At 72.6% G+C, this 57,671-nt stretch carries 45 protein-coding genes (1 of these 45 only partly in view); 12 read left to right on the top strand and 33 right to left on the bottom strand.

Features of this window, described 5'->3' with window-relative positions; genetic code table 11:
* The first annotated feature begins 145 nt into the window (after positions 1-145).
* Positions 146-1,168: a septation protein SepH gene (sepH, locus tag AB0O07_RS00445; RefSeq protein ID WP_365624540.1), complete on the top strand. Its 1,023-nt coding sequence runs from the start codon at positions 146-148 to the stop codon at positions 1,166-1,168.
* Between the two features lie 207 nt (positions 1,169-1,375).
* Here the strand turns inward: sepH and AB0O07_RS00440 are convergent, their stop codons facing one another.
* Positions 1,376-2,200 carry a sulfurtransferase gene (locus AB0O07_RS00440; RefSeq protein ID WP_365624537.1) on the bottom strand — a complete coding sequence of 275 codons (825 nt, stop codon included), beginning with the start codon at positions 2,198-2,200 and terminating at the stop codon, positions 1,376-1,378.
* A 299-nt stretch (positions 2,201-2,499) separates the two neighbouring features.
* Here AB0O07_RS00440 and AB0O07_RS00435 point away from each other — a divergent pair, with 299 nt between their 5' ends.
* Entirely contained in the window at positions 2,500-3,312 is an 813-nt protein-coding gene (locus AB0O07_RS00435; protein WP_365624534.1) for a VOC family protein, read from the top strand.
* On the opposite strand, the gene AB0O07_RS00430 is transcribed toward AB0O07_RS00435, so the two are convergent.
* From AB0O07_RS00430 to AB0O07_RS00415, 4 genes are all read right to left on the bottom strand, one after another.
* A complete protein-coding gene (locus AB0O07_RS00430) occupies positions 3,305-3,946 on the bottom strand; it encodes a thymidine kinase (protein WP_365624531.1) in 642 nt (213 codons plus the stop codon). The genes AB0O07_RS00435 and AB0O07_RS00430 overlap by 8 nt on opposite strands.
* Positions 3,947-4,057: 111 nt before the next feature.
* Positions 4,058-5,254, bottom strand: coding sequence for a nucleotide pyrophosphatase/phosphodiesterase family protein (locus AB0O07_RS00425; RefSeq protein ID WP_365624528.1), 1,197 nt, complete (start codon positions 5,252-5,254; stop codon positions 4,058-4,060).
* The gene (locus AB0O07_RS00420; protein WP_365624525.1) at positions 5,254-5,859 is read right to left on the bottom strand and encodes a DUF5998 family protein; all 606 of its coding nucleotides are present in this window, start codon (positions 5,857-5,859) and stop codon (positions 5,254-5,256) included. The genes AB0O07_RS00425 and AB0O07_RS00420 overlap by 1 nt, the downstream gene beginning before the upstream one ends.
* Before the next feature lie 89 nt (positions 5,860-5,948).
* Positions 5,949-8,801, bottom strand: coding sequence for a GNAT family N-acetyltransferase (locus AB0O07_RS00415; RefSeq protein ID WP_365624522.1), 2,853 nt, complete (start codon positions 8,799-8,801; stop codon positions 5,949-5,951).
* Positions 8,802-8,985: 184 nt separating this feature from the next.
* On the opposite strand from AB0O07_RS00415, the gene AB0O07_RS00410 reads away from it, so the two are divergent.
* Both AB0O07_RS00410 and AB0O07_RS00405 read left to right on the top strand, forming a co-directional pair.
* The gene (locus tag AB0O07_RS00410; RefSeq protein WP_365624519.1) at positions 8,986-9,267 is read left to right on the top strand and encodes an HPr family phosphocarrier protein; all 282 of its coding nucleotides are present in this window, start codon (positions 8,986-8,988) and stop codon (positions 9,265-9,267) included.
* 385 nt (positions 9,268-9,652) lie between these two features.
* The gene (locus tag AB0O07_RS00405) at positions 9,653-10,867 is read left to right on the top strand and encodes a S8 family peptidase (RefSeq protein WP_365627822.1); all 1,215 of its coding nucleotides are present in this window, start codon (positions 9,653-9,655) and stop codon (positions 10,865-10,867) included.
* Positions 10,868-11,014: 147 nt separating this feature from the next.
* Here the strand turns inward: AB0O07_RS00405 and AB0O07_RS00400 are convergent, their stop codons facing one another.
* The 4 genes from AB0O07_RS00400 to AB0O07_RS00385 form a co-directional block, all read right to left on the bottom strand.
* Positions 11,015-11,713 carry a GntR family transcriptional regulator gene (locus tag AB0O07_RS00400; RefSeq protein WP_365624516.1) on the bottom strand — a complete coding sequence of 233 codons (699 nt, stop codon included), beginning with the start codon at positions 11,711-11,713 and terminating at the stop codon, positions 11,015-11,017.
* 165 nt (positions 11,714-11,878) lie between these two features.
* Positions 11,879-12,649: a M23 family metallopeptidase gene (locus AB0O07_RS00395; protein WP_365624513.1), complete on the bottom strand. Its 771-nt coding sequence runs from the start codon at positions 12,647-12,649 to the stop codon at positions 11,879-11,881.
* 196 nt (positions 12,650-12,845) lie between these two features.
* A complete protein-coding gene (locus tag AB0O07_RS00390; protein ID WP_365627819.1) occupies positions 12,846-14,228 on the bottom strand; it encodes a pitrilysin family protein in 1,383 nt (460 codons plus the stop codon).
* A 17-nt stretch (positions 14,229-14,245) separates the two neighbouring features.
* Positions 14,246-15,616 (bottom strand): pitrilysin family protein, encoded by a 1,371-nt coding sequence (locus AB0O07_RS00385; RefSeq protein ID WP_365624510.1) that lies wholly within the window; start codon positions 15,614-15,616, stop codon positions 14,246-14,248.
* Positions 15,617-15,843: 227 nt separating this feature from the next.
* On the opposite strand from AB0O07_RS00385, the gene AB0O07_RS00380 reads away from it, so the two are divergent.
* Positions 15,844-18,294: a DNA topoisomerase IV subunit A gene (locus AB0O07_RS00380; RefSeq protein WP_365624507.1), complete on the top strand. Its 2,451-nt coding sequence runs from the start codon at positions 15,844-15,846 to the stop codon at positions 18,292-18,294.
* Between the two features lie 169 nt (positions 18,295-18,463).
* Here AB0O07_RS00380 and AB0O07_RS00375 read toward each other — a convergent pair whose 3' ends face one another.
* A complete protein-coding gene (locus tag AB0O07_RS00375) occupies positions 18,464-19,660 on the bottom strand; it encodes a CobW family GTP-binding protein (protein ID WP_365624504.1) in 1,197 nt (398 codons plus the stop codon).
* A gap of 213 nt (positions 19,661-19,873) precedes the next feature.
* On the opposite strand from AB0O07_RS00375, the gene AB0O07_RS00370 reads away from it, so the two are divergent.
* Together AB0O07_RS00370 and AB0O07_RS00365 are read left to right on the top strand one after the other, a co-directional pair.
* On the top strand, positions 19,874-21,628 hold the full coding sequence (locus AB0O07_RS00370) for a sensor histidine kinase (protein WP_365624501.1): 1,755 nt from the start codon (positions 19,874-19,876) through the stop codon (positions 21,626-21,628).
* Positions 21,625-22,302 carry a response regulator gene (locus AB0O07_RS00365; RefSeq protein WP_365624498.1) on the top strand — a complete coding sequence of 226 codons (678 nt, stop codon included), beginning with the start codon at positions 21,625-21,627 and terminating at the stop codon, positions 22,300-22,302. Before AB0O07_RS00370 ends, AB0O07_RS00365 begins: the two co-directional genes overlap by 4 nt.
* An 82-nt stretch (positions 22,303-22,384) precedes the next feature.
* Here AB0O07_RS00365 and AB0O07_RS00360 read toward each other — a convergent pair whose 3' ends face one another.
* From AB0O07_RS00360 to AB0O07_RS00335, 6 genes are all read right to left on the bottom strand, one after another.
* Positions 22,385-23,983: a cation acetate symporter gene (locus tag AB0O07_RS00360; RefSeq protein WP_365624495.1), complete on the bottom strand. Its 1,599-nt coding sequence runs from the start codon at positions 23,981-23,983 to the stop codon at positions 22,385-22,387.
* A complete protein-coding gene (locus AB0O07_RS00355) occupies positions 23,980-24,435 on the bottom strand; it encodes a DUF485 domain-containing protein (RefSeq protein ID WP_365624492.1) in 456 nt (151 codons plus the stop codon). The genes AB0O07_RS00360 and AB0O07_RS00355 overlap by 4 nt, the downstream gene beginning before the upstream one ends.
* A gap of 97 nt (positions 24,436-24,532) precedes the next feature.
* A complete protein-coding gene (locus AB0O07_RS00350; protein WP_365624489.1) occupies positions 24,533-25,210 on the bottom strand; it encodes a response regulator transcription factor in 678 nt (225 codons plus the stop codon).
* Positions 25,207-26,463: a histidine kinase gene (locus AB0O07_RS00345; protein WP_365624486.1), complete on the bottom strand. Its 1,257-nt coding sequence runs from the start codon at positions 26,461-26,463 to the stop codon at positions 25,207-25,209. The genes AB0O07_RS00350 and AB0O07_RS00345 overlap by 4 nt, the downstream gene beginning before the upstream one ends.
* Positions 26,460-26,993 carry a DUF1453 domain-containing protein gene (locus AB0O07_RS00340; protein WP_365624483.1) on the bottom strand — a complete coding sequence of 178 codons (534 nt, stop codon included), beginning with the start codon at positions 26,991-26,993 and terminating at the stop codon, positions 26,460-26,462. Before AB0O07_RS00340 ends, AB0O07_RS00345 begins: the two co-directional genes overlap by 4 nt.
* Before the next feature lie 160 nt (positions 26,994-27,153).
* Positions 27,154-29,277 (bottom strand): DNA topoisomerase IV subunit B, encoded by a 2,124-nt coding sequence (locus AB0O07_RS00335; RefSeq protein WP_365624480.1) that lies wholly within the window; start codon positions 29,275-29,277, stop codon positions 27,154-27,156.
* 457 nt (positions 29,278-29,734) lie between these two features.
* Here AB0O07_RS00335 and AB0O07_RS00330 point away from each other — a divergent pair, with 457 nt between their 5' ends.
* On the top strand, positions 29,735-29,965 hold the full coding sequence (locus AB0O07_RS00330) for a hypothetical protein (protein ID WP_114662714.1): 231 nt from the start codon (positions 29,735-29,737) through the stop codon (positions 29,963-29,965).
* A gap of 175 nt (positions 29,966-30,140) precedes the next feature.
* On the opposite strand, the gene AB0O07_RS00325 is transcribed toward AB0O07_RS00330, so the two are convergent.
* The 6 genes from AB0O07_RS00325 to AB0O07_RS00300 all read right to left on the bottom strand — a co-directional run bounded on the left by AB0O07_RS00325 (position 30,141) and on the right by AB0O07_RS00300 (position 38,492).
* Complete coding sequence (locus AB0O07_RS00325) at positions 30,141-30,992, bottom strand: serine protease (protein WP_365624477.1); 852 nt, start codon at positions 30,990-30,992, stop codon at positions 30,141-30,143.
* A 225-nt stretch (positions 30,993-31,217) separates the two neighbouring features.
* Complete coding sequence (locus AB0O07_RS00320; protein WP_365624474.1) at positions 31,218-32,762, bottom strand: RNA polymerase sigma factor; 1,545 nt, start codon at positions 32,760-32,762, stop codon at positions 31,218-31,220.
* Positions 32,763-33,102: 340 nt separating this feature from the next.
* Positions 33,103-33,987, bottom strand: coding sequence for a FadR/GntR family transcriptional regulator (locus AB0O07_RS00315; RefSeq protein WP_365624471.1), 885 nt, complete (start codon positions 33,985-33,987; stop codon positions 33,103-33,105).
* A gap of 159 nt (positions 33,988-34,146) precedes the next feature.
* Positions 34,147-36,141 carry an ABC transporter ATP-binding protein gene (locus AB0O07_RS00310; RefSeq protein WP_365624468.1) on the bottom strand — a complete coding sequence of 665 codons (1,995 nt, stop codon included), beginning with the start codon at positions 36,139-36,141 and terminating at the stop codon, positions 34,147-34,149.
* 184 nt (positions 36,142-36,325) lie between these two features.
* The gene (locus AB0O07_RS00305; RefSeq protein ID WP_365624465.1) at positions 36,326-37,090 is read right to left on the bottom strand and encodes an NUDIX domain-containing protein; all 765 of its coding nucleotides are present in this window, start codon (positions 37,088-37,090) and stop codon (positions 36,326-36,328) included.
* Between the two features lie 70 nt (positions 37,091-37,160).
* Positions 37,161-38,492, bottom strand: coding sequence for a DUF4192 domain-containing protein (locus AB0O07_RS00300; RefSeq protein WP_365624462.1), 1,332 nt, complete (start codon positions 38,490-38,492; stop codon positions 37,161-37,163).
* 109 nt (positions 38,493-38,601) lie between these two features.
* Here AB0O07_RS00300 and AB0O07_RS00295 point away from each other — a divergent pair, with 109 nt between their 5' ends.
* Positions 38,602-40,773 (top strand): RecQ family ATP-dependent DNA helicase, encoded by a 2,172-nt coding sequence (locus AB0O07_RS00295; protein WP_365624459.1) that lies wholly within the window; start codon positions 38,602-38,604, stop codon positions 40,771-40,773.
* Between the two features lie 237 nt (positions 40,774-41,010).
* Positions 41,011-41,640, top strand: a complete 630-nt coding sequence (locus AB0O07_RS00290; protein ID WP_365624456.1) for a hypothetical protein — start codon at positions 41,011-41,013, stop codon at positions 41,638-41,640.
* A gap of 161 nt (positions 41,641-41,801) precedes the next feature.
* Here AB0O07_RS00290 and AB0O07_RS00285 read toward each other — a convergent pair whose 3' ends face one another.
* The 5 genes from AB0O07_RS00285 to AB0O07_RS00265 all read right to left on the bottom strand — a co-directional run bounded on the left by AB0O07_RS00285 (position 41,802) and on the right by AB0O07_RS00265 (position 46,276).
* On the bottom strand, positions 41,802-42,494 hold the full coding sequence (locus tag AB0O07_RS00285; protein ID WP_365624453.1) for a hypothetical protein: 693 nt from the start codon (positions 42,492-42,494) through the stop codon (positions 41,802-41,804).
* A gap of 209 nt (positions 42,495-42,703) precedes the next feature.
* Positions 42,704-43,414 (bottom strand): ribonuclease HII, encoded by a 711-nt coding sequence (locus AB0O07_RS00280; protein WP_365624450.1) that lies wholly within the window; start codon positions 43,412-43,414, stop codon positions 42,704-42,706.
* A 361-nt stretch (positions 43,415-43,775) separates the two neighbouring features.
* On the bottom strand, positions 43,776-44,699 hold the full coding sequence (locus AB0O07_RS00275) for an ADP-ribosylglycohydrolase family protein (RefSeq protein ID WP_365624447.1): 924 nt from the start codon (positions 44,697-44,699) through the stop codon (positions 43,776-43,778).
* Positions 44,700-44,861: 162 nt separating this feature from the next.
* Positions 44,862-45,521, bottom strand: a complete 660-nt coding sequence (locus tag AB0O07_RS00270; RefSeq protein WP_365624444.1) for a histidine phosphatase family protein — start codon at positions 45,519-45,521, stop codon at positions 44,862-44,864.
* Positions 45,522-45,670: 149 nt separating this feature from the next.
* Positions 45,671-46,276, bottom strand: a complete 606-nt coding sequence (locus AB0O07_RS00265; protein WP_365624441.1) for a YdbC family protein — start codon at positions 46,274-46,276, stop codon at positions 45,671-45,673.
* A gap of 217 nt (positions 46,277-46,493) precedes the next feature.
* Between AB0O07_RS00265 and AB0O07_RS00260 the strand changes: the two genes are divergently transcribed.
* Complete coding sequence (locus tag AB0O07_RS00260) at positions 46,494-47,015, top strand: TerD family protein (RefSeq protein WP_365624438.1); 522 nt, start codon at positions 46,494-46,496, stop codon at positions 47,013-47,015.
* Between the two features lie 174 nt (positions 47,016-47,189).
* Here the strand turns inward: AB0O07_RS00260 and AB0O07_RS00255 are convergent, their stop codons facing one another.
* The gene (locus tag AB0O07_RS00255) at positions 47,190-50,078 is read right to left on the bottom strand and encodes a vitamin B12-dependent ribonucleotide reductase (RefSeq protein WP_365624435.1); all 2,889 of its coding nucleotides are present in this window, start codon (positions 50,076-50,078) and stop codon (positions 47,190-47,192) included.
* Between the two features lie 147 nt (positions 50,079-50,225).
* Complete coding sequence (nrdR, locus tag AB0O07_RS00250; RefSeq protein ID WP_365624433.1) at positions 50,226-50,735, bottom strand: transcriptional regulator NrdR; 510 nt, start codon at positions 50,733-50,735, stop codon at positions 50,226-50,228.
* Between the two features lie 379 nt (positions 50,736-51,114).
* On the opposite strand from nrdR, the gene lexA reads away from it, so the two are divergent.
* Positions 51,115-51,906 (top strand): transcriptional repressor LexA, encoded by a 792-nt coding sequence (gene lexA / locus AB0O07_RS00245; RefSeq protein WP_365624430.1) that lies wholly within the window; start codon positions 51,115-51,117, stop codon positions 51,904-51,906.
* A 261-nt stretch (positions 51,907-52,167) separates the two neighbouring features.
* Here lexA and AB0O07_RS00240 read toward each other — a convergent pair whose 3' ends face one another.
* From AB0O07_RS00240 to AB0O07_RS00225, 4 genes are all read right to left on the bottom strand, one after another.
* A complete protein-coding gene (locus AB0O07_RS00240; RefSeq protein ID WP_365624427.1) occupies positions 52,168-54,138 on the bottom strand; it encodes an ATP-dependent DNA helicase in 1,971 nt (656 codons plus the stop codon).
* Between the two features lie 39 nt (positions 54,139-54,177).
* The gene (locus AB0O07_RS00235) at positions 54,178-56,031 is read right to left on the bottom strand and encodes an IucA/IucC family siderophore biosynthesis protein (protein ID WP_365627816.1); all 1,854 of its coding nucleotides are present in this window, start codon (positions 56,029-56,031) and stop codon (positions 54,178-54,180) included.
* A 348-nt stretch (positions 56,032-56,379) separates the two neighbouring features.
* A complete protein-coding gene (locus AB0O07_RS00230; protein ID WP_365624424.1) occupies positions 56,380-57,153 on the bottom strand; it encodes a GNAT family N-acetyltransferase in 774 nt (257 codons plus the stop codon).
* 45 nt (positions 57,154-57,198) lie between these two features.
* Positions 57,199-57,671, bottom strand: the 3' end of a protein-coding gene (locus AB0O07_RS00225) for an IucA/IucC family protein (protein WP_365624421.1). Its footprint extends 1,438 nt past the window's final position; only the last 473 of its 1,911 coding nucleotides appear in the window; its start codon lies beyond the right edge, outside the window; it ends in the stop codon at positions 57,199-57,201.

Here is a 57,671-nt window from a genome sequence, read left to right as displayed (position 1 = left end):
ACCGTGTCATCGGCGATCCAGGGCCCATGCCCGACACGCCGGGCAGCACGGAAAGGTTGTGGCAGGCTGCACCCGGGCAGGCCACACTCGACTAGCGGAAGCAGCGACGCACGTGACGTCGGCAGGCACCACCCGGGAGGTTCCCATGCCCGAACTGCGTGTCGTGGCCGTCTCCAACGACGGCACACGACTGGTGCTCAAGGCTGCCGACAGCACGGAGTACACGCTCCCCATCGACGAGCGGCTGCGCGCCGCCGTGCGCAACGACCGCGCGCGTCTCGGCCAGATCGAGATCGAGGTGGAGAGCCATCTCAGGCCGCGCGACATCCAGGCGCGGATACGAGCCGGTGCCTCCGCCGAGGAGGTCGCGCAGCACGCCGGGATCCCGGTGGACCGGGTCCGCCGCTTCGAGGGTCCGGTGCTCGCCGAGCGCGCCTTCATGGCCGAGCGGGCCAGGAAGACGCCCGTACGCCGCCCCGGTGAGAACACCGGGCCGCAGCTCGGCGAGGCCGTACGGGAGCGGCTGACGCTGCGCGGCGCGGACAAGGAGACCGTCCAGTGGGACTCGTGGCGCCGCGACGACGGCACCTGGGAGGTCCTGCTGGTCTATCTGGTCGCGGGTGAGCCGCACTCGGCGAGCTGGACGTACGACCCGCCGCGGCGGCTCGTCCAGGCCGTCGACGACGAGGCGCGCGCGCTGATCGGGGACACCGACGACACCGTCGCCAGGGAGCCGAGCTTCCCGTTCGTGCCCAGGATCGCGCGGCTGCCGCGCGACCGGCCGCTGGACCGTTCCGCCGACCGCCAGGGCGGCCTGGAGCCGGACGGGGCGGACGAACGGGACTCGCTCACCAGCCTGCTGGAGGCGGTGCCGAGCTTCCGGGGCGACATGGTGGTGCCCGAGCGGCCCGCGCCGCCGGAGCCCGGCGCCGTGGACCCGGAGGACGAGCCGGAGGCCGAGGAGCCGGTGGCGCCCGCCGCTTCGGCCGGTGCCGGGGCGGCCTACGCCGATGTGCTGATGCCGCGTTCGGTCGCCGGTCACCGCGACCGGCTCACCGGGACCACGGACCGGCAGGCGGAGGCGGACGGCGTCCGGCCGGGACGGCGGGCCGCGGTGCCGAGCTGGGACGAGATCGTCTTCGGCACCCGGCGCAAGAAGCAGGACTGACGACGGGGTTCGCACACCCTCCTATACGCACGGCGAGCGGAGCGTACTCACCCGATGAGGTGAGTACGCTCCTCTCATCTGCCGAAACCCCGGTCCGGGCGGTGGCGCGGCCCGCGCACGGTCACCGACGCGACCCGCGTACGGTCACCGAATGTCAGCCCACCGGGGGATGTCAGCCCACCGGCGGCCGGGTCGTCCCGGGCCGGGTCACCGCGGGTCGGGTCCGGTGGCGACCGGGCGGGCCGGGTCCGCCGTCCACGCCGACCACGACCCCGGGTAGAGCGCGGCGGTGACGCCCGCCAGTTCCAGGGCGAGCACCTGCTGGGCGGCGGAGACGCCCGAGCCGCAGTAGACCCCGACATCGGCGCCGGTGGCACCCAGGGCCATGAAACGCTCCTTGAGTTCGGCGGCCGGACGGAAGGTACCGTTTTCGGCCATGTTCTCGGCGGTGGGCGCCGAGAGCGCGCCGGGGATATGACCGCCCACCGGGTCGATCGGCTCGACCTCGCCCCGGTACCGCTCGCCCGCGCGGGCGTCGAGCAGCACCCCGTCCCGGGCCAGCGCCGCCGCCCCGTCCGCGTCGAGCACCGGGAGCCCGCCGGGCACCGGGCGGAAGTCGCCCTCGGCGGGGACCGGGAGCTCGGTGGAGAGCGGCCCCTCCCACCCCGCGAGGCCGCCGTCCAGGACCCGTACGTCCGGATGGCCCGCCCAGCGCAGCAGCCACCAGGCGCGCGCCGCCGCCCACCCCAGGCCGCCGTCGTACGTGACCACGGGCGTGTCGGCGCGTACCCCCGCCCGGCGCATCGCCGCCCCGAAGACCGCCACGTCGGGCAGCGGATGGCGGCCTTCCGCCCCGGGCGGCCCCGCCAGCTCCGCGTCGAGGTCCACGTATACGGCGCCGGGCAGGTGCCCCGCCTCGTACGCGGGACGGCCGTTCGGACCGCCGAGCGTGTAGCGGATGTCGAGCAGGACGGGCGGACGGGGGCCCGCCGACTCGCCGGTCAGTTCTGCCGCTGTGATGATGGCTGTCATGACGGTCATCCTCGCGCACCGCCGCCCCGGGGCGGGAACGGCGGTGACCCGTGCGGTGTAACGGACCGTGAAACAGCCGGTAAACGCCGGTAAACACCTCATCGAGATCGCGCCAAGTGCGGCGCGGCCGGGCGGCACTCAGTGCCGTCCGGTGCGAGCATCGGGGCGGGCGTCCCGCCGCTTTCCGTCCCGTTCCTCCCCCCGGTGCCTTCCGCCGTACTTCCGCGGCGCCACCGGCAGTTGACCGCGGCGCGCCCGGCCCCGTACGGCCACCACGAAGGTCCGAGGAGAGAGTGACGATGACCGAGGCAGCGACCCGGCGCGCGCCTGGAACGCCCTGCTGGGTGAGTCTGATGGTGCATGGACTTGCCGCGACCGAGGAGTTCTACGGAGCGCTGTTCGGCTGGGAGTTCGAGCCAGGGCCGCAGCAGCTCGGCCCGTATGTGCGGGGGCTGCTGGACGGCAAGGAGGTCGCGGGGATCGGCCAGTTGCCGCCCGACCGCCGGCTGCCCATCGCCTGGATGCCGTATCTGGCGACGGACGACGCCGACCGGACGGCGGAGACGATCCGGAGCTGCGGCGGTACGGTCGGGGTCGGCCCGCTGGACGCGGCGTCGGCCGGCCGGATGGCCATCGCCTCGGACCCGGCGGGCGCGGTCTTCGGGATCTGGCAGGCCGCCGGGCACCTCGGGACGGCGGTGGCGGGGCCGCCCGGCACACCCGTCTGGAACGAGCTGATCACCCGGGAGACCTCCTATGTCGGCAAGTTCTACGAGGCGGTGTTCGGCTACGACGTGGAGTCGGTGGTCTCGGCCGACCTCGACTTACTGACGCTGCGGCTGGCGGGCCGCCCGGTCGCCGCCCTGCACGGGGTGGGCCGGCCGCGGGCGAGGGAGCGGGGCGCGCACTGGATGACGTACTTCGAGGTGGCGGACGCGGACGCGGCGGCGCGGCTGGTCCAGGAGCTGGGCGGGCAGGTGCTCCAGCAGCCGCGCGAGGGCGCGTACGGACGGCAGGCGACGGTCGCGGACCCGGAGGGCGCGGTGTTCACGATCGTACGGTCGGCGGAGGACCGGGGCGCGGGGGAACCCGGACGCGGCGCCGTCAGGTGACCGGCAGCACATCCGGGGAGAGCACGCCGGCGCGGGCGGAGGCGCTGGTCATCCGGCGCCGGTGGTGGCGGCGGCAGAGCACCTCGTACCCGGTCTCGGTGGCGGAGCTGACATCGCCGACGACGACCTGGGCGCCGTCCACGACCATCTCGCCGCCGACCGTACGGGCGTTGTGGGTGGCCCGGGCGCCGCACCAGCAGAGCGCCTCGACCTGGAGCTGTTCGATCCGGTCGGCCAGTTCGACCAGCCGCTGCGAGCCGGGGAAGAGCTTGGTGCGGAAGTCGGTGGTGATGCCGAAGGCGAAGACGTCGAGCCCGAGGTCGTCCACGATCCGGGCGAGCTGGTCGATCTGGTCGGGGGCGAGGAACTGGGCCTCGTCGGCGATGACATAGTCCGCCTTGCCGCCCTGGGAGAGCCGGTCCACGACATAGGCGTAGAGGTCCATCGTCTCGGTGGCCTCGACCGCCTCGGTGACCAGCCCGAGCCGTGAGGAGAGCTTGCCGGCGCCGGCCCGGTCGTTCCGGGTGAAGATCACGCCCTGGAGCCCCCGGGCCGCCCGGTTGTGTCCGATCTGGAGCGCCAGAGTACTTTTCCCGCAATCCATCGTGCCGGAGAAAAACACCAGTTCGGACATGAGGGAGAGCAAGCCTTTCGGGTTCCGCGGGGGTTGGCCGGCCGGGGCCAGGGGCGGGGCGGGCGGCCGTGGGAGACACGGCGCGCGCGGGGCGATCGCGATGCTGCGAAGCTACGAGCGTACTTCGAGCAGCGGGACGAGTTGTTCGACGGGGGTCATCGAGCCGTGCATCCCGACCATCGCCGACTCGTGCGGCTCCTGGACGGAGGCCGTGATCACCACGTCGTCGTGGGCCGCGGCGACGACATCGCCGATCCTGTCGTACACCCGCTCGTCCATCGCGCCCGGCGGTCCGAACCACCCCGCGGCGACCGCCTCGTCGCGGCTCGCCACCCAGAAGCGCTCGCCCAGCACCTCACGCCAGACGGTGAGGACATCGGCCGCCGCGCCGTCGACGGCGTAGACATGGCGGGCCCGGCCCTCGCCGCCCAGCAGGGCGACCCCGGCGCGCAGTTCCCAGTCCTCGTCGAAGTCGATGCGCGACTCCTCGTCGAAGGGGATGTCGATCATGCCGTGGTCGGCGGTGACGTAGAGCGCGCTGCGGGGCGGCAGTTGCTCGGCGAGCCGCTGGACGAGCCGGTCGACGTACCTGAGTTGGCCGCGCCAGGCGTCGGAGTCGACGCCGAAGCGGTGGCCCTTGCCGTCCACCTCGCTGTAGTACGTGTAGACCAGCGACCGGTCGCCCGCGGCGAGTTGCGCGGCGGCGAGGTCCATCCGGTCCTCGCCGGAGAGCCGGCCGAAGAAGGTGCCGCCGCTCAGCGCGATCTGGGTGAGCGGGGTGTGCTCGAAGGCGGGGGCGGAGACCTGCGCGGTGTGCACGCCCGCCGCGTCGGCGAGCGAGAAGACGGTGGGGTACGGCTGCCAGGCGTGCGGGTCGCTCCACGGCTTCCAGCGGAGCTGGTTCATCAGCGCGCCGGTGGCGGGGTCGCGGACGGTGTAGCCGGGCAGGCCGTGCGCGGCGGGCGGGAGCCCCGTGCCGACGGAGGCAAGCGAGGTCGCCGTGGTGGCGGGGAAGCCCGCGGTGAGGGGGCGTCCGGTAGAGCCGCGCGAGGTGGCCAGCAGCGAGGTGAGGAACGGGGCCTCGTCGGGGTGGGCCGTGAGCTGCTCCCAGCCGAGACCGTCGATCAGGAAGACGCAGTTGCGGTCGGCGGGGGTCAGTTCACCGATGGTCGCGGTCAGGTCCGGTACGCCCTGGCCCGCGGCGAGGGTGGGCAGCAGGTCGGCGAGGGAGCCGCTGCCGTACTGCGGGAGCGGGGCGGTGTCGAGGGCGAGCGGGACGGGGTCCGGCCAGAGGGACTCGGCTGCCATCAGCGGCCGGTCGCCGCGGTGGCCGCGACCGCCGCGGTGGCCTCGGAGAGCGCCTGGGCGAAGGCGAGTGTCTGCCGTACGGCGTCCGGGCCGTCGCCCGCGTCGCTGACCCGCAGGCTCAGGTCGTCGGCGGTGGAGCTGCCCGTATAGCCGTGGTCGGCCTCGCAGTTGGGGTCGCCGCAGGCGGCGGGCTCCAGGTCGATCCGGGAGACGGCGCCCCAGCCGATGGTGAGCACGACCTCGCGGGGCAGGGTGCCGGGCTTGTAGGACTCCGGGTTGGCGACGACGCGGCTGACCACGACGGAGGAGATCCGGTCGATCCGGACCGACTCGGTGGAGGTGGTGGCGTACGGCGTCGGGGAGCTGGAGTCGGCGGCCTGCTCGTCGGTGTGGCTGACGATGAAGCGGTGGGCGGTGAGCACGAGGACGGTGACATGGCGCCGCACCTCGTTCGCGTCGAACGTGGTCTCCTGGTGCACGAGATACGACGAGATCGGCTCGCCGCCGACGGCGGCCTCCACCGCCTCGGCCACGAGAGCCGGGTAGTAGCCGCTGCGCTCGATCGCCGTGCGCAGCCCCTGGGTCGTCGTACCGGTCTTCGCCATGGCCTCATCCTACGGTGCCGGATGCCTCCCGAAGACGCCGCTGGTCGCGGCCGGTATCGGCGCACCGCCGTCCGGCACCGGCCGGGGGCTCAGTAATGGCTGGGGAGCGTGCGGGGCCCGAGGTCGTCGCGGGCGGGCGGCGGGGAGAGCCGGACGCTCGCGTCGAGGACCGAGAGCCCGTGGGTGGCGACGACGACGGGCTCCAGGGTGACGGAGACGACCTCGGGGTGGTCGTCGACCAGCCGCGAGACCCGCAGCAGCAGCTCCTCCAGGGCGGCGGAGTCGACCGGCGCGGAGCCGCGCCAGCCGAAGAGGAGCGGGGCGGTGCGGACCGACCGGATCAGCTCGGCGGCGTCCCGGTCGGTGACGGGGACGAGCCGGTGGGCGATGTCGCCGAGGAGCTCGGAGGGGGCGCCGGCGAGCCCGAAGGAGAGCACGGCCCCGGCGGCGGCGTCGATGGCGGCCCGTACGACGGTGTCCACCCCGCGCGGTGCCATGGCCTGGACGACCGGCCGCAGCTCGGCGGCGGTGCCCAGGGCCTCGGTCAGCTCGCGGTGGGCGAGGCGCAGTTGCCCCTCGTCGGCGAGATCGAGCCGGACCCCGCCGAGGTCGGCGCGGTGCCGCAGATGCGGGGCGGTGGTCTTGAGCGCGACGGGATACCCGAGCCGCGCGGCGGCCTCGGCGGCCTCGTCGGGGGTGGGCGCCGGCAGGGTGGGCCGTACGGAGATCCCGTACAGCCCGAGCAGCCGCCGCGCCTCCTCGGCCGCGAGGGTGACCCGGGCGGCCCCCTCGGCTCCGCCGCCCCCGGCTCCCCCGAGCAGATCGCGGATGAGCCCGGCGGCACCGCCCTCGTCGATGGTCTCGTCGAGAAACTCGGGCACCCGCCCCGGCTCGGCGGCCTGCCGCCGCCACCGCGCGTACCGCACCACCTCGGCCAACGCCCGGACGGCCCGCTCGGCGGCGGGGTAGGCGGGGATACGGAGGGGGGCGGGGGCGTCCGTGGCGGGGGCGTCCGTGGCCGGGACGCCCGTGGCCGGGACGCCCGTGGCGGGGACGCCGGGGGCGGGGGCGTCCGCCTCCGGCGAGGCGGGCGGGGCCGACAGGGCCTCGGGCAGGCCGGCGAGCTCTACGTGGACCACCGCGACGGGCTTGGGCGGGGACGCGGCGGCCGCCGTGCGGAGGGCCGTGGCCAGGGCGGGGCCGTCGGTCCGGGGGGTCGGGTCGGTGTCGGCGACGCGGGGGATCGCCGTGACGACGACCGCGTCGCAGGCGGGGTCGGCCAGCGCCGCCGCGAGGGCGGTACGGAAGTCGTCGGGTGTCGCGGCGGTGGTGAGGTCCCGGGGCGGCAGGGGGCGCAGGCCCTCGGTGAGGCAGGCGTCGTAGGTCAGCAGGCCGAGCGACTCCGAGTTGCCGAGGATCGCCACGCGTGCGCCGGCCGGGAGGGGCTGGGAGGCGAGCAGCAGCCCGGTGTCGACCAGTTCGGTGACGGTGTCGACCCGGATCACCCCGGCCTGGCGGAGCAGGTCGGAGACGGTGGCGTCCGGGATCCGGGTGACCGGGACGGTGTGGCCCGGCGGGGTGGCGCCGCCGTGCCGGGCGCCCTTCACCACCACGACCGGCTTCACCGCCGCGGTGCGCCGGGCGAGCCGGGTGAACTTGCGCGGGTTGCCGATGGTTTCCAGGTAGAGCAGGGCGACATCGGTGTCCGGGTCCTCGAACCAGTACTGGAGGATGTCGTTGCCCGAGACATCCGCGCGGTTGCCCGCGGAGATGAAGGACGACAGGCCGGCGCCCCGCCGGTGGAGCCCGGCGAGGACGGCGATGCCGATCGCGCCGGACTGGGTGAAGAGGCCGATCCGGCCGCGCGCGGGCGGCCTCGGGGCGAGCGAGGCGTTGAGCCGGACGGCGTCGGAGGTGTTGATGATCCCGAAGGCGTTCGGGCCGATGATCCTCATACCGTACGAGCGCGCCTGGCGGACCAGCGCGCGCTGCCGCCCCCGCCCCTCCGCCCCGCTCTCCGCGTACCCGGCGGAGAGCACCACCAGGCCGCGCACCCCGGAGCGCCCGCAGTCGTCGACCGCCTCGGGCACCCGCTCGGCGGGGACGGTGAGGACAGCGAGGTCGACGGGTTCGCCGAGCCGGGCGAGGGCGCGGACGGCGGGGACCCCGTCGAGCGGCTCGCAGGGCTCGGGGAACGCGCTGTTCACCGCGTACAGCCGGCCCCGGAACCCGGCGTCGCGCAGATGGCGCAGGACGGTGCGGCCGACCCCGCCCGGCGCCCGGCCGGTGCCGACGACGGCGACCGAGCCGGGGGCCAGCAGCCGCTGGACGGAGCGGGCCTCGGCGCGCTGCTCCCGGCCGCGCTGGACGGCGAGGGACTCCGCGGTCGGCTCCAGGTCGAGGGTGAGCCGTACGGCGCCGTCCTCGAAGCTGCGCCGCTGGGTGTAACCGGCGTCCCGGAACACCTTGATCATCTTGCTGTTGGCGGGCAGCACCTCGGCCGAGAAGCGGCGGATGCCGCGCTCGCGGGCGACCGCCGCGATGTGCTCCAGCAGGGCGGAGGCGACGCCCCGGCCCTGGTGCGCGTCCTGGACGAGGAAGGCGACCTCGGCCTCGTCGGCGGGCGCGGAGGCGGCGCGCCCGTGTCCGTCAGTACGGTCGTACCGTACGGTCGCGATGAACTCGCCGCCCACGGTCGCCGCGAGCCCCACCCGGTCCACGTAGTCGTGGTGCGTGAAGCGGTGGACGTCGCGGTCGGAGAGGCGCGGGTAGGGGGCGAAGAACCGGTAGTACTTCGACTCGTCGGAGACCTGTTCGTAGAAGCTGACCAGCCGCCCCGCGTCCGCGGGGGTGATCGGCCTGATCCGGGCGGTGGAGCCGTCGCGCAGCACCACGTCCGCCTCCCAGTGCGCCGGATACGCGTGGTCCCGCGGGTGCTCCATGTCCGGCAGCCTACGTCGGGGACGGCCGGGGCGGTGGGGGGTGCGGGGCGTTCGGGGACTTCGGGGACTTCGGGGCCTGCGGGGCCCTCGGGGCCTTGGGGGCGACGGCAAGGTGTCCCTCTGGCCATGAGAGTCTTGGTCCAGACATCTGTTTTAGGACTTTTGCGACTTGAAGGGCAACACCATGGCTGAGCGCCGCGTCAATGTCGGCTGGGCCGAGGGCCTGCACGCCCGTCCCGCCTCCATCTTCGTCCGCGCCGCCACGGCCGCCGGCGTCCCGGTGACGATCGCCAAGGCCGGCGGGAACCCCGTCAACGCGGCGTCGATGCTCGCGGTGCTCGGGCTGGGCGCGCAGGGCGGCGAGGAGATCGTGCTGGCGTCGGAGGCGGAGGGCGCGGAGATCGCCCTGGACCGGCTGGCGAAGCTGGTCGCCGAGGGGCTCGACGAACTCCCCGAGACCGTCTGACACCTCCGGGCGCGCTTCCGGCTCACACGGCACCGCTCCCGTACCGCCCCGAGACGGCGGTACGGGAGCGGTGCCGTGTCCGCGTCCGGCTCCGCCGCCGCGTCCGGGCGCGGTGCGGGCGTCCGGGGCCCGGCGCGGCCGGCCCGGCGCTCCGGCACGGAGGCCCGGCGCTCCGGTAAGAAGCGGAACCCTTCATTTCACGTTCATGTCAGGGATATGACAACCCTCCAATTCTCTTGTTCTACACGGGTAGTTGGGGCAACCTTTCAACCGATCGGCAGGTGCATGTCATGCCTCCGGTTGTCGTGTGCACCCCCGCATGTCCCCCCAGGGCGCGCGCCACCATGGCCCGCGCCGAGAAACGAGGAGGAACCCTCGCGTGACCGTGACACGTGACACCCACCGCTCCACCCGGCGCAGATTCGCGGCCCTGGTCGCCGCGACCGCCACCGCCGCCCTGCTCGGTGCCGGCGCCGCGCTCCCCGCCCACGCGGCCCCCGCCGAGGGCACGATCCTGCACGCGGGATCGGCCACCGCGGTCAAGGGGAGCTACATCGTCACCCTGAACAAGACGGCCGGTTTCGCCGCGGCCTCCGCCGAGGGCAAGGGCCTGGTGGCCGAGTACGGCGGCAAGGTGGCCCGCACCTTCGACGGCGCCCTCAACGGCTACGCGGCGAACCTCACCGAGAAGCAGGCCAAGCGCCTCGCGGCCGACCCCTCGGTGGCCCTCGTCGAGCAGGACCAGAAGGTCTCGATCGACGCGACCCAGACCAACGCCCCCTGGGGTCTGGACCGGATCGACCAGGCCAACCTGCCGCTCAGCGGCACGTACACCTACCCGGACAGCGCGGGCTCCGGGGTGACGGCGTACGTCATCGACACCGGCGTCCGGATCACGCACACGCAGATCAGCGGCCGGGCCTCGTACGGCTACAACGCGATCACCGGCTCCACCTCCGCCAATGACGACCAGGGTCACGGCACCCACGTCGCCACCACCATCGCGGGCTCCACCTACGGCGTGGCCAAGTCGGCGAAGGTCGTGGCGGTCAAGGTGCTCGACAGCAGCGGCTCCGGCACCACCGCCGGCGTGATCGCGGGCATCAACTGGGTCACCAACAACGCCGTCAAGCCGGCGGTCGCCAACATGTCCCTCGGCGGCGGCGCCAGCACCTCGCTCGACAACGCGGTCGCCAGCTCCATCGCCTCCGGCGTGACCTACGCGGTGGCGGCGGGCAACGAGGCGTCCCTCGCCTCCTCGTACTCCCCGGCCCGGGTCTCCACGGCGATCACGGTGGGCGCCACCACCAGCGCGGACGCCAAGGCCAGCTACTCCAACTACGGCTCGGCCGTGAACATCTTCGCGCCCGGCTCGTCGATCGTCGCGGGGTACAACACCAGCGACACCGCCACCGCCACGCTCTCCGGTACGTCGATGGCCACCCCGCATGTCGCGGGCGCCGCGGCCGTCTACCTGGCGGGCCACACCAGCGCCACCCCGGCGGCGGTCTCCAGCGCCCTGACCGGCGGCGCCACCAGCGGGGTGCTCTCCAGCGTCGGCTCGGGCTCCCCGAACCTGCTGCTGCGCCTCGTCTCGTAACTCCGTGAATCCGGAGTAGCTCATCGGAGCCGTGGCCCACCGAATTCGGTGGGCCACGGTTTTTCGGTGCGAGGGGTCCGTGCATTGTCCGCGGGCAGCAGAAAACAGCTGACGCCTTTTTCTTCTTCTTTGTATACGGCGCGATTGTTAAGTACGCGCGCTCGATATGTTGACGGCATGTTGCGAAGCCCTCACCTTTTCCCGGCCGGGGCGGGCGGGGACGGGTCCCCGGAGCCGGTGCGCGCCCACCGTGCGCTCCGCGTGCAGGACGGCCAGCGCCCGCGCGCGCTCCCCGTCACCGCGCGCCACCGCGTCCACGATCGCGCCGCGTTCGGCCCACTGCTCCACCGGCAGCGCGGGCTGCTCCACCACGTACATCCAGGCGATCTTGTGGCGGAGCTGGGTGAGCAGCGCGGTGAGCGCGGGGCTGCCGGAGGCCTGGGCGAGGGTCTCGTGGAACCAGGTGCCGAGCGCCCGCAGGTCCTCGCCCTGGCCCCGGCGGGCGCGCTCCTGGCCCAGCCTGACCAGGCCGCGCAGGACCTTGAGGTGGGCCTCGGTACGGCGCTGGGCGGCGCGCGCCGCGCCCAGCGGCTCCAGCAGCAGCCGGATCTCCAGCAGGTCGGCGGCCTCCTGCTCGGTGGGCTCGGCGACACAGGCGCCGGCATGGCGGCGGGTGGTCACGAACCCCTCCGACTCCAGCGTGCGCAGGGCCTCGCGGACCGGGACGCGGGAGACCCCGTACCGCCGCGCGAGCTGCTCCTCGGTGAGCCTGCTCCCCCGCTCGAAGAGTCCGGAGACGATGTCGTCGCGAATAGCCGTGCATACCGAGTGCGCGGGAATGCGCATGTCCGAACCTCCGCCTTAATCCGCGCGAAACGCCGCCGATTGACGCCCGTTCCGTGACTCTATTGCAATCATCGCGAATTTCCGATGGGTGCCCGGAATCCATGGATATCTTTTGGCCGTCACGGAACGCGCCCGCGGGGCGGAGGAGGCGGGAGCGGCGTGCGGTCAGAGCTGGACGCCGTGGGCGCGCAGATACCCGACCGGGTCGATGTCGGAGCCGTAGTCGGGGGTGGTCCTGGCCTCGAAGTGCAGATGCGGCCCGGTGACATTGCCGGTGGCGCCGGAGAGCCCGATCCGCTCGCCCGCGGCGACGGCCTGTCCGACGGAGACGCCGATCGAGGAGAGGTGGCCGTACTGGGTGTAGGTGCCGTCCGCCATCCGCAGCACGATGTTGTTGCCGTACGAGCCGCCCCAGCCGGCCTCCACGACGGTGCCCGCGCCGACCGCCACGACCGTCGTGCCGGACGCGGCCCGGAAGTCGACGCCCGAGTGGCTGCCGGAGGACCAGAGCGCGCCGCCGGCCCGGTAGCCGGTGGTGATGTACGAGCCGGCGACGGGTATCCGGAAGGCGTCGAGGCGCTTGCGCTCCTCGGCGCGCGCGGCGCGCGCCTCGGCGGCGCGCACCTCCTTGACGCGGGCCTCCGCCTTGCGCTCCGCCTCCGCAGCCGCCTTCTGCCGGGCCGTCTCCTCGGCGGCGTGGCGCTGCGCCCTGGCCTGGTCGTCCACCGATTCCGCGACGACGTCCCGGTAGGCGATGACCTGGGTCAGGCCCGCCGCAGGGGCGGTCTCGGGGTCCGCGGCGAGCGCCGGGGAGGCGAGGGTGCCGATGACACCGGTCGCGGTCAGCGTCGCGAAGCCCGCGGCGCTCGCGACGCCGCCGGTGGTACGGGCGGGGGCGCGGTGCTTCCCGGAGGTACGCGTGCGGGTGAACGCCATGGCGTCGGTGGTCCTTTCCTTGCGAACAACCGGACCGACGCTAGGCGTTTCATCTTTCCTTCACCAAACAGACAAGCCTTTTTGTTGCCCACACCACAGGGCAAAAGTCATCTCTTCATCTTAAAAAGGGTCAAGAGCGGTACATACGGCAGAACCCCGGCGACCGTGGCCGCCGGGGTTCCCTTCACGCCGTCAATCAGCCTGTGACAACCGTCACTTCGCCGATGCCCAGCGCCTCCACCGGCTCCTTGATCTGCGCCGCGTCGCCGACCAGCACCGTGACCAGCCGGTCCACCGGGAAGGCGTTGACGGCGGCGGCCGTCGCCTCGACGGTGCCGGTCTCGGCCAGCCGCGCGTAGAGCCGCGCCTGGAAGTCGTCGGGCAGGTGCTGCTCGACCTGGTCGGCCAGGGTGGCGGCGACGGAGGCGGCCGTCTCGTACTTCAGCGGCGCCACCCCCACCAGGTTCTGGACGGCCACGTCGCGCTCCTCGTCGGTGAGCCCCTCGGCGGCGAGCGTGCGCAGCACCGTCCAGAGGTCGGCGAGGGCGGGTCCGGTGGACGCGGTGTCCACGGAGCCGCTGATGGCGAGCATCGCGGCGCCGGTGGTCCCCTCCGGGGCGGACGGGGCGGCGGAGCGGAGCACCTGGCTGTAGGCGCGGACCCCGTACGTGTACCCCTTCTCCTCGCGCAGCACCCGGTCGAGCCGGGAGGTGAGCGTGCCGCCCAGGCAGTAGGTGCCGAGGACCTGCGCGGGCCAGACCAGGTCGTGCCGGTCGGCGCCGATCCGGCCGATCAGGAGCTGGGTCTGGACGGCGCCGGGGCGGTCCACGATGACGACCCGGCCGGTGTCGTCGGCGGTGATGGCCGGCATGGGCCGGGGCGGGGCGGTGTCGCCGGTCCAGGCGCCGAGGGTGTCGGCGAGGATCCCGTCGAGGTCGACGCCGGCGAGGTCGCCCACGATGACCGCGGTGGCCGTGGCGGGACGTACATGCGCCTCGTAGAAGGCCCGGACGGCGGCGGCGTCGATGCCCCGTACGGTCTCCTCGGTGCCCTGGCGCGGCCGGGACATCCGCAGGGTGGCCGGGAACAGCTCCCTGGAGAGCTGCTTGGCGGCGCGGCGGCCCGGGTTGGCGGTCTCGTGCGGGATCTCGTCGAGCCGGTTCCGCACCAGCCGCTCGACCTCGCTGTCCGCGAAGGCGGGGGCGCGCAGCGCCTCGGCGAGCAGGCCGAGCGCCTTGGGCAGCCGGGAGACCGGGACCTCCAGGGAGACCCGCAGTCCGGGGTGGTCCGCGTGGGCGTCCAGGGTGGCGCCGCACCGCTCCAGCTCGGCGGCGAACTCCTCCGCGCTGTGCTTGTCGGTGCCCTCGGAGAGCGCCCGCACCATGATGGTGGCGATGCCGTCGAGCCCGTCCGGCTCGGCGTCGAGCGGGGCGTCGAGGTTGATCTCGACGGCCACCACCTGCTGGCCCGGGCGGTCGCAGCGCAGCACCGTCAGACCGTTGCCGAGCGTGGCCCGCTCGGGGGCGGGGAAGGCCCAGGGCCGGGCCTCGCCGGCGGTCGGGCGCGGGTGGAACTCCATGGTCACGGCAGCGTCGCTCACTGGTCCGCCCCCTCGTCGTCGTTCTCGTGGCTCTCGTTCTGCTCGGCCGTGTCCGCGTCTTCCGTCGCGAGCGGTTCGTAGACCAGCACCGCCCGGTTGTCGGGGCGGAGCCGCTCCGCGGCGACGGCCTTGACCTCGTCCGCCGTGATGTCCAGCACCCGGTCGACGGCGGTCAGCGCGAGCTGCGGGTCGCCGAAGAGAACGGCGTAGCGGCAGAGTTCGTCGGCGCGTCCGGCGACCGTGCCGAGCCGGTCCAGCCATTCGCGTTCGAGCTGGGCCTGGGCCCGCTCCATCTCCTCGGCGGTGGGGCCCTCGGCGGCGAAGCGGGCCAGCTCCTCGTCGACGGCCGTCTCGATCTCGGGGACCTCGACACCGCCGGACGTCTTGACGTCGAGCCAGCCGAGCGAGGGCGCGCCGGCCAGCCGGAGCAGCCCGAAGCCGGCCGCGACGGCGGTGCGGTCGCGTCGTACCAGCCGGTTGTGGAGCCGGGAGGACTCGCCGCCGCCGAGGACGGTGAGGGCCAGGTCGGCGGCGTCGCAGGCGCGGGTGCCGTCGTGCGGCAGCCGGTAGGCGGCCATCAGCGCGCGGGCCGGGACCTCCTCGTGGACCTCTTCGCGGAGCTGCTCGCCGATGGTGTCGGGGAGGGTGCCGTCGCGCGGCGGCCGCTTGCCGTCGTGGGAGGGGATGGAGCCGAAGTACTTCTCGATCCAGCCGAGGGTGCGCTCGGGGTCGATGTCGCCGACGACCGAGAGGACCGCGTTGTTCGGCGCGTAGTTGGTACGGAAGAACGCGCGGGCGTCCTCCAGGGTGGCGGCGTCCAGGTCGGCCATCGAGCCGATCGGGGTGTGGTGGTACGGGTGGCCCTCGGGGTAGGAGAGGGCGGTCAGTCGTTCGAAGGCCGTACCGTATGGCACATTGTCGTACCGCTGGCGGCGCTCGTTCTTGACGACGTCCCGCTGGTTCTCCATGGACTCCTCGTCGAGCGCGGCGAGCAAGGAGCCCATCCGGTCGGCCTCCAGCCAGAGCGCGAGTTCGAGCTGGTGGGCGGGCATGGTCTCGAAGTAGTTGGTGCGTTCGAAGCTGGTGGTGCCGTTGAGGGAGCCGCCGGCCCCCTGCACCAGCTCGAAGTGACCGTTCCCCGGCACCTGCGCCGAGCCCTGGAACATCAGGTGCTCGAAGAGGTGGGCGAGGCCGGTACGGCCCTTGACTTCGTGGCGCGAGCCGACGTCGTACCAGAGGCAGACCGCGGCGACCGGGGTCAGGTGGTCCTCGGAGAGCACCACGCGGAGGCCGTTGTCCAGACGGTGTTCTGTCGCTGTCAGGCCGCCGGAACCGGCCTGCGCTGTGGCCGTGTGACCCATGGGCATGTACGTCCCTTCGATCGCGATATGGAGGAAGTCCTGCCACTGTATGCAAGCGTGCCGACACCTGGCGAAGTTCCCGTAACAGCGCGGGGATCTGGCACCCTTCCGACACGCCCCCCTTCCCGTCCCGAGGACGGGTCGAGGTCGGCGTTGTCAGTGGCGCGGTCCACAATGGTCCGCGTCAGTTCCAGAAGTTGCCGTTCAGAACTTGTGAAGGAGCAGCAGCCGCGATGGCCCGCCGCAGCACCAAGACCCCGCCGCCGGAGGACTTCGAGGAGAAGATCCTCGACATCGACGTGGTCGATGAAATGCAGGGCTCCTTCCTTGAGTACGCGTACTCGGTGATCTACTCCCGGGCCCTGCCGGACGCCCGGGACGGCATGAAGCCGGTGCACCGCCGGATCGTGTACCAGATGAACGAGATGGGCCTGCGCCCCGACCGCGGCTATGTGAAGTGCGCGCGCGTCGTCGGCGAGGTGATGGGCAAGCTCCACCCGCACGGGGACGCGTCGATCTACGACGCCATGGTGCGCATGGCACAGCCGTTCTCGATGCGGCTGCCCCTGGTGGACGGCCACGGCAACTTCGGCTCGCTCGGGAACGACGACCCGCCGGCCGCCATGCGGTACACCGAGGCCCGGATGGCGGACGCGACGTCCCTCATGACGGAGTCCATCGACGAGGACACCGTCGATTTCGAGCCGAACTACGACGGCCAGGAGCTGGAACCGGTCACGCTTCCGGCGGCGTACCCCAACCTGCTGGTCAACGGGGCCACCGGGATCGCGGTCGGCATGGCGACGAACATGCCGCCGCACAACCTGGGCGAGGTCGTGGCCGCCGCCCGCCACTTGATCCGGCATCCGGGCGCCGACCTGGAGACGCTGATGCGTTTCGTGCCGGGGCCCGACCTGCCGACCGGCGGCCGGATCGTCGGGCTGAGCGGCGTCAAGGACGCGTACGAGAAGGGGCGCGGCTCCTTCAAGATCCGCTCGACGGCCACGGTCGAGGACGTCACACCGCGCCGCAAGGGCATCGTCGTCACGGAACTGCCGTTCACGGTGGGCCCCGAGAAGGTCATCTCGAAGATCAAGGACCTGGTCTCGGCGAAGAAGCTCCAGGGCATCGCCGACGTCAAGGACCTGACGGACCGCGCGCACGGGCTGCGCCTGGTCATCGAGGTCAAGAACGGCTTCGTACCCGAAGCGGTGCTGGAGCAGCTCTACAAGCTGACGCCGCTGGAGGAGTCCTTCGGCATCAACAATGTGGCGCTGGTGGACGGCCAGCCGCTGACGCTGGGCTTCAAGGAGCTGCTGGAGGTCTATCTCGACCACCGGTTCTCGGTGGTACGGCGCCGCAGCGAGTTCCGCAGGGGCAAGCGGCGCGACCGGCTCCACCTGGTCGAGGGGCTGCTCATCGCCCTCATCGACATCGACGAGGTCATCCGGCTGATCCGGTCGAGCGACAACTCGGCGCAGGCCAAGGAGCGGCTGGTCGAGCGCTTCTCGCTCAGCGACACCCAGACGCAGTACATCCTGGACACGCCACTGCGCCGGCTCACCCGGTTCGACCGGATCGAGCTGGAAAGCGAGCGCGACCGGCTCACCGGCGAGATCGACGAGCTGACCGGGATCCTGGAGTCCGACGCCGAGCTGCGCAAGCTGGTCTCGGCGGAACTGGCGGCGGTGGCGAAGAAGTTCGGCACACCGCGCCGTACGGTGCTGCTGGAGGCGGGCGCCGCGGCGGCGGCCCCGGTGGATCTGGAGGTCGCGGACGACCCGTGCCGGGTGCTGCTCTCCTCCACCGGCCTGCTGGCGCGTACCGCCAACGGGGAGCCGCTGGACGCGGGCGAGGGGCGGCGCGCCAAGCACGACGTGATCGTCTCGGCGGTGCCCGCCACGGCGCGCGGCGACATCGGCGCGGTGACCTCGACGGGACGGCTGCTGCGGATCCCGGTGATCGACCTGCCGAGGCTCCCGGACACCGCGGCGACCCCGAACCTGTCGGGCGGGGCGCCGGTCGCGGAGTTCCTGGCGCTGGAGGAGGGCGAGACCGTGATCTGCCTGACGACGCTCGACGAGTCGTCGCCGGGGCTGGCGCTCGGCACGCTCCAGGGCATCGTCAAGCGGGTCGTGCCGGACTACCCGTCCAACAAGGACGAGCTGGAGGTCATCGCGCTCAAGGAGGGCGACCGGATCGTCGGCGCCGCGGAGCTCCGTACCGGCGAGGAGGACCTGGTCTTCATCACCTCCGACGCCCAGTTGCTGCGCTATCAGGCGGCGCAGGTACGGCCGCAGGGGCGGCCCGCGGGCGGTATGGCGGGCATCAAGCTGGCGGACGGCGCCGAGGTGATCTCGTTCACCGCGGTCGACCCGGCGGCGGACGCGGTGGTGTTCACGGTGACGGGGTCGCACGGGACGCTGGACGACTCCGTACGGACGGCGAAGCTCACCCCGTTCGACCAGTACCCGCGGAAGGGCAGGGCGACCGGCGGGGTGCGCTGTCACCGCTTCCTGAAGGGCGAGGACCTGCTGGTCCTGGGCTGGGCGGGAGCCTCCCCGGCGCGCGCTGCCCAGGCCAACGGGTCACCGGTCGAGCTGCCGGCCCCGGACCCGCGCAGGGACGGCTCGGGCACCCCGTTCGCGGGGAAGCCGGCGGTGCTGGCGGGTCCGGCGCACTGACGGGACGGGCCCTGGCTGCACGGCCGGCGGGGCCGACGGGCTGACGGCGCGGGCGTTCGTACGGTACGAGCGCCCGCGTCGGCGTGTGCGGTGGTAGGGGTGGGACGGGCGTACGCCGTCTCAGGAGTACGGCCGTACCATCGCCTCCGGAACCGCTGTCACCCGTGGATCACGCGCCCGGCGCACCCGGGTCGTACGGGTCGTACGACTGGTCAGCGGGGTCGGAGGTGGCGGCCGGTTCTTCGGCGCCGGACGGGTCCGGTACGTACCTGAGGACGCCCCACATGTCGCGCCGGTCCGCCTCGGTGACCCCGGCCGCCGCCTCGGCCCCGGTCTCCTGGCACCCGGTCACCTCCTTCAGCAGCGCGTCCCCGTCGATGCCGGAGCCGATCAGCACGAGCTGGGTGAGGCGTTCCGCGCCACGGGGCCAGGGCTCCGGCCGGAAGCGGAGGAAGCGGCCGACCGCGTGCACCGCGTACCGGTGGTCCGGATCCGCCGCGCCGAAGTCCACGTACCCCTTGATCCGGTAGAGCCCGGCGGGCCGCGAGTCCAGGAACGCCATCAGCCGGCGCGGACGGAGCGGCGCGGCCCCCGTGAACGACACGCTCTCGTACGCGGCATGGAGATGCCCCGCGTGCCCCGCGTGCCCCGCGTGCTCCTCGTCTCCGGCGGAGTGCCCCGCGTGCCCCGAGTGCCCCTCCGCCGGCTCCGCGTACAGGTCCTCGAAGGAGAGCTGGCGGACCCGCTCCTCCTCCGGGGGCCGGACCGCGCGGTCGAAGAGCAGCTCCGGGTCGATCCGTCCGTACGCCGTGCGGACCACCGGTGTCCCGGGGCTCAACTCCTCCAGGGTGTCCAGGATCCGCGCGCGCTCCGCCTCCGCCGCCCGGTCCGTCTTGTTCAGGACCACGAGGTCGGCGATGGCGAGATGGCGGTCGATCTCCGGATGGCGCTCCCGGGTGGCGTCGAACTCGGCCGCGTCCACCACCTCGACCAGCCCCCCGTACACCGTGTACGGGTTCTCCCCGGCCAGGATCATCCGGACGAGCTCCTGCGGCTCGGCCAGACCGCTCGCCTCGATGACGATCAGGTCGATCCGGGCCGACGGGCGGGTCAGCGTCGCCAGATAGCCGTCGAGTTCGCTCGCGTCGACGGCGCAGCAGAGACAGCCGTCGCCGAGCGAGACCGTCGAGCCGACCTGCCCCGCCACCGTCATCGCGTCGATCTCGATGGCCCCGAAGTCGTTGACGATCACCGCGATCCGGTTCCCGGCGCGCCGCCGCAGCAGATGGTTGAGCAGGGTCGTCTTCCCCGATCCCAGAAAGCCTGCCAGTACGACCACCGGGATCTGCTTCCCGCTCGCGCTCACGCGTCCGTGCCTCCGTCACCCACGTCGGGGCGGACGCTCCCGCTCTCCGCCCGCCGCCCTGCCCGCTCCGAAACCCCAGGATAGGGGCGCCCCGCCGGCCCGCCGCCGGGCCTCCGGCCGCCTCCCCCCGGTGCCGAAACCAGCCGCCCGGATCCCGTACCGAATCCGGGCGAATTTTCAGAAAGTACGCCCCGCCCTCTACCGTTCCTTTGCATGAGCGCCGGACCGAACACCGCGGGCGGACGACGGCGATCCGGCCTGCTCCGATTCGGCCGGCCGCGCCGGGTCTACTCCCAGGTGCTGCTGACGCAGCTCGCCATGGCCGCGGGCGTCACCGTACTGGCCACCGGCCTCTTCCTGGCCCCCTTCAGCGCCGAGTTGGACGCCCAGGCGATGCGCCGCGCGCTCGCCATCGCCGAGACCACCGCCTCCGTACCCGTGGCCGAGCAGGTGCTCGCCACCCGGCCCGCCGCGGACGGCCCCGTCCAGGCCGAGGCCGAGCGGATCCGGCGGGCCACCGGCGCGGAGTATGTGGTGGTGATGGACCGGCGCGGGGTGCGCTGGTCGCACACCGACCCCGAGAAGATCGGCCGGGTCGTCTCCACCGACCCCGGCGACGCCCTCGCGGGCCATGAGGTCATGGAGGTGGACAGCGGTACGCTCGGCCGCTCGGCCCGGGGCAAGGTCCCGCTGCGCGACGGCGGCGGCACGGTCGTCGGCGCCGTCTCGGTCGGGATCGCGTACGAGGGTGTGCGCGACCGGTTCCTCGCCGCCATCCCCGGGTTCCTCGGCTACGCGGGCGGCGCGCTGGCGGCCGGGGCGCTCGCCGCGTATCTGATCTCCCGCCGCCTCCAGCGGCAAACCCATGACCTGGCCTTCTCCGATATCTCGGCGCTGCTCACCGAGCGCGAGGCCATGCTGCACAGCCTCCGTGAGGGGGTCGTCGCGCTGGACGGCTCCGGGCGCGTACGGCTGATGAACGACGAGGCCCAGCGGCTGCTGGGGCTCGCCCCCGACGCGACGGGCCGGCCGCTCGCCGAGGTGCTGGGCGAGGGCCGGACCACCGAGGTGCTCTCCGGGCGGGTACGGGGCGAGGACCTGCTCGCGGTACGGGGCAGCCGCGTCCTGGTCGCCAACCGGATGGAGACCGAGGACGGCGGCGCGGTGGTCACCCTGCGCGACCGCACCGAACTGGAGCGGCTCGGCCGGGAGCTGGACGCCACCCGGGGGCTGATCGACGCGCTGCGCGCCCAGGACCACGAGCACGCCAACCGGATGCACACCCTGCTCGGCCTGCTGGAACTGGGGCTGTACGAGGAGGCGGCGGAGTTCGTCACCGAGGTGGCCGGGGTGCACCGGGCCACCGCCGAGCAGATCACCGAGCGGATCCACGACCCGCTCCCGGCGGCCCTGCTGGTCGGCAAGGCGACGGTCGCCGCCGAGCGCGGGGTCTCGCTGCGGCTGGCGCCCGCGACCCGGCTGCCCGACCGGCTGGTCGACCCGCAGGGGCTGGTGACGATCGTGGGCAATCTGGTCGACAACGCGCTCGACGCTGCGGCGGGTCCGGCCGCCACGGAGCCCCGCGTCGAGGTGGAGCTGCGCGCGGAGGGCCGGGCGGTCGTGGCGGTGGTCTCGGACGGCGGCCCCGGCGTCCCGGACGAGCGGCGCGAACTGGTCTTCACGGAGGGCTGGTCGACCAAGGAGCCCCCGGCGCACGGCCGGCGCGGGCTGGGGCTCGCCCTGGTCCGCAGGCTGGCGGAGCGGCAGGGCGGCAGCGTACGGGTGGAGACGGCGGCGGGCGGCGGCGCCGCGTTCACCGTCGTCCTCCCGGAGGCGCTGACCGAGGCGGGGACGGGCGAGGAAGGCGGGGAGGGCCGGGCGGGGGGACCCGATCCGGCGTCCACCGCGTCACAGGGGCGGGCCACGGAGGCCGCCGCGGGGGTCATCTCAGGGGAGAGAAGACGTTGATCGATGTTCTGGTCGTGGACGACGATGTCCGCGTCGCGCGCGTCCACACGGCCTATGTGGCCAAGGTGGCCGGCTTCCGGGTCGTCGCCCAGGCGCACTCGGCCGCCGGCGCGCTCGCCGGTGTCTCCGAGCGCTCCGTCGATCTGATCCTGCTCGACCAGTGCCTGCCGGACGGGACCGGGCTCGCCGTCGTCCAGGAGCTGCGCAGACTCGGCCACCAGACCGATGTGATCATGGTGACCGCCGCGCGCGATGTCGCCACCGTGCAGGCGGCGATGCGGCACGGCGCGCTCCAGTACCTGGTCAAACCGTTCACCTTCGCCGGGATGCGGACCAAGCTGGAGGCGTACGCGCGGCTCCGCCGCACCGTGGAGCGCGGCGGGGAGGCGGAGCAGGCGGAGGTGGACCGGATGTTCGGGGCGCTCTCGGCGGCGGCCGCCCCCGCGCTCCCCAAGGGCCACTCCGCGGCGACCGCCGAGGTGATACGCCAGGTGCTGATGAAGGCGCGGGAACCGCTCTCCGCACAGGAGATCGCGGTCCAGGCGGGGATGAGCCGGCAGACCGCGCAGCGGTATCTGAAGCTCCTGGAACGGTCCGGCCGGGCCCGGCTGACCTTGCGGTACGGCGAGACGGGCCGCCCGGAACACCGCTACGCCTGGGCCGCGAACCCCTGAGACCCGGCCGGCTCCCGTCGGCCGGCACCCGTCGGCCGACTCCTGTCGCCCCTGTCAGAGGGCTCCTGTCAGAGGGCTCCCGTCAAACGGCTCCCGCGCCGGTCAGCGACCTGACCTCGGTCTCCGCGTGGCGGGCCGCGTCCGGTGGCTCGGCGGAGGTGACCGTTCCGATCCATCCGGCGAGAAAGCCCAGCGGGATCGAGACCAGCCCCGGGTTCTCCAGCGGGAAGACATGGAAGTCGACGCCGGGGAAGAGGGCGTCCGGGCTCCCCGAGACCACCGGCGAGACCACCACCAGCAGGAGCGCCGGGACCAGCCCGCCGTAGACGGACCAGACGGCGCCGCGGGTGGTGAAGTTCCGCCAGAACAGCGAGTAGAGCAGCACCGGCAGGTTGGCGGAGGCGGCGACCGCGAAGGCCAGCCCCACCAGGAAGGCGACGTTGAGCTCCCGGGCGAGCAGGCTGAGCCCGATGGCGACGGCGCCGATCCCGACCGTGGCGGCCCTGGCCACCGCGACCTCGCCGCGCGGGGTGGTGGCACGGCCCCGGCGCCGCAGCGAGGCGTACAGGTCGTGGGCGACGGAGGCGGAGGAGGCGAGCGTGATCCCGGCGACGACGGCGAGGATGGTGGCGAAGGCGATGGCGGCGACCACGGCGAAGAGCACCGTGCCGCCGGTCGAACCGGCCCCGCCGCCGAGCGCGAGGGCGAGCAGTGGCACCGCGTCGTTCCCGGCCGGGTTCGAGGCGCGGACGGCGTCGGAGCCGAGGAGGGCCGCCGCGCCGAAGCCGAGCACGATGGTCATCAGGTAGAAGCAGCCGATGAGGCCGATGGACCAGACGACGGAGCGGCGGGCGGCGCGCGCGGTGGGCACCGTGTAGAAGCGGGAGAGGATGTGCGGCAGCCCGGCCGTGCCGAGGACGAGGGCGAGCCCGAGGCTGATGAAGTCGAGGCGGGCCGTCCAGTCGCCGCCGTATTTCAGCCCGGGGACGAGGAAGTCCCGGCCGTGGCCGCTGCGTTCGGCGGCCGTGTCGAGCAGCGCGTTGAGGTCGCCGTGGAAACGGACCAGGACCAGCACGGTGAGCGCGAGCGCCCCGGCCATCAGCAGGACCGCCTTGACGATCTGGATCCAGGTCGTGGCGCGCATCCCGCCGAGCGAGACATAGATGATCATCAGGGCGCCGACGCCGACCACGGTCCCGGTGCGGGCGGCGCCGCTGGTCCCGCCGAGGAGCAGCGCCACCAGGCTCCCCGCGCCGACCATCTGGGCCACGAGGTAGAGCACGGAGACGGTGACGGAGGAGGTGCCGGCGGCGAGCCTTACGGGCCGCTCCGCCATCCGGGAGGCGACGACGTCGGCGAGGGTGAACCGGCCGCAGTTACGGACGAGTTCGGCGACGAGGAAGAGCACGACCAGCCAGGCGACGAGGAAGCCGACCGAGTAGAGCATGCCGTCGTAGCCGAAGAGGGCTATCAGGCCGGAGATGCCGAGGAAGGAGGCGGCGGACATGTAGTCCCCGGCTATCGCGAACCCGTTCTCCATCGGCGAGAAGAGCCGCCCGCCGGCGTAGAACTCCTCGGCGGTGCCGTGCCGGTGGCGGCTCACCCAGGTGGTGATGGCGAGGGTGACCGCGACGAACGCGCTGAAGAGCACCAGCGCCAGCGTCTGGTGATCGCCCCTCATCGCCCGCTCCGCTGCCGGTCGAGGACGGCCCAGCGCAACTCCAGCGCCGCGCGGTCCCGGTAGAGCCGGGCGTGCCGGGTGTACGCCCAGGTCAGCAGGAAGGTCGAGAGGAACTGCCCGAGCCCGGCGGCCAGCGCCACATTCACCGCGCCCACCACCGGGCGGGCCATGAGCCCGGGTGCGGCGGTCGCGGCGACGACGTAGGCGACGTACCAGAGGAGGAAGGCGAGCGTGGCCGGGACGACGAACCTCCGGTACCGCCCCCGCACTTCGCGGAAGGCGGCGCTGCGCTGGACCTCCCGGTAGATGTCGGCGGCAGGAAGCCCCGCCGCCGTCCCCACCCCCGCTCCCGTCCCCATTCCCTCCGGATCGCCCCAGTCCGAGGCCAGCGCGTCGTACCACGGGTCGTCGAGCCGGGCGCCCGGGGCGTCCCGCTCTTCCTGCTTCTCCACCGGTCAACTCTCCTTGTCAGCGAACCGTTTCGGCGCGCCTAGCAAGGATGGTCGGAGCCCGGCGGCCCACCCGCCCGTCTCCCCTGTTTTCACCCCTTCAGGTGATGTTCGTCCCGGGTGGCGGGGTGAGCCCGTGCTGATAGGCGTACCGCACCGCCTGGGCCCGGTCGCGTGCCCCGGTCTTGGCGAAGAGGTTGTTGATATGGGTCTTCACCGTGGCGGCCCCGATGTGCAGCCGCTCCGCGATCTCCTTGTTGGAGAGACCCTCGGCGACCAGGGTGAGCACCTCGGCCTCCCGCGCGGTGAGCCCGTCGGGCAGCTCCTCGGGGGCCCTCGCGACGGGCGCCGCGGGCGGGGCGGTGAGCCGGTCGAGCAGCCTGCGCTGGACCGATGGGGCGAGTCCGGCCTGTCCCGCCAGCACATCGTCGACGGCCTTGACGATCTCCTCTCCGCCCGCGTCCTTGGTGAGATAGCCGCGTGCCCCGGCCTGGAGCGCGGCGAACAGCGAGTCGTCGTCCGCGAAGGTGGTGAGCACGACGACCTGGGTACCGGGGTGCTCGGCCCGGATCCGACGGGTGGCCTCCACTCCGTCGCAGCGCGGCATCCGCAGGTCCATCAGGACGACATCGGGGGCGAGTTCGGCGACCAGGGCGACCGCCTCCTCACCGTCCCGCGCGGCCCCCACCACCTCGATCCCCGGCAGCAGTCCGAGCAGCATGACGATGCCCTCGCGCACCACGGACTGGTCGTCGGCCACGATCACCCGGGCCGTCATGCGGGCACCCGCAAGCGCACACTGAACCCCTTCTCCCCGGAACGACCGTCCCCGCCGACCACGCCATCCACCCCGTCCTCCACCGCCCCGTCACCCACCGGTCGCTCCCCCGCGGGCCCCTCCCCCGCCGGCCCCGCCTCCAGGGTGCCGCCGAGCAGTTCGGCCCGCTCCCGCATCCCCAGCAGACCGTACCCGCCCCCGGCCCCCACCAGCGCCCCCGCCGCCCCGTCCCGGGCCCCGGAGTCCCGTACCTCCAGGCTCACTTCGTCCGCGCCGTACGTCAGCAGGATCCGCACCCGCGCGCCGGGCGCGTGCTTGCGTACGTTGGTGAGCGCCTCCTGCGCGACCCGGCGCACCGCCTGCGACGCCTCGGCCCGCAGCGGCCGGACCTCCCCCGCCACCTCGACCTCCGCCCCGTCCAGCGCGGCCAGCTCCCGGAGATGGTCACCGAGGGGCACCATCTCGCCCCGCAGCGCCGAGAGCGCCTGCCGGGTCTCGGCCAGCCCCTCGCGCGCCATGGACCGGGAGGCGACGACCCGCTCCAGTATCTGGTCCCGGAACGGCCCCGGCGGCTCCTGCTCTATCCGGAGCCGCGCCGCCTCCAGGTGCACGAGCTGCGCGGAGAGGCTGTGCGCCAGGACATCGTGTATCTCCCGGGCGATCCTGGCCCGCTCCGCGAGCGCCGCGGACTCCGCCTCCGCCTTCCGCGCGGCGCGCTCCTGCACGAGGAGCCGCTGAGTGGTGCCCCGGGACTCCGCCTCAAGCCGCAGCACAAAGCCGCCGAGCGTCAGCCCGATCCCGGTGATCGCCACGTTCAGCCAGCCGTCGCCCTGGAACGAGGCGTACCCGGTGAGCGCCGCCAGCACCATGGGCGCGGCCACGGCGAGCGGCAGCCGCTCGATGGAGATGACGACACAGGCGCACCAGAGCACGGTCGCCGCGACCCGGAACCCGCCCTGCCCCAGCCCGTACGCCTCCCCCATCAGCAGGACCATCAGCCCGAGGGACGGCCACAGGGCGTGGCACAGGGTGGTGCGGAAGAAGCCCCAGGCGGTGAACCCTATGGCGATCAGCCCGGCCACGACGGCGGCCGCCTTCCACCCGGTGGCGTGGCGCTGGCTGAAGGTGGACCAGAGGACCGCGACCAGCACCAGCGCGCGGACGGCGCGCGCCAGCCACCGGCGGGACCCCATGAGGACCTCGCGGGCGAGCGCCTCCCGTGAGGGCCAGGTCGTCCAGGCGTCGGTCGTCACACGCGCTCCTTTCCGGGCGCGGAGGCCCCGTCGCCACCGTACGACGAACCCCGCCCGTACGACGCCCCGTCGCTCCCGGTGCTGGCCCGCATGGTCAGGACGCCCCCGCGGACCAGCAGGGAGGCCGCGAGCCCGAGCATCAGCGCACCGCTGCCCTGGTGGACGCCGAGCAGCGCGCCACCGCCCATCAGCCCGAGGCGTATCGCGATGCCCCCGATCCAGACGAAGACCGTGGCCCTGGTGCCCTTCGACCACACCGAGCCGTCCGGCTCCGTCCATATCCGGCTGGTCCAGGCCCAGCCGGCCCCCATCACCACGCCCACCAGCAGTTCGACGCAGAGCAGCGTCAGCGACAGCGCCCGGTCGGAGGTGCCGAGCAGCCCGGGCTGCCGCAGCGCGACAGCGCCCAGCACGACGGGGAGCACGAACCAGCGGCGCCCGTCGCCCCCGATCCGCTGGGGCCTGACCTGGCGCGCCACCACCAGCACGATCACGGCGGCGATCACCAGCACATCGAGCAACGACGACATAAGGACCTCCGGGGACGAAGAACTTTCAACGCCCCCGACATTACGGAGAAGGCCCAGGTCAGAGCATCGGCTCAGGGGTTGATCGCGGGTGGAAAAACGGCCTCCACCCGTGGGTGGAGGCCGTTTTCGAAGGCCGCTTCCGCAGCGGCTCCGGGTCCGCTCAGGCGTCGATGCGCGAGCGGTCCAGGGTCGCCGCCGAGCTGGTGATGAACTCCTTGCGGGGCGCCACCTCGTTGCCCATCAGAAGATCGAAGACCTGCTCCGCCGAGTCCAGGTCCCCGATGTTGATACGCCGGAGAGTGCGGTGGCGCGGATCCATCGTCGTCTCCGCGAGCTGGTCGGCGTCCATCTCGCCGAGGCCCTTGTAGCGCTGGATGGAGTCCTTGAAGCGGATGTTCTTGCGCTGGAACTCCAGCAGCGTCCGGCGCAGCTCGCTGTCCGAGTAGGTGTAGACGTACTTGTCCTGGCCCTTCTTCGGCTGGACCAGCTCGATCCGGTGCAGCGGCGGTACGGCGGCGTAGACACGGCCCGCCTCCACCATCGGGCGCATGTACCGCTGGAAGAGCGTGAGCAGCAGGATACGGATGTGCGCGCCGTCCACATCGGCGTCGACGAGCAGCACGATCTTGCCGTAGCGGGCCGCGTCGATGTCGAAGGTACGGCCCGATCCCGCCCCTATGACCTGGATGATCGCCCCGCACTCGGCGTTCTTCAGCATGTCCGTGACCGAGGCCTTCTGGACATTGAGGATCTTGCCGCGGATCGGGAGCAGCGCCTGGAACTCGCTGTTCCTGGCGAGCTTCGCGGTGCCGAGCGCGGAGTCGCCTTCCACGATGAAGAGTTCGCTGCGGTCCACGTCGTCGCTGCGGCAGTCGGCCAGCTTCGCCGGCAGCGACGAGGACTCCAGCGCGGTCTTCCTGCGCTGGGCGTCCTTGTGCTGGCGGGCCGCGATCCGGGTGCGGGCGGCGGCGACCGCCTTCTCCAGTACGGCGCGGGCCTGCGCCTTCGCGTCGCGCTTCGTCGACGTCAGGAACTCCTTCAGCTCCTTGGCGACGACGTTGGCGACGATCCGGTTGGCCGCCGAGGTGCCCAGGACCTCCTTGGTCTGGCCCTCGAACTGCGGCTCGGCGAGCCGCACCGTGACCACGGCGGTGAGCCCTTCGAGGGCGTCGTCCTTGACGATGTCGTCCTCGGCGACGCGCAGCAGCTTGGCCGAGCGCAGCACCTCGTTGACCGTCTTGGTCAGAGAACGCTCGAATCCGCTCACATGGGTACCACCCTTGGGGGTGGCGATGATGTTGACGAACGACCGGACGGTCGTGTCGTACCCGGTGCCCCAGCGCAGCGCGACATCCACGCCCAGCTCGCGGGTGACCTCGGTGGGGGTCATATGGCCCCGGTCGTCCAGGACCGGCACGGTCTCCTTGAACGTGCCCTGCCCGGTGAGGCGCAGCACGTCGCAGACGGCCTTGTCCTGCGCCAGGTACTCGCAGAACTCGCTGATCCCGCCGTCGAAGCGGAAGACGTCCTCGACCGGCCCGGCCCCCTCCTCGCCGAGGCCGCGCTCGTCCCGTACGACGATCGTCAGCCCGGGGACGAGGAAGGCGGTCTGGCGGGCACGCTGGTGCAGGGTCTCCAGGGAGAGCCTGGCGTCCTTGAGGAAGATCTGCCGGTCGGCCCAGTACCGTACGCGCGTGCCGGTACGGGTCTTGGGCACCCGCTTCGCCTTGCGCAGCCCGTTCGCGGGGTCGAAGGGGCTGTCGGGGCCCTGCTCGGTGAACATCCCGGGGACGCCGCGCCGGAAGCTGATCGCGTGCGTGGAGCTGTTGCGGTCGACCTCGACATCGAGCCGGGCGGAGAGCGCGTTGACCACGGAGGCGCCCACGCCGTGCAGACCGCCCGAGGCGGCGTACGAGCCGCCGCCGAACTTCCCGCCCGCGTGCAGCTTGGTCATCACGACCTCGACGCCGGAGAGCCCCGTCTTGGGCTCGACGTCGACGGGGATGCCGCGGCCGTTGTCCTTGACCTCGACCGAACCGTCCTCGTGGAGGATCACCTCGATCCGGTCACAGTACCCGCCCAGGGCCTCGTCGACGGAGTTGTCGATGATTTCCCAGAGGCAGTGCATGAGGCCGCGGCTGTCCGTCGACCCGATGTACATTCCGGGGCGCTTGCGTACCGCTTCGAGTCCTTCAAGGACGAGCAGGTGCCGCGCGGTGTAGTTGGAACCGTCACGGTCTGCGGTCAGCAGCGCTGTGGACGGCACGGACGTATCGGCGGTCACGCGGGTTCGCTCCTCGCTGAATTTGAGATGTGGCCCCGTGGGGTAAAGGCCCGGCGTCTTTCACCGGACAGAGGGTACAGACGCCTGGTAGAGCCGTTGTCACGCCACCCTCGCGAATTCCCGATGCTAACCCACGGTCGCATACACGTTCGAACCTTCGCGGGAGTGAAGCACACATCACGTTCCCTTCCAGGCATGAACCATTTAGGCTCCGGGCACGTCCTCATCAACAACCGGCAAGCCGGCCGGGCAGGACACCCACCCTGACCACCATCTGCAAGCAACGCGAAACCCGTAGTGCGAAGCCAAGCGAGCAATACGGCCCATTCGCCGCCAACCGCCAGCAACCAGCCACCGCGGAAGAAAGTTTCGAGGAAAAGCCGCGAGCGGGAACGTTTTCGGCCTGGTTGGATGTTGACCCTGGTACGACAGCTCGTCGAGCTAGAGAAGAGGCGACGTGACTACTGTTCTGACCCCCGCGAGCCCCCTGACGGCCGCTGACCGCTGCGACCGCTGCGGCGCCCAGGCCTACCTGCGCGTCCTCCTGTCCAGCGGTGGTGAACTGCTCTTCTGCGCCCACCACGGGCGCAAGTTCGAGCCGGAACTCAAGAAGATCGCCGCGGAAATACAGGATGAGACCGACCGACTGACGGCCGTCCCGGCCGGCGGTGGTGAAGAGGAACGCTGACACCTCGCATCCACACGACGAGCCCAGGGCCGGCCTGCTGACCGGCCGCCGGACGGCCATCCCGCGAGAGCGCGGGGTGGCCGTCCGCTCACGTGCGGCCATGTCCGCGTGGCCGATTCCGTACGGTCCGGACGTACGGCCCCGACGCGTCCCGCGGGTGAGCCGCTCCCGTCCGTCAGCCGCGCCCCGCGACGGCGTCGGCGACCGGCTCCACCTCCGTACTGACCCGGGTGTAGACCCCTGGGCTCCCCGCCCGCCCGCAGCCGCTGCCCCACGAGACCAGCCCGATCAGCCGCCCCTGGGCCACCAGCGGCCCGCCGCTGTCGCCCTGGCAGGCGTCGTGGCCGCCCGACCGGTCTCCGGCGCAGAGCATCGTCGTGGCGTCATAACGCCCTCCCTGGCCGCCTGAGGCGCCCGGATAGGCCCGTGCGCACTCCCCGTCCGGCAGGACCGTCACAGCCGCCGAGCGGAGCGCGGACGCGTACTCCCCGCCCCCTGTGGTGTCGCCCCAGCCATAGACCGCCGCGGCCGTACCCGGCTCCGTGGCGGGATCACGCGGCTCCGCGACCCGGATCGCGTACGAGGCGGGCAGCGCCCGGGAGAGGGTGAGCACCGCGAGGTCCGCCGCGTTCGTCCCCGGGTCGTACGCCGGGTCGACCAGCACGGACCGTACGGGCACCTCCTGGCCGCCCGAGCCGCGCAGCCGCGCCCGCCCGGCGATCACCTTCAGGTCGCCCACCTTCTCCGGGGCCGAGCCGAGCACGTCCCGGCCCATGCAGTGGGCCGCGGTCAGCACTTTCGTCGGCGCCACCACCACACCCCCGCAGAACTGACCCGCCCGCGTACCCCCGAACCGGTCACGGCTGGAGAGCGCGACGACCCAGGGGCTGTCCTCCGCCCTGACCTGCTGCCCGCCGATGATCACACTGTCCGCGACGGCGGGCGCGGGCGGGCCGAGGGGCGGCAGGGCCCCCGCGACGAGCACGGCCAGACCGCCGGTCAGCACACGGGCAAGGGAACGGCGCATACGGGCTCCTGACTCTCCGATGATCCATGATCTACCCAGAGTCAGTCACCCGGACGGGTCCCGCACCCCCGCGCACAGCGCGAAGACCCGGAGCCTGGGTGGCATCCGGGTCTTCGTACACGCTTCGCGCGCCCCCTTGCGAGCGGGGGACGCGATCAGATCGCCCTGGTGAAGGCGGTCGGGTGAAGGCGGTCGCCCCCGTCGGGGCGGTCGCCCTGGGCCCCGCTAGTCGAGGTAGTCGCGCAGCACCTGCGACCGGGACGGGTGGCGGAGCTTCGACATCGTCTTGGACTCGATCTGCCGGATGCGCTCACGCGTCACCCCGTAGACCTTGCCGATCTCGTCCAGCGTCTTGGGCTGGCCGTCGGTGAGCCCGAAGCGCATGGAGACCACGCCCGCCTCGCGCTCCGAGAGCGTGTCGAGCACCGAGTGGAGCTGCTCCTGGAGGAGCGTGAAGCTCACGGCGTCGGCCGGGACGACCGCCTCGGAGTCCTCGATGAGGTCACCGAACTCGCTGTCGCCGTCCTCGCCCAGCGGCGTGTGCAGGGAGATCGGCTCGCGGCCGTACTTCTGGACCTCGATGACCTTCTCGGGGGTCATGTCGAGCTCCTTGGCCAGCTCCTCCGGGGTGGGCTCGCGGCCCAGGTCCTGGAGCATCTGGCGCTGGACACGCGCGAGCTTGTTGATGACCTCGACCATGTGCACCGGGATACGGATGGTGCGGGCCTGGTCGGCCATGGCGCGGGTGATCGCCTGCCGGATCCACCAGGTGGCGTACGTGGAGAACTTGTAGCCCTTGGTGTAGTCGAACTTCTCGACCGCGCGGATCAGACCGAGGTTGCCCTCCTGGATCAGGTCCAGGAAGAGCATGCCGCGGCCGGTGTACCGCTTGGCCAGCGAGACGACCAGCCGGAGGTTGGCCTCCAGCAGATGGTTCTTGGCGCGGCGGCCGTCCTCGGCGATGATCTCCAGCTCGCGTTTGAGCTTGGGCGCGAGCTTGTCGGAGTTGGCCAGCTTGTCCTCGGCGAAGAGACCGGCCTCGATCCGCTTGGCGAGTTCGACCTCCTGCTCCGCGTTGAGGAGCGGGACCTTGCCGATCTGCTTCAGGTAGTCCTTGACGGGGTCCGCGGTGGCCCCGGCGACGGCGACCTGCTGCGCGGGCGCGTCGTCCTCGTCGTCGTCGGAGAGGACGAAGCCCTTGTTCTCGCCTTCGGGCTCCTCTTCCTCGACCTTGCCGGCCTGGAGCTCCTCGGTCGGCTCCTCGCCCACGACGGCGTCGTCGGCGTCCTTCTTGCTCGTGGCCTTCTTCGCCGTCGCCTTCTTGGCGGCGGTCTTCTTGACGGCCGCCTTCTTGGCGACGGTCTTCTTGGCAGCCGCCTTCTTGGCGGGGGCGGTCGCCTCGCCGGTGGCGACGACGCTCTCCGCCGTCGGGGCGGCGGTGGCCGCGACGGTCTTGGTCACGGTCGTCTTGGCCGCGACGGTCTTGGTGGCGGTGCGCTTGACCGGGCTCTTCGCTGCGACGCTCTTGCGGGTGCGCTTGGGCGACTCCGCGGCACTGACCATCAGCGTCACACCCTCTTCCTCCAGGATCTGGTTGAGGCTGCGCAGAACATTCTTCCACTGGGTTGGCGGAATCTGGTCGGCCTCGAAGGCGCGACGCACGTCATCGCCGGCGATCTGCCCATCAGCCTTTCCCCGCTCGATGAGCGCCATCACAGACTCGGAATCGGCGATCTCCGGCGGGAGCGTACGGGATGTGCTGGCCGACACGAACAACCTCTCGGAACGATGGAAACGGCTTCCGGCTCCGCCCAGGATCGGGCCGGAGCCGACGACCGTCGGCTGGGGATGTGCCGACGTCGCGGGCTGGGCCTCAGAGGTGAATACAGCGCCCTGAGCGGCGGCGGTATTCCCTCCTCGGCTGTCACCTCTTAGGTCATCGCCCTGCCTCCAGGAGTGTTACGCCCATTCCGCGTGGCCCGAGTCACACCCCATTCACGGCAAAGCGGCCAGAAGCGGGATTCACCACCCCACCGCCGCGTCGCCGGACACCTGCGGGTCCGGCGAACCCGACGCGTACCTCCCCTTACGTCCTGGCCTCGGCGTGCGCTCAGTGCTCGCGCGGCCCGGGTACGACACCCGCATCGGTCTGGACGGTGAGAAGTTGACGCATGGCCGCCTCAGCGGCGTGGCCGTCCCCGGACGCGAGGGCGTCGGCGATCCGGGCGTGGTGGTCGAGCGAGGCCTCGGTCGGGCGGTCACAGCCGGTGACCGGGCCGCCGGAGACCTGGAGCGCGGCGCTGACGATGCCGGAGAGATGCTCCAGCATCCGGTTGCCGGCGAGCTGGATCAGCAGGGAGTGGTATTCGGCGTCGGCCCGGGCGAAGGTGATGGCGTCGCCCTGGGCGAGGGAGTGGCCCATGATCCCGACCATGTCGGTGAGGCGCTGCTGCACATCGGCCCGGCCGTGTCCGGCCGCCAGCCGCGCGGCGAGGGGTTCGATCGTCCAGCGCAGCTCGGTCAGCTCCCGGCGCTGGTCGTCGCGCTGGGGTCCGAAGGCGCGCCATTCGATGATGTCGGGGTCGAGCAGATTCCAGTCGCTGACCGGCCGGACCCGGGTACCGACATTGGGCCGGGCGCTCACGAGCCCCTTCGCCTCAAGGACGCGCAGCGACTCCCGCACCACCGTGCGGGAGACCTCGAAGCGCTGCCCGATCTCCTCGGGAACGAGCGGGCGGTCGGCGCCCAGGTCGCCGGAGACGATCATCTGGCCGAGCTGCTGGACGAGTTGGCCGTGGAGCCCGCGGCCCCGGCTGCTCGTCGTGCGGCGTCCCACCCGGCCCAGGTCGGTGTCGGCGCCGTCCCAGACGGGTGCGGCCACGCGGTCGGCGGCGGGCGCCTCCGCGAAGGGGTAGCGGTCGAGTTCACCCGGCTCGGCGAGGCCTGACTCGGCGGAGCGGGCGGCGGTCATCATGGTGTGCGCAAGGGTACTCACGCATCCTTTGTCGGCGTTGCCTCCGCGCGCCTTGAGGTCTTTGGTGAAAAGCACACGAAAGGGTGATCGGCGCCCTGCCCTCGATTGACGCTTTATCGGAAAGAAGCGCGCTGCATCAGGGGAGTTACGGCCGGTACGAAACTCTCCGGTCGCATCCGGTCACCAACGAGCCCTGCGGCGAAGGCCGGTGAGCAGATACGCGCAGAGCAGGGCCGACAGGGAGAGGGCGAGCGCCGCCGCGACCGGCTGGGCGGCGAACCCCAACGCCCCCGCCAGCCACCGGTCGGCCCCCTGCGGCCAGAGCGGCCAGGCCAGCTCGCGCAGGCGGGCCGGGAGTCCGGCGGCCGAGCGTGCGACGGGCCCGGCGGACACCTGCCGGATCAGCGGGACGACCAGGGTGGGCACGGCGACGACCGCGGCCATCCCCGCGATCGCGATCCGGAACACCCCGGCGGCGAGCAGCCCCGCCCAGCCGCAGCCCACCGCGAGCCCGGCCCAACCGGCGCCCAGGGCGGCCCAGTTCTCCGGTACGGGGACCGTGGCGGGGCCGTAGACCAGGCGGAGCGCGGCGCCGTCGGCGAACACCGTGAGGAAGGCGAGGAGCAGGGCGGTGGACGCGGTGACGGCGAGCTTGGCGAGGAGCAGGGCGAGACGGCGCGGTACGGTGCCACGCGCGCCCCCGAGGACGGGGTGGTGGTACTCGTCGGCGAACGAGAGCGCGCCGAGCAGCCCGGCGGCGAGCACGGCGGGAGGCAGCGGCAGGATCGCGGGCCAGGCGGCGAGCAGTCCGGGCAGGGGAGTTCCGCCGGTACGGGCGAGGGGAACGGCGAGGGCGACGGAGGCGAGCAGCGCGCCCGCCATGATCAACGGCGCGGTACGGACCCCGAACATACGGCGCAGCTCGTACCGGACGGGCCAGAACGGCGCCCGGACAGGCCGCCCCGTCAAGGCTCCGGGAAGCACGGCAGGTTCACCGGTACGGCGCCCCCGCCCCCGATGCACGGCCCGCGCCCCGGCACCGGCGTCGGGGGCGACCGCGGGCCCGGGCACGGAACCGCGGCCGGCGCCGGGCGCGGGCGGGATGACGGCGTCGGCACCGGGCGCGGGACGCTCCCCCTGGCCGGGGCCGGGAACGGCGCCCGGGCCGGGGCGGTTTCCAGGAGCGGGGACAGGTACGGCGCCGGGTGCGGCACCAGGTCCTGGCCCCGTCCGCGCGCCCAGCACGGGGGCCGGAACGGGGCAGGAGGAGAAGGGCGTTACCGGGGCGGGGGCCGGGCGGGGGCCCGCGTCGCCGATCTCGTCGGCCAGTTGGTGGACCAGGACACCGTGCCGGAAGGCGGTCTCGCCGATCTCGGGGCAACTGCTGCCGTAGACGCTGAGCAGGCTGCCCGCCTCGGCGACCACCTCGACGGAGCGCCGGCGGGCGCGGGCCTCACGGTGGAGCGCGTCGGCGAGCCGGGCCGCGTGCGGGGTCCTGACCGCGACACGGGGGCGGAGCCGGGTGCGGGCGAAGGAGGCCGTGTCCTGGTCGGCCACGAGGCGCCCCTCGTCGAGGGTGACCACCCGGTCCGAGGCGCGGGCCGCCTCCTTGGGGTCGTCCGTCGTGTAGAGCACGGTGCCGCCCTGTCCGGCATGGGCGCGGAGCAGCCCATGGAGCCAGCTCTTCTCGCGCGGCGAGAGTTCGGCGGACGGCGCGTCGAGCAGCAGTGTGTGCGGATCGCCCAGCAGGGCGACGGCGAGGCCGAGCCTGCGCTCCATGCCGAGCGAGAGCGAGCCGAGCCGTTCGTCGCGCAGCGGGGCGAGCCCCACCACGTCGAGGAGTTCGTCGGCACGCCCCGCGGGCACCCCGGCGGCGGCGCAGACCAGCGCGAGCTGGCCGCGCACGGTGCGCGCGGGGTGTCCCGGCACCTCGCCTAGGAGGACCCCGATCTCGCGGGCCGGGTGGGCGAGGCGGTGCAGCGGGCGCCCCCGGAAGTAGGTGACGCCCCGGCCCGGTTCGAGTTCGAGCATCAGCCGCAGCGCGGTGGTCTTGCCCGCCCCGGGCGCGCCGAGCAGCGCGGTGACCGCGCCGGAGCGCGCCTCGAAGGTCAGGTCGTCCACGGCGGGGGCGAGGTCCCGACGGGGGGCACTGGTCAGTCCGATGGCCTGGAGCATCGCTTCTCTCGCGGGGAGGTGAGACCGCCCGACGGCAGTGAGTACCGCAGCACGATAACGCGATATGTCCGATTTGCCAGTCAAGGGCCGCCGTTCGAGTCCGGCCCGTCGCCCCGCCCGGCACCCCGGCGCGGCCCCGCCCGGCACCCCGGCGGGGCCGCGCCCCGGGGCATGGCCCCGTCGGTCAGACCTCGGGACGGAGCATCGGCGGGTTGAGTACGGTCGCCCCGCCGGCCCGGAAGAGCTGCGCGGGCCGGCCGCCCTGCCGGGTGGTGGTGCCCCCGGACGGGACCAGGAAGCCCGGGGTGCCGGTGACCTTCCGGTGGAAGTTGCGCGGGTCGAGCACCACGCCCCACACCGCCTCGTACACCCTGCGCAGCTCGCCGACGGTGAACTCGGACGGGCAGAACGCCGTGGCGAGCGAGGAGTACTCGATCTTGGAGCGGGCCCGCTCCACTCCGTCCGCGAGGATCCGCGCATGGTCGAAGGCGAGCGGGGCGGGGTGCTCGCCCTCCCGGCCGAAGCCGTTATCCGTACCGAGCAGGGCGTCGACCGGCGACCAGCGCACGCTGTTGGCGTCTCCGCCGGCCCGGGGCGCGGGCAGGTCGGGCGCGAGCGCGAGGTGCGCCACGCTGACCACCCGCATCCGGGGATCGCGCCCCGGGTCGCCGTATGTGGCGAGTTGTTCGAGGTGCGCGGCGTTGCCGGGCGACGGGGAGAGCGGGTCATGGGCGCAGAGCCCGGTCTCCTCGGCCAGTTCACGGGCGGCGGCGCGCCCCAGGTCCTCGTCGGCCTTGACGAAACCGCCGGGCAGCGCCCACCGCCCCTGGAACGGTGGCCCGCCGCGCCGTACGACCAGCGCGCAGAGCGCGTGACGGCGGACGGTGAGCACCACCAGGTCGACGGTGACGGCGAATGCCGGGTAGGCCGAGGGGTCGTAGGGCGACATGCCGCGATCCTAGTCGTCTGCCTGACGATAAACACTCCTTCCCACCATTCACACCCGTACTTCCGCACCGTCATCGCCCACCCCCGCCTCCGCGTTGTCCGCCGCGCCGCGCCGCGCGGCCACCGGAGCCCATGACACGGCCCCGGTGGCGCGCCGTCCCGGTGCCGGGACGGCTCCGCCTCGGGGCCGGGAGGCTCCGCGCCCTGGGCGGAGGCGCGTTCCGGGGCGCGGTCGTACGGCACACCGCGCGCGGCTCGGGACGGGTGCGGGCGGCCCGCTCCTCGCGCAGGCAGCGGCGCAGTGTCTCGGGGTCAAGGCCCTCGTTGCAGGCCTGGTGGAGGAGTTGGGCGAAGGTGTACCGGGGGTCGAGGCGCAGGGCGAGCCCGAGGGCGACCCGGGCGGCCGGCTCGTCCCCGGTGGACCAGGCGACCCAGCCGGCCAGGGTCAGCGGGGCGGTGGCGTGTTCCGCGTACGGCCCGACGCAGCGGCGGGAGAGGGCGCGCCAGAGCCGGAGCGCGGGCGCGGCTTCCGGGCCCTCCATCCACTCGGCGGCCCGGTCCCGGGTCTTCCGGTCCTGGAGGCCGAGGATGACGGCGGCGGCCTCCTGGTCACCGATGAGCAGGTCGTCCTCGGTGTCCCGGCCGGCCGGATCGCCGCTCGCCGCCCCGGCCAGCCGGTCGATGAGGGTGCGGGCGAGTGTCAGGGTCTCGGCACCGACCTCCTTGCCGGCGTTCCCGATCAGGATCCGGGGCACCAGCGAGGCGCCCGCCTCGTCGAGGGCCCGCTCCTGCGCGGCGACGGGGGCGGGCTCGGTCCAGGGCGCCAGTCCCGCCTCCATCTCCCGCAGCGAACCGCGCACCTGGATCCCCGCGTAGGCGGCGGCAGCGGCCATGACCGAGGTGCCCGGCGCGGCGAGGGCGGTGCCTTCCGGGGGACAGCACCGCGGGTCGGGGCAGCAGTACGACCAGTAGCGGCCCGCGGAGACGCACAGCACCTCGTACACGGGGACGTCGAGGGCGCCGCAGGCGGTGCGCAGCCGCTGGGCGAGGGGGCGCAGCCGCTCCATCGTCCGCCGGCCCGTCTCGCCCGGCGCCGGGTCCTGGCAGAGGAAGACGAGGGCGCCGTCGGGGCGGGAGCGGCGGCGCTCGCTGCTCTCGATCAGCGAGGCGGCGAGCTGTCCGGCGATGGCCGGCCACTCCCGTGGCGAGGAGGGAATACCGAGCCGGAGCCGCCCGCCGAAGCGGCCGCGCTCGCCGTGCAGGGCGACCATGACGATGGAGTCGTCGGGGTGGAATCCGAGTAGGTAGGGCAGGGCGTCGGCGAGCTCGCCGGGGCTGCGCAGGGTGATCCGCTGCTCGTCGGTGGATCCGGTCGGTTCGGGGTGTTCGCGGTGCGTGTTCATGGATCGACCGTGCCCGATCCCGCCGGATCCCGCTGGGCCTGTGGATAACTTGTCCACAGGCCGTCGGGCCCGTTGGCGGATGGTCGGACCCATCGGGTTGCATGGGGTCATGACCGAAACAGACCGCGCGGCCCTCCGCGCCTCGGCCGACTCCGTCCTCGCCCGTCTCGTCGGCGACGCCACCGGCACCGCCCGGCTCCGCGAGGACCAGTGGCGGGCCATCGAGGCGCTGGTCGCCGAGAAGCGCCGCGCGCTGGTCGTCCAGCGCACGGGCTGGGGCAAGTCCGCGGTGTATTTCGTGGCGACGTCGCTGCTGCGCGCGCGGGGCGCGGGGCCGACGGTGATCGTCTCGCCGCTGCTCGCGCTCATGCGGAACCAGGTGGACGCCGCGGCGCGGGCCGGGATCCGGGCCCGGACGATCAACTCGTCGAACGTGGAGGAGTGGGAGACGGTCCAGGCCGAGGTGTCCGCGGGCGAGGTCGACGTCCTGCTGGTCAGTCCGGAGCGGCTGAACAACCCGGACTTCCGCGACCAGGTGCTCCCCCGGCTCTCGGCGGCGACGGGGCTGCTGGTGGTCGACGAGGCGCACTGCATCTCGGACTGGGGCCATGACTTCCGCCCCGACTACCGGCGGCTGCGCACGATGCTCGCCGAGCTGCCGTCCGGTGTCCCGGTGCTGGCGACGACGGCCACGGCCAACTCCCGGGTGAGCGCCGATGTCGCCGAGCAGTTGGGCACCGGCGCGGGGACGGACGCGCTGGTGCTGCGCGGGCCGCTGGACCGGGAGAGCCTCAGCCTCCATGTGCTCCGGCTGCCGGACGCGGCGCACCGGCTGGCCTGGCTCGCCGACCACCTCGACGAACTGCCCGGTTCGGGGATCGTCTACACGCTGACGGTCGCGGCGGCCGAGGAGGTGACCGCGTATCTGCGCCAGTGCGGGCACGCGGTCGCCTCGTACACCGGCCGTACGGAGAACGCGGAGCGCCGGCAGGCGGAGGACGATCTGCTGGGGAACCGGGTGAAGGCGCTGGTGGCGACGTCCGCGCTGGGCATGGGGTTCGACAAGCCGGATCTCGGGTTCGTGGTGCATCTCGGTTCACCCGCCTCCCCCATCGCGTACTACCAGCAGGTGGGGCGCGCCGGGCGCGGGGTGGAGCACGCTGAGGTGCTGCTGCTGCCGGGCACGGAGGACGAGGCGATCTGGCAGTACTTCGCTTCGGTCGCCTTCCCGCCCGAGGAGCTGGTCAGGCGCACCCTCGACGTCCTGGGACGCGCCGACCGGCCGCTGTCGCTGCCGGCCCTGGAACCGCTGGTGGAGCTGCGGCGGACCCGCCTGGAGACGATGCTCAAGGTGCTGGACGTGGACGGGGCGGTGCGCCGGGTCAAGGGCGGCTGGACCTCGACGGGCCGGCCGTGGGCGTACGACACGGAACGGTACGCGTGGGTGGCGCGGCAGCGGCGGAGCGAGGAGCAGGCGATGCGCGACTACGCGTCGGCGGCCGGGTGCCGGATGGAGTTCCTGCGGCGTCAGCTCGACGACGAGGAGGCGGCGCCGTGCGGGCGGTGCGACAACTGCGCGGGGACCCGTTTCGAGGCCAAGGTGGGCGCGGGGGCGCTCGACGCAGCCCGCGGTGAACTGGGCAGGCCAGGCGTGGAGGTGGAGCCCCGCAAGATGTGGCCCACCGGTCTCGCGGCCGTCGGGGTCGCCCTGAAGGGGCGTATCGCACCGGGCGAACAGTCCTTCCCCGGCCGGGCGCTGGGGCGGCTGTCCGACATCGGCTGGGGGAACAGACTCCGTCCGATGCTGGCGGCGCACGCGGCGGACGGTCCGGTCCCCGACGATGTGGCGGGCGCCGTGGTGAGCGTGCTCGCCGACTGGGCGAAGGGGCCCGGCGGCTGGGCCTCGGGGGCGAAGGACGCGCCGCCCCGGCCGGTCGGAGTGGTCACGGTGGCGTCCCGCTCCCGGCCCCGGCTGGTGGAGTCGCTGGGGAGCCGGATCGCGGAGGTCGGCCGGCTGCCGCTGCTCGGGGCGGTCGGGTACGCGCCGGGCGCGGACGGCGCCCGGATCTCCCGTACCAACGGCGCGCAGCGAGTGCGGGCGCTGCGGGAGACGCTCACGGTGCCCCCGGAGCTGGCGGCGGCGGTGGCGGCGGCCGGCGGGCCCGTGCTGCTCGTCGACGACCTCGCGGAGAGCGGGTGGACGCTGGCGGTGGCCGCGCGACTGCTCCGCAGAGCCGGGGCCGAGGGGGTGTTTCCGCTGGTCCTCGCCGTGCAGAGCTGATCAGGAGGGCGACACGCGGCCGGCCGTCCACGATCCCGCCGGAACTGCCGAGTCATATAGCCGCCATATATGAACATTCTCGCGAGCGGCGCCAATTGCTCGTTGCCGCGCGCCCCCTGGCCGGTGAGAATTGGATGTGCCCCCGCACGGCCTCCCCCGCGCTCCGCGCAGGCTGTGCCTCGGCACGTCCCCGACCGACCCTGCCCGCGCCCAGGGCGCGTATGCGAAGGGAGGAACGTGACCTTCGGATTCGCTCCGTCCGCGGCCACTTCGGTCGACACCCAGGCCGCGTCCACCGGTGGACCGGCCAGAACGCTCGAACCCGCCGAGTGGGCCGCCGCCGGGATCCCGCTGCTGCGCAACCCGCGTGAGGTGGTCAGCGGTCTGCACAGCCGGCACGCGCCGACCCCGTCCATGGCCGTGGTCGCCGTGCTCGACGCCGAGGAACGGCTCGCCGCCAGCGCCTCGTTCGTGCCACGCCCCGCGCCGGTGGACGGCTGGGAGTTCCGCAACGCCCTCCTGGCCCATCTGCGCCGGGTCATCCCGCACGACCTGCGACGGCGCACGCCGGTGCGCACGGCCGTACTGCTCTACTGCCGCGAGGGCGACGAGCGCTGGACGGCGGAGGACGGCGCCTGGATGTGGGGGCTGCGCGACGCGTGCACGCTGCACGGGTTGCGCTGCGGCGCGTACATCACCCTCACCCGAGGCGGCTGGCAGGTGCTGGGCGAGGGCCGCGGCGGGCGCCGCCCCAGTTCCGACTCGCCGCCCGCGAGCCTCGCACGGTCCACGGCGGACCCCGGAGCGGCACCGCTGCGCGGCGGAGGCGGGGCGGTGGAGGCACAGCGCCGCACCGCCGCCCGCTGAACGCGCCGCGGACCGAGCGGCGCCGCGGACACCTCCGCGGCCCCAGCGACGCGCGACGGCACGCCGAAGCGGCCCGGCCACCCTCCTGACAGGGCCGCCGGGTCACCGCCGGGACGTACCGACGCCGACGCGCCCCCTGGGCGCGCCGGGCTCCGTACGGCTCAGACGCCCGCGCCGAGCACCGCGTTGATCCGCTTGGCGTCGCCGCACACGACCAGCAGCGCGGTGGCCCGCTCACGGGCCTGGGGCAGCGCCTTGGCGGCGACGGCGGCACCGCCACCGTTGACGGCGACGACCACCACGGGCCGGGAGTGCGCACGGGTGACGGCGGCGGCGTCCGCGAAGAACACGTCCTCGCGGGCGTCGTGCTGGGCCCAGTAAGCGCTCTCCCCGAACGACAGCTCGTGGGTGGCCCACGGGTGCTGCTCGCCGGTGGTGAGCACCAGGATGTCGCCCGGCGCCCGGCCCGCTTCCAGCAGCAGGTCGATCGCGCCCTCGGCGGCGTCCAGCGCGCGCCCCGGCGACGCCGGGATCACCTGGACCTGGAGACCGGAGGTGCCGGAAGCACCCGGAGCACCCATGGAGGAAAGAGGCGAAGGAGGGGTTACGGAGTCGGGGGTACCGGCCGCCTTCGGCTGACCGGCGGAGCTGTGCGAGCGCTGCGCCGGCGGCGCGGGCCTCGCGGCACCGGGACCCGGGCGTCCGGGCCTCGGCGTCGACGCGGAGCGCGACCCGGGTACGGGACGCGGACCGGGTACGGGACGAGGGGTCGAAGCGGTGCGGCCGGTGGCCGACGCGGCGCTGGGACCCTGGGCTCTCTCGTGAATCTGAGGCTCCTGGGGGATGAGAGGCATGACTGGATGTCTATCAAACACCGGTACGAAAAGCACCGGTAGGTGGGCTTGTTCGGGCCCGTGCCCGAGGCCGTGAGGCACCCGGGCGGGGGTTTCGCCGGTCGGGTCACCGGGTGTCCCGGAGAGACCCGTACCGGAAGTCTCACGTTCGGAGGCCGACGTTCCGGAGCCGGATGCTCCGGACGGCGGACATCCCCGACGGCCAGCGGTCAGAAATCGAAGCCGAGTTGGCCCCCGCTTTCGATCGCGGCCACCGGTGCGGGGATCCGGGCCTTCTTGAGATGACGCCACCGGGGCAGCGCATCGAGGTAGGACCACGAGAGCCGGTGGTGCGGTGTCGGCCCCCGCTCCTCCAGCGCCGCCCGGTGCACCGGTGAGGGGTAGCCGGCATTGGCGCCGAAGGCGAACGGTGCGTACTCCTCGGACCCGGCGCCCAGTTCGGCCATCATCGCGTCCCTGTGCACCTTGGCGATCACCGAGGCGGCCGCCACGGAGACACAGGACTGGTCGCCCTTGATGACCGTACGCACCCGCCAGGGCCCTCCGAGATAGTCGTGTTTGCCGTCCAGGATCACCGCGTCGGGCCGGACCGGCAGCGCCTCCAGGGCACGTACGGCGGCGAGCCGCAGCGCCGCAGTCATCCCGAGGGCGTCGATCTCCTCCGGGGAGGAGTGACCGAGAGCGTACGACGTGACCCACGCCTTCAGTTCATCGGCCAGCTCCGTACGGCGCCTGGGGGTGATGAGCTTGGAGTCGGTGAGCCCCGCCGGGGGTCTGCGCAGTCCGGTGACGGACGCACACACCGTGACCGGACCTGCCCACGCTCCGCGTCCGACCTCGTCGACGCCCGCGATGATCCTGGCGTCTGTGGTGGCGCGCAGCGAGCGCTCAACGGTGTGCGTGGGTGGTTCGTACGGCATGGCACCTGCCAGGTTACGCCGCCCACGGGCCGGGCGACAGACCGGGTATCCGCCGGGTGGCGCGGGGAGTCCTTCCGCACCGCCCGGGGCGTCCGTTCGCGGCTCGGCGCGGGTCGGCGCGGACGGCCTCGTCACCCCCCAACGACCCGACTGCCTTCGCCGGAGCACATGTTGAGCCCCGTACGCCGACGAGACCGTGACCACGGAACAGGCCACCACAGCCCAACTCCTCCAGGGAAAGGGGACAAGGACGGGACGGGGACAGAACAGGGAGCGGACACCTTGTGGTCGCGTTCGTGAACACTCTCGGAACCGCCGAGGGAGGTGCGGCGAGGAGTGCGCTGAGGTTCCGGTCCGCCCCTCAGGAGGCGGCCGGTGCCGCCAGCCACTCCGGCAGCGCCTCCGTGCGCTCCCTCCAGCGCTCCGGCGGCGCCCCGGCGGGAGCCGCCGCGACCACTCCCCCGACGATGGCGCAGTTGGTGTCGACATCGCCGCCCACCTGGGCCGTCGTCCAGAAGGCCCGCTCGAAGTCGCCGAGCCCGCGCGCCGCCGACCAGAGGGCGAACGGCACGGTGTCGTGCGCGGCGGTGCGCCGGCCACGGCCGAGGACGGCGGCGACGGTGCCCGGGTCGTCGTAGTCGAGCATGTCCCGCGCCCGGCGCAGCCCCGCCCCGACCGCGCTGCGCGGCACCAGCGCCACCACCCCGTCGAGCAGCTCCTCCGGGGTGGGCGGGGCGTCCGGCGCGGCGGCGAGAGCGGCGGCGACGGCGACCGCCATGGCGCCCATGACGGCCTCGCGGTGCTGGTGGGTGGTGTACGCGGAGATCTCGGCCTGGTGCGCGGCCTGCTCCGGGTCCCCGGCGTACCAGGCGCCGAGCGGCGCGATCCGCATCGCCGCCCCGTTGCCCCAGGATCCCCGGCCGTCGAAGAGCCCGGCGGCCAGTTCGCGCCAGTCGCCGCCCTCTCTGACCAGCCGGAGCATCCGGTTGACGGCGGGCCCGTAGCCGCGGTCGAAGTCGTGGTGGACGGCGAAGGAGCGGGCGAGGGCGTCCTGGTCGATGCGGTGGTGGCCGGCGAGGACGGAGACGACCGAGGCGGCCATCTCGGTGTCGTCGGTCCACTGCCAGTCGCCGGGCGGCAGCTCACGGCGCTTGAGCAGGGCGAGGTTGGCGGGTACGAAGAACTGGGAGCCCAGGGCGTCTCCCACGGCCACTCCGCGCAGGCTGGCCAGGGCACGTTCGAAGCGCGGGTCGGTTCGTGAGTCGGATCGGGAATCAGAGGTCATCGAACAGATATTTTAGTCGGCACGGGCCCGGTCTGCGCGGATTTATTCCGGCGTCCGTACGTGACCGGCGCGCATGACCGGCGTACACGACCGGCGCACACGGGTACAGGCGTACGCGCCCGGTGCGCGCACTCCGGCGTACGCACCCCGGCCTGTCCGGCGTCACCCGGTGCGGCCGTACGGCTCCGGTACGCGCCACTGGGCGAACGGCCGGTCCAGGGTGTAGCGCCCGTCGTCGCCGAGGAGCAGGATCCGGTACTCCGCGTTGCCCGGGTTGGAGAGCGATTCGAACTCGGCGACCGACCAGTGGAACCACCGCATGCAGAACAGCCGCATGGTCAGCCCGTGGGTCACCAGCAGGACGTTCTCCGGCGAGTCGGGCGTCTCGAAGCTGCGGTGCAGCGACTCCAGGAAGGCCCCGACGCGGTCGTAGACGTCCGCGCCCGACTCGCCCTGGGCGAAGCGGTAGAAGAAGTGCCCGTACGCGTCACGGTAGGCCTTCTGGAGGCGCACGTCCTCCCGGTCCTGCCAGTTCCCCCAGTCCTGCTCGCGCAGCCGGGGCTCCTCGCGTATCCGCACCTGGCCGGGGTCGAGCCCGAACGCCTCGAAGGTCTCGTGGGTACGGCGGTAGGGCGAGACGAAGACGCTGACGGGCTCGCCGCCGAACAGTTCGCGGAGGCGTACGCCGGTCTCCACGGCCTGCGCGCGCCCCTTCTCGGTGAGCCTCAGGGCATGGTCGGGCTCGCGCTCGTACACCGTGTCATCCGCGTTCCCTTCCGACTCGCCGTGCCGGACAAGGACAATGCGCCTCGGTCGTGCCATGACACGACCCTAGATCGCGCGTGCCGGGGGCGTGCGACCGCCCGGCGCAACGGGCGGTTCCGGGCAGGGCCGGACGGGTGAGACGCCCCTCTTCGCACCGTCTTCGCCCGGTCCGGTCCCCTACGGCGCGGGCCCCGTGCCCTGCGGGCTCACACGGTCCAGGAGGGCTCCAGGTCGATGACGTCGCCGGCCAGGGCCGCGACATCCGTGGCCGTCTGGGCACGGAGCGTCAGCCGCTCGACCCGTTCGACGCGGTACTTGCCGTGTTCGGCGGCCGACTGCCACATGGACAGGACGATGAACTCATGGCCGGGCGCCTCCCCGAAGAGGCCGCGGACCATCCCGGGCGATCCGGCCATCGCCGGGTTCCACACCTTCTCCTGCATCAGGGCGAAGTGCTCCACCCGCTCCTCGTGCACCCGGGAGTGGGCGACCCGGACCACGTCCGCGTCGGTGAAGCGCGGCTCGAAACCGGTCTTCACGTCGAAGCGGTAGTCGAAGAGCTTGACCTGCGCGTCCTTGAAGGTGCCGGACTGCGAGGCGGAGAGCCGGTCGTGCGAGCGCGCCATGAAGGAGTCGTAGAACGCCCGGCTCTCCCAGAACGTGAAGATGTGGACGACGCCCTCGCGCGACCTGCTCCATCCCCCGCCCTGCCCCCGGAACCCCGGCTCACCGAGCAACCCCGCCCATTTCCGCTGCCCGCGTTCGAAACCTCGTCGGTCGATCACGGTGCAGCGAATCCACTTGACCAGCACCGCGCCATCGTACGGGGCGGTACGTGGCATCGGTCACGCCCGGTACGGGAGCGGGGCGGCACCCCCCGCGGAACCCCCGGGACGACGCGCCCGTCGGCGAGTCTCGGCCAAGGTGGTGCCAACTGGCCAGATGGCGCGGTGGGTTGTCAGTGGTGCGGTCTAGCCTGGTACAGCGGCTCAGGAGACGCGCACGGGTTCCGGCGGAGGGGGAGGACTGGTGAGCAGTTTCAACCGAGGGGTGTCCAAGGTCGAGGTCACCCTGAAATGGGATCCCAGCCCCAGGGGCGAACCCGACCACGACCTGGACCTCATCGCGGCGACGTATACGGCGGACACCCCCGGCACCCCCGCCTACCTGGTCCACTTCGGCAGCCGCTCCCCGGACGGCACGATCACCCTGGACCGCGAGAGCCGTACGGGCCAGGGCTTCGGCTCCGACGAGGAGATGACGCTGGAACTGGACCGCCTCGGCTCCGCCTACCACCGTGTTGTGGTGGGGGTGGCCATCCAGCAGCACGCGGGCCGCAGGACGTTCGGCGAGATAGCCAACCCGGAGGTCCGCCTCACCGAGGGGTACACGGAGCTGTCGGAGAACGGCTTCGCCGACGTCCCCGACGCCACGGCCGCGACCTTCGCGGAGTTCACCCGCGACCCCACCGGCACCTGGCACTTCCACCCGGCCCTGCGCGGCTTCGACACGGACCCCCAGTCCTTCGGCGCCCTCATGGGCACTGCCTGAGGGCCCGCCCCGCCCCGGCCGGCCCCGGCCCGACCCCGAGAGGGGCCGGCCACCCGGGCCGGCCCCTCTCACGGCCGTACGACCGCCGCTCACGGCCGTACGGCCACCGCGTCAACGCCTAGTGCCCCTCCCGGCAAGCTTTGCCCCGTCGGGCAAACATTGCCGGTCGCGGCACTAGCTGCAACCGCTCGTCGAGCCGCAGCCCTCGCAGATGTAGCAGGATCCGGCGCGCTGCATCTTGGTGCCGCAGGAGAAGCAGAGCGGCGCGTCGGCGCTGATGCCGAGTTGCATCTCGACCAGCTCGGCCGAGGTGTGCGCCTCCTTGGGGGCCGGGATCACGGTCGGCTTGGGGGCCGTCGCGGGGGCCGGGCGGGGCGCGGTGGTCAGACTCTCGGCTTCGAGGACCTCGTCCAGGGCCGGTTCGTACGAACCGGTATCCAGGTGGCGCTGGCGCTCCTCGGCCGAGTGGATACCGAGGGCCGAGCGGGTCTCGAAGGGCAGGAAGTCCAGGGCCAGCCGGCGGAAGATGTAGTCGACGATCGACTGCGCCATCCGTACGTCCGGGTCGTCCGTCATACCGGCCGGCTCGAAGCGCATGTTGGTGAACTTCGAGACGTACGTCTCCAGCGGCACGCCGTACTGGAGACCGACCGACACGGCGATGGAGAAGGCGTCCATCATGCCCGCGAGCGTCGAACCCTGCTTGGACATCTTGAGGAAGACCTCACCGAGACCGTCGTCCGGGTAGGAGTTGGCGGTCATGTAGCCCTCGGCGCCGCCCACCGTGAAGGAGGTGGTGAGGCCGGGCCGGCCCTTGGGGAGGCGCTTGCGGACCGGGCGGTACTCGATGACCTTCTCGACGGCCTCGCGGAGGGTCTCCTCGGCCTTCTCCGCGATCTTCTCGTCGGCCTTCGCGGCCTTCTCGTCCTTCTTCTTCGCCGAGAGCGGCTGGCCGACCTTGCAGTTGTCGCGGTAGATCGCGAGCGCCTTGACGCCCATCTTCCACGCCTCGAAGTAGACCTCCTCGACATCCTCGACGGTGGCCGTCTCCGGCAGGTTCACCGTCTTGGAGAGCGCGCCGCTGATCCACGGCTGGATCGCCGCCATCATGCGGACATGGCCCATCGCGGAGATGGAGCGCTCACCCATCGCGCAGTCGAAGACCTCGTAGTGCTCGGTCTTCAGACCGGGCGCGTCGACCACCACACCGTGCTCGGCGATGTGCTCGACGATCGCCTCGATCTGCTCCGCCTGGTAGCCGAGCCGGCGCAGCGCCTGCGGCACGGTGCCGTTGACGATCTGCATCGAGCCGCCGCCGACCAGCTTCTTGAACTTGACCAGCGCGAGGTCGGGCTCCAGTCCTGTGGTGTCGCAGGACATCGCGAGACCGATGGTGCCGGTGGGCGCGATGACCGACGCCTGGGCGTTGCGGAATCCGTTCTTCTCCCCGAGGCGCAGGACGTCCTGCCAGGCCTCGGTCGCGGCGGCCCAGACCGGGCTGTCCAGGTCGTCGACGTGGACGGCGGCGGCGTTGGCGTCGGCGTGCTGCTTCATGACGCGCCGGTGCGGCTGGGCGTTCCTGGCGTACCCGTCGTACGGGCCGACGACCGCGGCCAGTTCGGCGGAGCGGCGGTACGAGGTGCCGGTCATCAGCGAGGTGATGGCACCGGCGAGCGCGCGGCCGCCGTCGGAGTCGTACGCGTGGCCCGTGGCCATCAGCAGGGCGCCGAGGTTGGCGTAGCCGATGCCGAGCTGGCGGAAGGCGCGGGTGTTCTCGCCGATCTTCCGGGTCGGGAAGTCCGCGAAGCAGATGGAGATGTCCATCGCGGTGATGACCAGCTCGACGACCTTGGCGAAGCGCTCGGCCTCGAAGGACTGGTTGCCCTCGCCGTCGTCCTGGAGGAACTTCATCAGGTTCAGCGAGGCGAGGTTGCACGAGGTGTTGTCCAGGTGCATGTACTCGCTGCACGGGTTCGAGCCGTTGATCCGGCCGGACTCGGGGCAGGTGTGCCAGTGGTTGATCGTGTCGTCGTACTGGATGCCCGGGTCGGCGCAGGCCCAGGCCGCCTCGGCCATCTTGCGGAAGAGCGTCTTCGCCTCGACCTCTTCGATGATCTCGCCGGTCATCCGGGCGCGGAGCCCGAACTTCCCGCCGGACTCGACGGCCTTCATGAACTCGTCGTTGACGCGGACGGAGTTGTTGGCGTTCTGGTACTGGACGGAGGTGATGTCGTCGCCGCCCAGGTCCATGTCGAAGCCCGCGTCGCGCAGGGCGCGGATCTTCTCCTCCTCCTTGACCTTGGTCTCGATGAAGTCCTCGATGTCGGGGTGGTCGACGTCGAGGATGACCATCTTGGCCGCGCGCCGGGTGGCGCCGCCGGACTTGATCGTCCCGGCGGAGGCGTCGGCGCCGCGCATGAAGGAGACGGGGCCCGAGGCGTTGCCGCCGGAGGAGAGGAGTTCCTTGGAGGAGCGGATCCGGGAGAGGTTGAGGCCCGCGCCGGAACCCCCCTTGAAGATCATCCCCTCTTCCTTGTACCAGTCCAGGATCGAGTCCATGGAGTCGTCGACGGAGAGGATGAAGCAGGCGGAGACCTGCTGCGGCTGGGGGGTGCCGACGTTGAACCAGACCGGCGAGTTGAAGCTGAAGATCTGGTGGAGCAGGGCGTACGCCAGCTCGTGTTCGAAGATCTCGGCGTCGGCGGGCGTGGCGAAGTAGTGGTACTCCTCGCCGGCCTTCCGGTACGTCTTCACGATGCGGTCGATGAGCTGCTTGAGCCCGGTCTCGCGCTGCGGGGTGCCGACGGCCCCGCGGAAGTACTTGCTGGTGACGATGTTGACCGCGTTCAGCGACCAGAAGTCGGGGAACTCGACGCCACGCTGCTCGAAGTTGACCGAGCCGTCGCGCCAATTGGTCATGACGACGTCACGGCGCTCCCAGGCCACCTCGTCGTACGGATGCACGCCGGGGGTCGTGTGGATCCGCTCGATGCGCAGCCCCTTGCCGGCCTTGGCACCCTTGGCGCGGGAACCTCGTGCCGAACCGCTCGCCGTCTCTGTCATGCCGCCTCCCATATGCGTACAAAAACACCCTGCCGCGCCGTGTTCTTCCCACCGGCGCGGGATGTGTGTCCAAAAGCCTCGGGTGCGCAACAGGGCACCCGGGCGGGTCCTTGGTAGCCGCGGAGCGGCCGGTGACGAGCCGGCCGGTCAGTCCGTGGCGGTGGCGGGCAGGGGGGCCGCCAGGCCCTCTTCCTCGCCGCACTCCGCCGAGGGGGGCCGCTCCCGCAGCTCCGCGACGGCGGCTTCGAAATCTTCGAGCGAATCGAACGCCCGGTACACGGATGCGAATCGCAGGTACGCGACGAGGTCGAGTTCCCGCAGGGGGCCGAGTATGGCCAGTCCCACGTCGTGGGTGGTCAGCTCGGCGCTGCCGGTGGCGCGCACCGCCTCCTCGACCCGCTGGCCGAGCTTGGCGAGGGCGTCCTCGGTGACCGGCCGTCCCTGGCACGCCTTGCGGACGCCGGAGATGACCTTGGTACGGCTGAAGGGCTCGGTCACGCCGCTGCGCTTGATCACCATCAGCGAGGCCGTCTCGACCGTCGTGAAACGGCGGGAGCAGTCGGGGCACTGGCGACGGCGCCGGATGGACGTGCCGTCATCGGTGGTCCGGCTGTCGACGACCCGGCTGTCGGGGTGCCTGCAGAAGGGACAGTGCATGGCTCCCAACCCCTTCCTTGCGCAGCACGACGAAACAGCCCCGTACGGGCCGGAAAGGCCCCTCGAAGCAACCCCCAGCATAGGCGATGACCTCGGAGCCCGAAGACCCGGGACCACAACTTCTGGGCGGTCGGGACAATCCAACCACTAGATCTGGGGTTCGGCTGCATCCTAGACCCCGGCGCGTGTCGCGTGTGGCGGCGGGGGGTCCCGTCCGGCGCGGGCCGGTGCCACCGCACCCCGTAAGGCCTGCTCATACACCCAGTCGGCGGCTCTTGGCGGAGACTCCGCGATTTTTCACTCGAACGTGTGTTTGGCGCAACCTTTCGAAAGCAACTACCGTTGTCCAGCCAGGGAGAACATTTCGAGAGGGGCCACCGTGACCACCACCACAGACAGTGCCACCATCACTGCCCAGGACCGCTCCCAGGGCCGACTCGATCCGGTGCATGCCATGAATGTGAACGAAGCGGGCACGAACCCGGAGGGCGCCAAGCCCACGCGTTCGATGCCCGGGCGACCTCCCGGGATCAGGGCGGACAGCTCGGGTCTCACGGACCGGCAGCGCCGGGTGATCGAGGTCATCCGGGACTCCGTGCAGCGCCGTGGGTACCCGCCGTCGATGCGGGAGATCGGCCAGGCCGTGGGGCTCTCCAGCACCTCGTCGGTGGCCCACCAGCTCATGGCCCTGGAGCGCAAGGGGTTCCTGCGCCGCGACCCGCACCGGCCGCGGGCGTACGAGGTCCGCGGCTCGGACCAGCCGAGCACCCAGCAGACGGACACCACGGGCAAGCCCGCCGCGTCGTACGTCCCCCTGGTCGGCCGGATCGCCGCCGGCGGGCCGATCCTCGCCGAGGAGTCCGTCGAGGACGTCTTCCCGCTCCCCCGCCAACTGGTGGGTGACGGCGAGCTGTTCGTGCTGAAGGTCGTCGGTGACTCGATGATCGAGGCCGCCATCTGCGACGGCGACTGGGTGACGGTACGCCGCCAGCCCGTCGCGGAGAACGGCGACATCGTGGCCGCGATGCTGGACGGCGAGGCGACGGTCAAGCGCTTCCGCCGCGAGGACGGCCATGTCTGGCTGCTCCCGCACAACGCGGCGTACCAGCCGATCCCGGGCGACGAGGCCACCATCCTCGGCAAGGTCGTCGCGGTCCTGCGCCGGGTCTGACCCCGGGCCCCGCACACACCCCCTGGCCCGCCTCCTGATCCTTTGGCGGGGCCGCACCAGGCATGCAGGGACATCCGAACGACGGGGCCAGGGCCGACACGGCCCCACCTCGCCCCGCTCGCCGGTTGCGGTACACGCCGACTGCCGTGTACCGCAACGCCATCGTGACGGAAACGCCCGCCCCGGCACCGACCCCACCAGGTCAGCGCCTCCGCGCCCGACCGGCCCCCGGCCTCCCTGGCCAACCGGGGGCCTCCCGGTCTACCGGCCCTCCGCGCGGGCCGCCTCGTCGATCGTCGCGAGTGACCGCCGTACCTGGTTACGGTCCGTGGTGTACCAGAAGTCGGGCAGTGACGCCCGCAGAAAGCCGCCGTACCGGGCCGTGGCCAGTCTCGGGTCGAGGACGGCCACCACCCCCCGGTCCCCCGTCGCCCGGACCAGCCGTCCGGCGCCCTGGGCCATCAGCAGCGCGGCATGGGTGGCGGCCACGGCCATGAAGCCATTGCCGCCGCCCTCCTCCACCGCCTTCTGCCGCGCGCTCATCAGCGGGTCGTCCGGCCTGGGGAACGGGATCCGGTCCATCACCACGAGCTGGGAGCTGGGCCCCGGCACATCCACGCCCTGCCAGAGCGAGAGCGTGCCGAAGAGACAGGTCTTCGGATCGGCGGCGAACGCCTTGATCAGCTCGCCCAGGGTCTCCTCGCCCTGGAGCAGGATCGGCGCGTCCAGCCGTCCGCGCAGCTCCTCGGCGGCCGCCTGGGCCCCGCGCATGGACGAGAAGAGCCCCAGCGTCCGCCCGCCCGCCGCCTCCACCAGCTCGGCCAGCTCGTCCATCATGTCGCCGCGTGTGCCCTCCCGCCCCGGTGCGGAGAGATGGCGCGCGACATAGAGGATGCCCTGCTTCCGGTAGTCGAACGGGGAGCCGACATCGATGCCCCGCCACCGCGCGATGTCCTCGCCCTCGGTGCCCTCGGGCGCCAGCCCCAGCGAGGCGCCCACCCCGTTGAAGTCGCCGCCGAGCTTGAGCGTCGCCGACGTCAGCACGACCGAGCGGTCGGTGAAGAGCTTCTCCTTCAGCAGCCCCGACACGGAGAGCGGGGCGACCCGCAGCGAGGCCCCGAACCGGTCGTGCCGCTCGTACCAGACGACATCCCACTCGGAGCCGTTGGCGATCCGCTCCGCCACCCCGTGGACGGACTCCACCGACGCCAGCGCCTGCTTCCGTACGGCATCCTCGTCCTGCACGGACTTGTCGCGCGTCGCCCCGAGCGCCGAGATGACCGTACGCGCCGCGTCCCGCAGCGCCATCAGGGCGAACCCCAGGTCCTCCGGGATCTCCTCCAGGCGCCCCGGCAGCGCCAGCTCCATCAGCCGTTCGAACCCCTCGGCCGCCGTCTGGAGCGCGTCCGCCGCCTTCTCGTTCACCAGCTTCGCCGCGCGGCGTACGGCGCGGTTGACCTGCCCCGGGGTCAGCTCGCCGGTCGCCACCCCGGTCGCCCGCGAGACCAGCTCATGCGCCTCGTCCACGATCAGCACCTCGTGCTGCGGAAGCACCGGGGCACCCTCGATCGCGTCGATCGCCAGCAGCGCGTGGTTGGTCACCACGACCTCGGCGAGCTTCGCGCGCTCCCGCGCCGCCTCGGCGAAGCACTCCGCGCCGTACGCGCACTTCGACGCCCCCACGCACTCCCGCGACGACACCGACACCTGGGACCAGGCGCGGTCGGAGACGCCCGGCGTCAGGTCGTCCCGGTCCCCGGTCTCCGTCTCGTCCGCCCAGTCCCTCATCCGCAACAGGTCCTGACCCAGCTTGCTGGTCGGCACGGCGGCCTCGAACTGGTCGAAGAGGCCGTCGTCCTCCTCCTGGGGCATGCCCTCCCGCAGCCGGTGCAGACAGAGGTAGTTGGACCGCCCCTTGAGCATGGCGAACTCGGGCCTGCGGCGCAGCAGCGGATGGAGCGCGTCGACCGTGCGCGGCAGGTCGCGCTCGACGAGCTGGCGCTGGAGCGCCAGGGTCGCCGTGGCCACCACGACCCGCTCGCCGTGGGCCAGGGCCGGCACCAGATAGCCCAGCGACTTTCCGGTGCCGGTCCCGGCCTGGACGAGCAGGTGGGAGGAGTCGTCGATCGCGTGGGCGACGGCCTCGGCCATGGTGACCTGGCCTGGCCGTTCCACGCCGCCGACCGAGGTGACGGCGGCGTGGAGGAGTTCGGGGAGTGATGGCTTCGTCATAGCCCGACCACCCTACGGGTCACCACTGACAGCGCAGGTTCAATCGTCCGTACGTACGACCGCGAGCGGGTTGGGCACGGTACCGTGCACGGCGGCGTGCGGTCGCTCCGAGCGGTCCCGGTAGCCGTCCAGATGGAGCCGGTTCCGGTTGAGGCAGAGCCGCTCGATCCGCGGGACGAGCAGGTCGAACGTCTCGAAGCGCTCCTTCAGCTCCGGGAACCGGGCCTGGTAGCGGAGGATCTCGGCCCGTACGAGGGACCAGAACACGTCCTCCGGCACGTCGAGTTGGTCCGCGCAGAGCGGGGCCAGATAGCGGAAGACGCCGACGAAGAGCCCCGAATGGATGAACTGGGGCAGAAACGCGGGGTCCTCGGTGAGCAGGGTGTCCTTCACATCGGCGGGCATCGCCTCGTGCTCCGGCAGCGGCCGGGCGCTGAGGTTGACATCGTCGACGAAGTCCTTCATCGCGAGCCGTACGGGCACGTCCTGGGCGTCGAAGACGACGATGGCGTTCTCGCCGTGCGGGGAGAAGACCGTCCCGTACCGGTAGAGGAAGTGCAGCAGGGCGGGGAGGAGCGCCGTGAAGAGGCGGCGCAGCCACTCCTCGGGGTCGAGCCCGGAGCGCGCCACCAGCTCGGCGGTGAACGCGCGGCCCGCCGGATCCGTATGGATGAGCGAGGCGAGGGTGCGGGCGCGTTCGCCCGGGGCGAGCTGGGTCTGGAGGGGCTCGCGCCAGATGGTGCCGAGGAGTTCCTTGTACTGGTAGGGGACCTCGGGGAGGTGGTCGTAGAGGGGGTGCTCGACGGTCACGGAGGCGACCTCGCCGAGGAGGATCACCCGGCACTCGTCGCGCAGGAACGGGTCCGCGTCGCGCAGGCCGTGCATCCAGGCGGTGACGGCGGGGGCGGCGAGGGTGCGCTCGGTGGGCAATCCGCGCCAGACGAGGGTGTTGAGGATGGAGAGCGGCAGCTTCACCGTGTGGCGGTCGGGGCGCCGGAGGTTGAGGAACGTCCGGATCGACTGCTGGGGCAGCCGGAGGTCGCCGTCGGTGGGGAGCGGGACGATGGTCCCCTCGGCTATGGCGGGCGCGTAGAGCGGGAGCAGCACCTCGTCCCACTGCCAGGGGTGGACGGGCAGGTAGAGGTGGTCGGCGGGGTCGAGGCCGCGGTCACGCAGCACGGTGTCGAAGCGGTCGCGTACGGCGTCGTCGAGTTCGAGGGCGTAGAGCTGCTCGGGGGCGGCGAGCCCGGGGACGCCGCGGTAGGTGGCGAGGGCGGTGGAGACGGCTATCCAGGGGAGGGCGGCGGGGGTACGTCCCTCGGGGGCCCAGTGGTCCGTGTCGGTGGCGGAGAAGCCGACCCGGCCCTTGTTGAGGACGATCCAGGGGTGGCCGGTCTGGTGTCCCTCCAGTTCCGCGTAGCCGAGGTCGGCGAGTTCCGCGGCGCTCAGGGCGGTGTGGCCAAGCTTGGCGTCGGCGGCGAGGGTGGCGGTGAGTTCGCGGACGAGATGGCCGAGGGTGGTGCCGTCGAGACCGAGCAGCCGCCGGGAGAGGAGCAGGAAGCGGAGCGGGTCGCCGAAGGGCCGGTCCTCGCACCGTACGGAGGCGGGGTCGACGCGCCAGTGGCCGTAGGCGCCGCGCCGGGCGGTGAAGGTGAGGCTCTCGCCGCCGTCGAGTGTGATGGCGTACCACCCGGTCCCCTCGGCGGGGTCGGGGCGCGTTTCGGGTTCGGCCTCCGAGGCGGGCACGGCACCGGAGACGGGTTCGGGCGCGGGCTCCGGCTCGATGATGCCCTCGTACGCGAACTCGGACAGCGTCTTGGCGAGCAGCCGGCCGGCCGCCCGCTCCCAGGCCACCGGGTTCAGCTCGGGCGGAGCGAAGAGCGGGGTGGCTATGGACCCGTCGGCGGCGGGGCCGGCGGCGGAGGGGGGCCCGGACGGGGCGGAGAGGGACGTTGCGGGGGATGCGGGCGAGGTCGGCACGAGGACTCCTGGGGAGGGGAACCGGTGGGGTTCGAGCGGGACGTGCAACGGAACGGTCGACGGGGCGTACCAGGGTGCGTACGCCCCGTACAGGACGATGGGTACGGAGAAACGGGGACAGGGAGGGAAAGGGGGAAACGAGAACGGGATGGGACGGGACCGGGGCGGGAACGGAACGGGAACGGGGACGGCGGGGGGGAACGGGAGAGCCCGGTGGCTCGGGTGAACGCGGCTTACGGGGTTGACGGGAGGGCGGATCGTTTACAGGAGGTCACGCAGAGCACGGTCACGGACCATGAGCGCGGCGCGTTTGTCGGGCAGGTCGACCTCCGCGGCGAAGCGGAACCCCGCGCCGAGGAAGGCCGCGACCGAGGGCGTGTTCCGCAGATCGGGCTCCGCGACGACCCGGGCGCACCGGGGCCGGTGGTCGAGGACCAGATCGGCGACGGCCCGCAGCAAGACGGTGCCGACGCCGCGCCCCCGGTTGGCGACCCCGCCGAGGAGCAGATGGATCCCGGTGTCATGGGGGCGCGCGGGGTAGTGGCGCGCGAGGGGGTCGAGGTCGGCGCGGTACAGCTCCCAGTAGCTCATGGGGACGCCGTCGAGCACCCCGAGACAGGGCAGCGTACGCCCGTCGCCGTCGAGTTGTGGCCGCACATGGGCCTCGGTGCGTTCCGGGGCGCCCGCGAGATGCCAGAACGCGGCGACTGCCGGATCGTTCATCCACCCGCTGATCAGGGCCAGGTCGCGCTCCATATGGACCGGTACGAGCTGGAAGACCCCGGCGGCGGTGGCCACGGGCCCCCAGCGCGCCGGGGTGTCGAGCAGATCACCGGTGGTGGGGCCGCCGGGCGGCGCGGACGCGGCGTTCCGCCCGCACGAGCCGCCCGAGACGTCCGAGCCACCTGGCCCGCCCGAGCCGAGCAGGGTGACGAGTTCGTCGGACAGCCTCAGGTCGAGGGTGTCCTCGACGGCCTCGTGCGGGGATGTGCCGGGGCCGGTTCCGGTGTCGGTGCTCGCTTCGGTGGAAGGCACAGTGGCGCTCTCCTCTCAGCAGTTCTGACCGTTACTCATGTTCCTTCAATCACGCAGGGGGTTGGTGACGGTGACGTAGACGGATTGCGTGTCCACCGGGCCGACGAGTTCGTCCAGGCCGTGGAGGCGGGTGAGCATATTGGCCTTGCAGCGCAGGGTGGGGCTCTCCAGGAGCAGGGCGGGGAGCGCGGAACCGAGGTCCCGCGCGCCGGTCAGGAAGCTCCGGAGGGCGGCGAGCAGGACCCGTTCGTCGGCGAGGCCCTGGGCGCCGAACGCGCCGATCAGGCCGAGCACGTTGTTGATGCCCAGGTAGTAGGCGAAGCGTTCGTCGGTGACGGCGTCGGAGACGAAGGTGTCGCTGACGGAGCCGATGCCGGGGAGTCTGCGCTCCAGCGCGGCGCGGTGGGACTCCCGGAAGTAGTACCCCTGGTTGTCCCGGTACCGCCCGCCGACGGGCCACCCCTCCGCGTCGAGCAGGACCAGCGTGTTCTGCTGGTGGGCCTCCAGGGCGATGCCGG

The sequence above is a fragment of the Streptomyces sp. NPDC093085 genome (genome assembly GCF_040683935.1).
GTDB lineage: Bacteria > Actinomycetota > Actinomycetes > Streptomycetales > Streptomycetaceae > Streptomyces.
This window is presented reverse-complemented; position numbering and strand designations above follow the sequence as displayed.

What these genes read in the sequence shown, in the direction of transcription:
- AB0O07_RS00360 (WP_365624495.1), bottom strand. Translation starts at nt 23,983, where the DNA reads ATGAGGGGCGATCACCAGACGCTGGCGCTGGTGCTCTTCAGCGCGTTC.
- AB0O07_RS00430 (WP_365624531.1), bottom strand. Translation starts at nt 3,946, where the DNA reads ATGTCCGAACTGGTGTTTTTCTCCGGCACGATGGATTGCGGGAAAAGT.
- AB0O07_RS00270 (WP_365624444.1), bottom strand. Translation starts at nt 45,521, where the DNA reads ATGGCACGACCGAGGCGCATTGTCCTTGTCCGGCACGGCGAGTCGGAA.
- sepH (WP_365624540.1), top strand. Translation starts at nt 146, where the DNA reads ATGCCCGAACTGCGTGTCGTGGCCGTCTCCAACGACGGCACACGACTG.
- AB0O07_RS00395 (WP_365624513.1), bottom strand. Translation starts at nt 12,649, where the DNA reads ATGGCGTTCACCCGCACGCGTACCTCCGGGAAGCACCGCGCCCCCGCC.
- AB0O07_RS00300 (WP_365624462.1), bottom strand. Translation starts at nt 38,492, where the DNA reads ATGAACACGCACCGCGAACACCCCGAACCGACCGGATCCACCGACGAG.
- AB0O07_RS00240 (WP_365624427.1), bottom strand. Translation starts at nt 54,138, where the DNA reads ATGACGAAGCCATCACTCCCCGAACTCCTCCACGCCGCCGTCACCTCG.
- AB0O07_RS00295 (WP_365624459.1), top strand. Translation starts at nt 38,602, where the DNA reads ATGACCGAAACAGACCGCGCGGCCCTCCGCGCCTCGGCCGACTCCGTC.
- AB0O07_RS00350 (WP_365624489.1), bottom strand. Translation starts at nt 25,210, where the DNA reads ATGACGGCCCGGGTGATCGTGGCCGACGACCAGTCCGTGGTGCGCGAG.
- AB0O07_RS00435 (WP_365624534.1), top strand. Translation starts at nt 2,500, where the DNA reads ATGACCGAGGCAGCGACCCGGCGCGCGCCTGGAACGCCCTGCTGGGTG.
- AB0O07_RS00305 (WP_365624465.1), bottom strand. Translation starts at nt 37,090, where the DNA reads ATGTCGCCCTACGACCCCTCGGCCTACCCGGCATTCGCCGTCACCGTC.
- AB0O07_RS00425 (WP_365624528.1), bottom strand. Translation starts at nt 5,254, where the DNA reads ATGGCAGCCGAGTCCCTCTGGCCGGACCCCGTCCCGCTCGCCCTCGAC.
- AB0O07_RS00325 (WP_365624477.1), bottom strand. Translation starts at nt 30,992, where the DNA reads ATGCGCCGTTCCCTTGCCCGTGTGCTGACCGGCGGTCTGGCCGTGCTC.
- AB0O07_RS00255 (WP_365624435.1), bottom strand. Translation starts at nt 50,078, where the DNA reads ATGACAGAGACGGCGAGCGGTTCGGCACGAGGTTCCCGCGCCAAGGGT.
- AB0O07_RS00410 (WP_365624519.1), top strand. Translation starts at nt 8,986, where the DNA reads ATGGCTGAGCGCCGCGTCAATGTCGGCTGGGCCGAGGGCCTGCACGCC.
- AB0O07_RS00385 (WP_365624510.1), bottom strand. Translation starts at nt 15,616, where the DNA reads ATGCCCATGGGTCACACGGCCACAGCGCAGGCCGGTTCCGGCGGCCTG.
- nrdR (WP_365624433.1), bottom strand. Translation starts at nt 50,735, where the DNA reads ATGCACTGTCCCTTCTGCAGGCACCCCGACAGCCGGGTCGTCGACAGC.
- AB0O07_RS00340 (WP_365624483.1), bottom strand. Translation starts at nt 26,993, where the DNA reads ATGTCGTCGTTGCTCGATGTGCTGGTGATCGCCGCCGTGATCGTGCTG.
- AB0O07_RS00415 (WP_365624522.1), bottom strand. Translation starts at nt 8,801, where the DNA reads ATGGAGCACCCGCGGGACCACGCGTATCCGGCGCACTGGGAGGCGGAC.
- AB0O07_RS00400 (WP_365624516.1), bottom strand. Translation starts at nt 11,713, where the DNA reads ATGCGCATTCCCGCGCACTCGGTATGCACGGCTATTCGCGACGACATC.
- AB0O07_RS00380 (WP_365624507.1), top strand. Translation starts at nt 15,844, where the DNA reads ATGGCCCGCCGCAGCACCAAGACCCCGCCGCCGGAGGACTTCGAGGAG.
- AB0O07_RS00310 (WP_365624468.1), bottom strand. Translation starts at nt 36,141, where the DNA reads ATGCTCCAGGCCATCGGACTGACCAGTGCCCCCCGTCGGGACCTCGCC.
- AB0O07_RS00275 (WP_365624447.1), bottom strand. Translation starts at nt 44,699, where the DNA reads ATGACCTCTGATTCCCGATCCGACTCACGAACCGACCCGCGCTTCGAA.
- AB0O07_RS00420 (WP_365624525.1), bottom strand. Translation starts at nt 5,859, where the DNA reads ATGGCGAAGACCGGTACGACGACCCAGGGGCTGCGCACGGCGATCGAG.
- AB0O07_RS00280 (WP_365624450.1), bottom strand. Translation starts at nt 43,414, where the DNA reads ATGCCGTACGAACCACCCACGCACACCGTTGAGCGCTCGCTGCGCGCC.
- AB0O07_RS00390 (WP_365627819.1), bottom strand. Translation starts at nt 14,228, where the DNA reads ATGGAGTTCCACCCGCGCCCGACCGCCGGCGAGGCCCGGCCCTGGGCC.
- AB0O07_RS00370 (WP_365624501.1), top strand. Translation starts at nt 19,874, where the DNA reads ATGAGCGCCGGACCGAACACCGCGGGCGGACGACGGCGATCCGGCCTG.
- AB0O07_RS00440 (WP_365624537.1), bottom strand. Translation starts at nt 2,200, where the DNA reads ATGACAGCCATCATCACAGCGGCAGAACTGACCGGCGAGTCGGCGGGC.
- AB0O07_RS00285 (WP_365624453.1), bottom strand. Translation starts at nt 42,494, where the DNA reads ATGCCTCTCATCCCCCAGGAGCCTCAGATTCACGAGAGAGCCCAGGGT.